We start from the raw sequence: 55,247 nt of genomic DNA on the forward strand, positions 1-55,247 counted from the left end.
GACGTGACCGCGATCGCCGACGACCTGACCCGCCGCACCGGCCGCGAGACCGCGCGCGTGACCGGCGTCGAGCGCCCGGTGCCGCTGCACTTCTCGTATGCGAAGACGCCCGTGCAGGAGACCGTCGAGGAGCTCCTCGAGACGAAGCAGGCCCCCGTCTACATCGTGCACTTCTCGCAGGCCGCCGCCATGGAGCGCGCCCAGGCCCTCTCGTCGATCCGCGTCGTCACGCGCGAGCAGCGCGACGAGATCGCCGAGGCGATCGGCGGGTTCCGCTTCACGACCGGGTTCGGCAAGATCCTCTCGCGGCTCGTGCGGGCCGGCATCGGCGTGCACCACGCCGGCATGCTGCCGCGGTACCGCCGGCTCGTCGAGACGCTCGCGCAGCGCGGCCTGCTGCGGGTCATCTGCGGCACCGACACGCTCGGCGTCGGGATCAACGTGCCGATCCGGTCGGTCCTCATCACCGCGCTCTCCAAGTACGACGGTCAGCGGATGCGGCAGCTCTCCGCGCGGGAGTTCCACCAGATCGCCGGGCGGGCGGGCCGTGCCGGCTACGACACCGCGGGCACCGTCGTCGTCCTCGCACCCGACCACGAGATCGAGAACGAGACCGCCATCCGCAAGGCCGGCGACGACCCGAAGAAGCTGAAGAAGATCGTCCGCAAGAAGCCGCAGGCCGGGTTCGTCACGTGGGGCGAGGGCTCGTTCGAGCGCCTCGTCGACGCCGAGCCCGAGCCCCTCGTGCCGCAATTGGCGCTCACGGCCGCGATGCTGATCAACGTGGTCGGGCGCGGCGGCGACGTCGTCGGCGGCATCCGTTCGCTCGTGTTCGACAACCACGAGCCGCGCGCCCGCCGCTACGAGTTGGCCCGGCGAGCACTCGGGATCCTTCGCACGCTGCGCGACGCCGACGTCGTCGAGATCCTGCCCGCGCCGGCGGCCGCGCTCGGCGTGGAGCTGCGGCTCATGGTCGACCTGCAGCCGAACTTCGCGCTGAACCAGCCGCTGTCGCCGTTCGCGCTCGCCGCGATCGAGCTGCTCGACCCGAAGACGAGCGAACAGGGGACGGGCCACTACTCCCTCGACGTCGTGTCGATCATCGAGTCGACGCTCGACGACCCGCGCCCGATCCTGTCGCAGCAGCAGTACAAGGCGCGTGGCGAGGCGGTCGCGGCCATGAAGGCCGACGGCATCGAGTACGACGAGCGGATGGCGCTGCTCGAGGAGGTCACGTGGCCGAAGCCGCTCGACGAGCTGCTCGCGCACGCCTTCGAGACCTTCGCGTCGAGCCAGCCGTGGGTGCGCGACTTCGAGCTCAGCCCCAAGGCGGTCGTGCGCGACATGTTCGAGCGCTCGATGTCGTTCGGCGAGTACGTCTCGTACTACCAGCTGCAGCGCAGCGAGGGACTCGTGCTCCGCTACCTCTCCGACGCGTTCCGCGCCATCCGCCAGACGGTGCCCGACGAGCACAAGGACGAGGAGCTGCTCGACCTCATCGAGTGGCTCGGCGAGCTCGTCCGCCAGGTCGACTCGAGCCTCGTCGACGAGTGGGCCGAGCTCGTCGACCCGAGCGCGCACCTGCCCGAGGACGAGGCCCCGGTCGTGCCGCCCGCGCCGCCGTCGGTCGTCACCAACCGCCGTGCGTTCACGGTGCTGGTGCGCAACGAGCTGTTCCGTCGAGTGCAGCTCGCCGCGCTCGAGCGCGACGAGGAACTCGCCGAGCTCGACCCCGACGTCGGCTGGCCGGACGTGCTCGACCGCTACTACGACGAGCACGACGACCTCCTCACGGGCGGGCCCGCGCGCTCGCCGCGGCTCGTCACGATCGACGAGTCGGATGCCGCGGCCGGCACCTGGCGCGTCGAGCAGGTGCTCGACGACCCCGCCGGCCACCACGACTGGCGGATGCGCGGCGAGGTCGACCTGGAGGCCTCGGCCGAGGAGGGCACGGCGGTGGTGCGGATCGTGGAGGTCGTCCGCCTCTGACGCCCGGCGCGCCCCCCTCGCCGAAACCTAGGCGAGGGCGAGCATGCCCGCCGCGACCAGTGCGAGCAGGAGGCCCGCCCACTGCACGGGTGCGATGCGCTCGCGCAGCACGACGGCCGCGAGCAGGATGGTACCCGCCGGGTACATCGCCCCGAGCACGGCCGCCACGGCCAGGTCGCCCGCTCGGATGCCGAGGAGGAGCAGCACGTTCGCCGTCGCGTCGACCACGCCGCAGGCGACCGCGAGCGCGAGGGCGGGCCGCCGCCCCCCGCGCGCCGGGCCGGCCGGTCCGCCGGCGGCGCGCCGCACGGCGATCGCGGTCGCCGCGCCGAACGCGGCGAACAGCACGGTCGCGGAGACGACGCGGTTCGCGACGAGCGGCACGACGCCCGAGGCATCCGCCGTGTGCGAGATCGCGATGTAGTACGCGCCGATCGCGAGGCCCGAACCGGCCGCGAGCAGGAGGCCGCGGGTGCTCGGACGGACGGCTCCGCGCTCGGGCACGAAGCCGACGAGCACGACGGCGACGAGCGCGATGCCGATGCCCCAGACGCCCAGCGGACCGAAGCGCTCGGCGCCGACGAGGGTGCCCCAGAGCATGGGGGTGATCGCCGACATCAGCGCGGTCAGGGGCGAGAGGATGCTCATGGGGCCGATCGCGAGGCAGGCGTACAGCAGCGCGATCGCGACCGCGCCGATCACCCCCGAGAGCGCGCCCCACCCGACGTCCGCGGTCGTCCAGGCCCCGCCGAGCAGCGGCAGTGCCGCGAGCATCGCGAGCAGACCCGCGGCACTGGCGATCGCCGTCGCGAGCAGCGCGCCGAGGCGACGCGCGGCGAGGCCGCCGAGGAAGTCCGCGGCGCCGTAGACGAGCGCGCCGCTCAGGGAGAGGACGGCCGTGAGCACCGGGCCAGCCTACGGCCGGACCGCGACGACGTGCGCATGTGAGCAAAGCCGTCTGCTCATGTGAGCAAAATGGGCCGTTTCGTTAAACGTTGGATGACGACCCGGTCAAGACTCTTCCCCGCATTCGATGCGGACTCTAGGCTGCCCAGCAGTGTCCGCCTTCAATCCGCAGGACGGACGCCTGCGACGCCGGGGAGCCCACGCTTCTCGGCATCCGTCTTGCAGAGGAGATCACGCAATGCAGCATCGTTCCCCCGGCGCGGAAGCCCCCCGCGTCACCACGCGATCGCGCGGACGCCGGCGCGCCACCGGCGCCGTCGCCGCGATCACCGCCCTCGGCCTCGCCCTCGGCGGTGCCGCGAGCGCCCAGGCGGCGCCCGACGGCAAGCGCCCGCCGCTGCCCCCCAAGATCGCCGAGAAGACCGTGGTCGACCTCAACCTGGTCACGGTCAACGACTTCCACGGCCGCATCGAGCAGAACGGCACCGCGGCCGGCATCGCCCGCCTGTCGACGGCCGTGAAGCAGATCCGCAACCAGAACCCCAACACCGTCTTCGCCGCCGCCGGCGACATGATCGGCGCCTCGACCTTCACGTCGTTCATCCAGCAGGACGTGCCCACGATCGAGGCGCTGAACGCCGCCGGGCTCGACGTCAGCGCAGTGGGCAACCACGAGTTCGACGCCGGCTTCGCCGACCTCACCGATCGGGTGATGCCGCTCGCGCTGTGGGAGTACCTCGGCGCGAACGTCTACGACAAGGCGACCGGCGAGCCCGCGCTGCCCGAGTACTGGGTCGAGGAGTTCGACAAGGTCCGCATCGGCTTCGTCGGCGCCGTGACCGACGAGCTCCCCTCGCTCGTGAGCCCCGCCGGCATCGAGGACATCACCGTCGGCGACCCGGTCGAGGCGGCGAACCGCGTGGCCGACCAGCTCAGCGACGGCGACGACGCCAACGGCGAGGCCGACATCGTGGTCTTCCTCGTGCACGAGGGCGCGGCCACCACGGCGCTCGCCTCGGCGACCGACCCGAACAGCCCCTTCGGCCAGATCGTCCTCGGCGCGAACGACAACATCGACGCCATCGTCTCCGGCCACACCCACCTGCCGTACAACCACGTCATCGATGGGCGCCCGGTCATCTCGAGCGGCCAGTACGGCGAGCGCTTCAGCAACATGGAGATCACCTTCGACCGCAAGGGCAAGAAGATCACCAAGATGCAGAACACGATCTACCAGATGGCCACGGAGTTCGACTCCCGCGGCAACGTGATCGGCTACTACTCCGAGCCCGACCCCGAGGTCGTGCCGATCGTCACCGAGGCGACCGCGGTCGCCGCCGAGCTCGGCAGCGTGGTGCTCGGCCAGGCGGACGCGCTGTTCGGTCGTGCGGTGCGTGCGAACCCGGTCGGCGCCTCCTCGTTCCCGGAGAACCGCGGCGGCGAGTCGACCCTGGGCAACTTCGTCGCCGACGTGCAGCTCTGGTCGCTCAACGCCGACGGAACCCGTGATGTCGACATCACGTTCATGAACCCGGGCGGCCTCCGCGCCGACCTGGCGTCGGGCGAGGTGACCTACGCCGAGGCCGCAGCGGTGCAGCCGTTCGCGAACACCTTGGTGTCGATGACGCTCACGGGCGCGCAGATCAAGCAGGTGCTGGAGGAGCAGTGGCAGCCCTCGAACGCGAGCCGGCCGTTCCTCAAGCTCGGCGTCAACGCCGGGTTCACGTACACCTACGACCCGGCCGCCGCGAAGGGCTCGCACATCACCGAGATGTGGCTCGACGGCGTCGCGATCGACCCGGGCGCGACGTACTCCGTCGGCGCGAACTCGTTCCTCGCCTCGGGCGGCGACAACTTCGTCACCTTCCGCGACGGGCTGAACAAGGCCGACAGCGGGAAGATCGACCTCGAGTCGATGGTCGACTGGTTCGACCTGTTCGGCACCGCGACGCCCGACCTGAAGCAGCGCGCGGTCGGCGTGAACCTCCCGGGCGGCACCTCGGTCGCCGCGGGTGCGAACGTCACCGTCAACCTCTCGTCGCTCGACTTCACCCGCGACGAGGTCGACGCCGACGTGGCGGTCGTGTACGTGGACGGCGTGCAGGTCGGCTCCGCGCCGATCGACACGGCCTACACGCCCGAGACCGACGAGGTCGGCAAGGCGAGCGTCTCCGTGGCGGTCCCGGCCGGCGCGAGCGGCCCGACCAAGTTCGACGTGGTGGTGCCCTCCACCGGCACGACCAGCTCGTTCACGCTGAACGTCGGCTGACCTCCGATCGACGGAGGGCCCCGGGCGCACCGCCCGGGGCCCTTCCGCGTCGTGGGCGATTACGCTGGTGGGGTGATGACCCGAGGTGCGCGCGCCGCACGCGGCGCGGCCGTGGCCGCGTTCGCGGTGCTCGCGGCATCCCTCGCGCACACCGTCGGCGGCGGAGCGCCCCCGGCCCCCGTCGCACTCGCGCTCGCCTTCGCGTTCTCCGTGCCGGTCGCGATGCTCGTCGTCGGCGGTCGGATGCCGCTCCTGCGGGTCTCGATCGCCGCCCTCGTCGCGCAGGCGGCGCTCCACCTGTCCTACTCGCTCGGCGGGGCCCGAGGCGGCGTCCTCGCGGCATCCGACGTCGGGCACGGGGGCCACGCCGCGGGCCTCGTCATCCCGTTCGACCTCTCCGTCGCGGTCGACCACGGCCATGCGGCGATGCCGGTGGCGCACGTAGTCGCCGCAGCGCTGACGGTCGCGTTCCTCGTCGCGCTCGGCCGCTCGGCCGTGGTGGTCGCCGCCGTGGGCGCCTCGGTCGCTCGCGGCATCCGCCTGCTCGTCGCCGTCCTGGCGGGAGCGCCGGCGCCGCGCCGACGCGACGCCCGGCCGCCCGTCTCGCGGCGCGACGGACCGTCCCGCCTCAGCACCCTCCTCCTCTCCTCCCTGCGGCATCGCGGTCCGCCGCGGCCCGCCCCGGCCGCCTGAGCGGTCACGCCGCGAGATCCGTTCGCGCCGACGCGCCGAACCACTGCCGACCATCACGGCAGCGCGTCGTCGCACCTCTTCTGGAGAGAAAGACACCCATGCGACCCATCACCCGTACCGCCGCCGCCGCCACCGCTCTCGGGGCCGGCACCCTGCTCGCCCTCGCCGCGCCCGTCGCGGCCCAGGCCCACGTCGTCGTCGACCCGAGCTCGACCGCCGCTGGTTCCTACGCCGTGCTCGAGTTCGCGTCCGGGCACGGCTGCGAGGGCTCACCGACCTCGAGCTACACGATCGACATCCCCGAGTCGATCCTGTCCGTCACCCCGACGCTCAAGCCCGGCTGGGACGTCGAGAAGGTCATGGTCGAGCTCGACGAGCCGGTCGAGGGCGCGCACGGCGACGTGGTCGCCGAGCGCGTCGGCCAGGTCGTCTACACCGCGGAGACCCCTCAGCCCGACGGCTACCGCGAGACCTTCCAGGTGCAGGTCCTGCTGCCCGAGGACGGGGCAGGCGAGCGTCTGGAGTTCCCGGTCCTGCAGGCCTGCGTCGAGGGCGAGAACGACTGGAGCGAGCCCGTCGGCGACGACGGCGAGGAGCCCGAGCGCCCGGCTCCGGCGATCGAGGTCACCGAGGCGACCGGCGACGCGCACGGCCACGGCGATGACGCGGAGTCCTCGGACGCGCACGCCGACGGGCACGAGGTCGAGGAGACCGCGGCTGCCCAGGGCTCGGTCGACGTCGTCGGCCGCGTGCTCGGCATCGCCGGCCTCGCGGTCGGCGCTGCCGGCCTGACCGTCGCGTTCCTCGCGCGCCGCGGCAGGAAGGCATGACGACCGTGCCGCCTCGGAACCACCGGCTCGCCGCGATCGGGGCGGCCCTCGCCGCCCTGGTCGCGGTCGGCGGCCCGGCCCTGCCGGCGTTCGCGCACAACACCGTGGTCGCCGTCTCGCCGGACGGCGAGGAGGTCGTGACCGAGCAGCCGGGCATCGTCTGGCTCGAGACGAACGATGCCCTGCTCGAGGCCGACGGGGCCGCGGCGATGGACGTCGTCGGGCCCGACGGCCGGCACTTCGCGACGGCGTGCGCGTCGGTCGACGGGCCGGTCGCGAGCGTCCCGACCGAACTCGGAGAACCCGGTGAGTACACCGTCGTGTGGCGGGTCGTCTCGGCCGACGGCCACCCGATCTCCGGTGAGTTCGAGTTCGACTGGGCTCCGGCCGACGGCGTGGCCGTGGCCGCGGGTGCCGCGGAGTCACCGTGCGCCGCGTCGACCGACGCCGGGGGAGACGAGGGCGAGGACACGGCGTCGAGCGGCGCCGCGCAGGATCTCGTCTGGATCGGTGCGGGCGTGCTGGCGGTCGGCGTCGCCGTCGCGGTCGCCGTGCTCTTCGTCCGCCGCTCGCGCATCGAGGCGGCCCCTTCGGGCCCCGGGGCGGAGTCCGGTCCGGACGACACCCCGGAGGAGTCCGGTCCGCGCGAGTGACGATCGCGCTGCCGTCCGGCGCGGCGTCGGGGCCGATTCAGGCCCCGGCGAAGGCGCCGGGCGGCAGTGCCGTCTCCCCGTCGCGGATCGCTCGCACCAGCCGGTCGGCGACGGCGTCCGGAGCGTGGCCCTGCGGGAACTTCGGCGCCGTGCCGAAGAGCGGCCGGTCGGCCAGGCCCGTCTCGGTGTGGCCGGGTCGTGCGTCGAGCAGGCGGATGCCGCTGCGACGCAGTTCCCGGCCTGCCGCGGTGAAGTACGCCGCGAGCGCGGCCTTCGACGCCGAGTAGCTGGCCAGGCCCGCCGTCGGCAGTTCGGCGACGATGCCGGTCAGTGCGAGGACCACCGGCTCGCGACCGGCCTCGGCCGACTCGCGCAGCGCCGGCAGCGCGGCGGACACGATGCGCATCGGAGCGAGCGCGTTCACGGTGAACAGCGTCTCGAGATCCTGGTCGGCGGTCGCCGCCACGGAGTCGAAGCCGACGACGCCCGCGGCGAGCACGATGACGTCGAGCCCGCCGAGCGTCTCGACCGCGCGTCGGACGACGCTCTCGGGCGCCTCCTCGTCGGTGAGGTCGACGGCGATGCCGGCGCCGTCGGCCGCGCGCTCGGCCAGCCGCGCGCCGTCTCGTCCGCTGAGCGCGAGCCTCGCTCCGCCGGCCGCCAGCCGTTCGGCGACGAGCGTTCCGAGCACGCCGGTCGCCCCGACGACGAGTGCGCGTGAGCCGTCGATGTGCGTCATGCAGCGAGCGTAGATCGGGCGGATGGCGCGGCGCGGGCGTTCACAGCACTCTCGCACCGCCCGCTCACCGTTCCTCCACATCCGGCGCGGTCGGACGCGGCGGTGCGCGCTCTCGGAGCCGGCTGCCGTGTCGTCGACGGCGGGTAGGGTCGACGGGTGACCTGGAACGACGAGCGGGAGCCGGCCCCCGCCCCGGAGTGGGACGACGTCCCGTGGGACCCGGACGAGCTGGTGCCCCCCGACGACGAGTGGGGTCCGCCGCCGCCCGCCGAGGGATCGTCGTGGTCCTCCGCCCCGCCGTCCGGCGCCTCGTCGATGAGCCCCGCCCGTGCGACCGCGGCGACGGGTCCCGCCGCCGCCCCGCCGCGCTTCGACTCGCCGCTCGAGGCGCTCGGCACCGTCTACGGCTTCGACGCATTCCGCGGCGAGCAGGCCGAGATCATCGAGCACGTGGCCGCCGGCGGCGACGCGGTGGTGCTCATGCCGACCGGCGGCGGCAAGAGCCTCTGCTACCAGATCCCGGCGCTGCTCCGCGAGGGCACGGGCGTCGTCGTCTCGCCGCTCATCGCGCTGATGCACGACCAGGTCGACGCACTCGTGCGCAACGGCGTGCGGGCCGGCTACCTCAACTCCTCCCAGTCGCCGGCCGAGCGCGCGGAGGTGGAGCGCGCGTACCTCGGCGGCGAGCTCGACCTGCTCTACGTCGCACCCGAGCGCCTCGGCTCCGAGCAGACCAAGCGGTTCCTCGAGCGCGGCACCGTCGCCCTGTTCGCGATCGACGAGGCCCACTGCGTCGCGCAGTGGGGCCACGACTTCCGCCCCGACTACCTCGCGCTGGCCGAGCTCGCGGAGCGCTGGCCCGACGTGCCGCGCATCGCCCTCACGGCGACCGCCACCGAGGCGACGCACCGCGAGATCACCGACCGGCTGTCGCTGGGCGACGCCCGGCACTTCGTGTCGAGCTTCGATCGCCCCAACATCCAGTACCGCATCGCCCCGAAGCTCGACGTGCGCCGCCAGTTGCTCGACTTCGTGCGCACCGAGGGGCGCGATGCCGAGGGCGTCCCCGTCTCGGGCATCGTGTACGCGCTGTCCCGCGCGAGCACCGAGAAGTTCGCGTCCTTCCTCGCCGCGAACGGCGTCGACGCGATGCCGTACCACGCGGGCCTCGACGCCGCGCTGCGGCGCCGCACGCAGGAGCGGTTCCTCCGCGAGGACGGCGTCGTGGTCGTCGCGACGATCGCGTTCGGCATGGGGATCGACAAGCCCGACGTGCGGTTCGTCGCGCACGTCGACCTGCCCAAGTCGGTCGAGGGCTACTACCAGGAGACCGGTCGCGCGGGGCGCGACGGGCTCCCCGCGACGGCCTGGCTCGCCTACGGCCTGCAGGACGTGGTGCAGCAGCGCCGCATGATCGACGAGAGCCCGGGCGACCTCGCGCACCGTCGCCGCCTGTCGGCTCACCTCGACGCGATGCTGGCGCTCTGCGAGACCGTGCAGTGCCGGCGGCAGAACCTGCTCGCCTACTTCGGCGAGCAGAGCACCCCGTGCGGCAACTGCGACACCTGCCTCGAGCCGCCCGAGTCGTGGGACGGCACCGTGGCGTCGCAGAAGCTGATGTCGACGATCGTGCGGCTGCAGCGCGAGCGCAACCAGCGGTTCGGCGCCGGCCACCTCGTCGACATCCTGCGCGGCAAGCGGACGGCGCGCGTCGAGCAGTACGGCCACGACCGGCTGGCGACCTGGGGCATCGGCGCCGACCTCTCCGAGCAGCGGTGGCGCGGCGTCGTCCGGCAACTGCTCGCCCAGGGCCTCCTGCAGTCCGTCGGCGAGTACGGCGTGCTGACCCTCACCGACGCGTCGGCGGCCGTGCTCTCCGGCGACCGAGCGGTCGCCTTCCGCACCGAGCCCGAACGCCCCGTCCGCGCCGCCCGCTCGACCCGCGCCGCCGCTCCGGCGGCCGCCGACCTCGAGCCGCGCGCCGCCGAGCTGTTCGAGGCGCTCCGCGCGTGGCGCGCCGGCGAGGCGCGCGAGCAGGGCGTCCCGGCGTACATCGTGTTCGGCGACGCGACCCTGCGGGCGGTGGCGGTCGCGAGACCCTCGGCGATCGGCGAGCTCGACGGGATCGCCGGCATCGGCGCGAAGAAGCGCGAGGCGTACGGCGAGGCACTCGTACGCGTCGTGGGCGAGCACGGGGGCTGAGGCGGCGACGCTCCGCGCGGTCTCCGGCGAGTGCGGCCGGGCCTTGGCTAGCATCGGCGCCAGAGGGCGTCGTCGGGTCGCCCGGCGAGGAGGCGTCATGTCCACCGTTAAGGGCGACCGTCCGGTCACCGTCACCATCATCGGCGTCCTCGCCTACATCGCGGGGATGATCGACCTCGTCTCCGGCGTCATCCTCCTCTTCCTCCTGCCCGTGCAGGACGTGGTCGATTCGTTCGGGGGGACCGGGCCGCTCGTCGCCGCGGCCATCGGCTCCATCGTCGTCGGCCTCGTGACGGTCGTGGTCGCGGGAGGGCTCCTGCGGGGCAGCCAGGTGGCCCGGATGATCGTGACCGTGCTGCAGGTCCTGTCGATCATCGGCTCGCTGTTCCTCGCGGTGGCCTACCTCGGCATCCCGGTCGGGGAGTGGATCGGCCTCGCGGTCTCCGCCCTCGTCGTGATCCTGCTGTGGACCCCGAAGGCGAGCGCCTTCTTCCGCAGCTGACTTCCGCAGCTGACCGACGTTGTCGATCCTCCAAGGGGTCCAGCCGCACTCTTTGTATGACTCCACAGGTGCGCGCGGATGCCGCGCCGAGAGGTTTGTAGGGCGCTGACGCACTTTTTCGGCGCCCGCGATCGCCGCCATACCGTGGGATGAAGCCCAGATTCCGCGTATGAAGGACGAACCGACGATGGTCGACACGGCATCACGATCCGACACCACTCCCGCGCCGAAGGTCGAGCGCCCGGCATCCCCGGAGAGCGCCTCCGCTGCGACGCCCGAGAACACCCCGATCGACTCGCAGGCCGCGCCCGTGGTCGACGTCGCCGCGCTCGGACGGCAGCTGCTCGGCACGTGGGCCGACATCCGCCTCGAGGCGCGCGCGCGGGCCGCGCAGCCGGAGTTCCAGCGGATCGACGGCCAGTCGATGGCCGAGCACCGCGAGCGCGTGCTCGGGCAGTTGAAGCTGCTCGTCGCGTCCGGCGCGATCAAGAAGGCGTTCCCCAAGGAGCTCGGCGGCGACGACGACCACGGCGGGAACATCGCGGCGTTCGAGGAGCTGGTGCTCGCCGACCCGAGCCTGCAGATCAAGTCGGGCGTGCAGTGGGGCCTCTTCGGCGCCGCGGTGCTGCACCTCGGCACCCAGAAGCACCACGAGGCCTACCTCCCCGGCATCATGTCGCTCGAGGTGCCCGGCGCGTTCGCGATGACCGAGACCGGTCACGGTTCCGACGTGGCCTCCATCGGCACCACCGCGACCTACGACCCCGAGACCGAGGAGTTCGTCCTCCACACGCCGTTCCGCGGCGCCTGGAAGGACTACCTCGGCAACGCCGCGCTGCACGGCATCGCCGCCGTGGTGTTCGCGCAGCTCGTCACCAAGGGCGTCAACCACGGCGTGCACGCGTTCTACGTGCCGCTCCGCGACGAGCACGGCGCGTTCCTGCCCGGCATCGGCGGGGAGGACGACGGGCTCAAGGGCGGCCTCAACGGCATCGACAACGGCCGCCTGCACTTCACGAACGTGCGCGTGCCGCGCGAGAACCTGCTGAACCGGTACGGCGACGTCGCGGCCGACGGCACCTACTCCAGCCCGATCGCGAGCCCGGGCCGCCGCTTCTTCACGATGCTCGGCACGCTCGTGCAGGGGCGCGTGTCGCTCGACGGCGCCGCGGTGGCGGCATCCGCCATGGCCCTCGACATCGCCATCACCTACGGCACGCAGCGCCGCCAGTTCAACGCCGGCAGTGACACCGACGAGGAGGTGCTGCTCGACTACCAGCGCCACCAGCGCCGGCTGCTCCCGAAGCTCGCCACCACGTACGCGCAGTTCTTCGCGCACGACGAGTTCCTCGTGAAGTTCGACGCCGTCTTCTCCGGCGCGGAGGACACCGACGACGACCGCCAGGACCTCGAGACCATGGCGGCCGCATTGAAGCCGCTGTCGACCTGGCACGCGCTGGAGACGCTGCAGGAGGCGCGCGAGGCGTGCGGCGGCGCCGGCTTCCTCGCCGAGAACCGCCTCGTCGGCCTCCGGCAGGACCTCGACATCTACGTCACGTTCGAGGGCGACAACAACGTGCTGCTCCAGCTCGTGGCCAAGCGCCTGCTCACCGACTACTCGTCGCAGTTCCGCAAGGCCGGCGCCGGGGTCATGGCCCGCTACGTCGCCGCGCAGGCGGCCGACCGGGCGATGCACGGCGTCGGGCTCCGCCGCCTCGCCCAGACCGTCGCCGACTTCGGCTCCACCGCACGCTCGGTCGTCGACCTGCGCGACGAGGAGACCCAGCGCGAGCTGCTCACCGACCGCGTCGAGGCGATGATCGCCGAGATCGCCGGACGCCTGCGCGACGCGCGCAAGCTCTCCAAGCCCGAGGCGGCCGCGATCTTCAACCGCAACCAGAACGAGCTGATCGAGGCGGCCCGCGCGCACGGCGAACTGCTCCAGTGGGAGGCGTTCACCCGGGCGCTGCACCGCACCGAGGACGAGGGCACGCGCCAGGTCCTGACGTGGCTGCGCGACCTGTTCGGGCTCGGCCTGGTCGAGAAGCACCTGGCCTGGTACCTCATCCACGGCCGTCTCTCGTCGCAGCGCGCCCAGGCCGTGACGGCGTACATCGACCGGCTCATCGAGCGCCTCCGTCCGTACGCGCTCGACCTGGTCGACGCGTTCGGGTACGAGCAGGCGCACCTCCGCGCGGCGATCGCGTCGGGCGCCGAGCAGGAGCGGCAGGACGAGGCGCGGGCGTACTACGCCGCGCAGCGCGAGGCCGGCACCCTGCCGGTGCCCGAGAAGGCCACCAAGCGCTAGGGCGGATGCCGCGAGCGGGCCGGGCGCGCGAGCGTCCGGCCCGCTCGCGTCCGGTCAGGGTCGCGTGGGCCGCTCGTCGTCGCCGGGCGGCTTCATGATCGCGCCCGCGGCGAGTCCGACCACCGCACCGGTCGCGAGCCAGAGCCAGAATCCCGTCCAGACGCTGACGATCAGGCCGACGATCACGCCGACGGCGAGGCCCACGACGAGCTGGCGCCGGCGGGCGGGGGAGAGGGGTTCGCGTTCGGCCATGCGACCAGCGTAGGCGTCGGCCGGAAGCCGGTGGGGCGCCCCTCAGATCAGGCCGAGCGTGCGCACGGCCTCGCGCTCCTCGACGAGCTCGGCCACCGACGCGTCGATGCGCTCCCGGGCGAAGTCGTCGACCTCGAGCCCGTCGACCACCCGCCAGGCGCCGCCGTCGGAGGTCACGGGGAACGACGAGATCAGCCCGTCCGGGACGCCGTAGCGACCGTCCGACCAGATCGCGGCGCTCGTCCAGCCGCGGTCGCCGGTGCCGAGGATCCAGTCGCGCATGTGGTCGATCGCGGCGGATGCCGCCGAGGCGACCGACGAGGAGCCGCGCACTTCGATGATCTCCGCGCCGCGCCGCGCGACGCGCGGGATGAACTCCTCGACCAGCCACGCGCGGGCGGCGTCGACGCCCCCCAGGCGTGCCGCGAGCAGCGCGGGCACCGGATCGCCCCCGGCGGTCGCGTGCGCGACGTCGGGGAACTGGGTCGCCGAGTGGTTGCCCCATACGATGACGTCGCGGAGGTCGGCGGCGGGCGCGTCGAGCGCCGCCGAGAGCTGGCCGAGCGCTCGGTTGTGGTCGAGCCGGGTCAGCGCGGTGAAGCGCTCCCTCGGCACGTCCGGGGCGTTCGACGCGGCGATGAGGGCGTTGGTGTTCGCGGGATTGCCGACGACCACGACGCGCACGTCGTCGGCCGCGTGCGCGTTGATGGCCCGGCCCTGCGGCCCGAAGATGCCGCCGTTCGCCTCGAGGAGGTCGCCGCGCTCCATGCCGGCCGTGCGCGGGCGGGCGCCGACGAGCAGTGCGACGTTCGCGCCGTCGAAGGCGGACTCGGCGCGATCGGTGACGTCGACTCCGTCGAGCAGCGGGAACGCCGAGTCCTGCAGTTCGAGCGCCGCCCCCTCGGCGGCCCGGAGCCCCTGGGGGATCTCGAGCAGGCGTAGGCGCACCGGCGTGTCCGGGCCGAGCATCGCACCCGAGGCGATGCGGAACAGCAGCGCGTACCCGATCTGCCCGCCGGCGCCGGTGATCGTGATCGTGACGGGTGTGCGGCTCATACGGCGAGCCTACGCCGCGGTGGTCGCCGCGTGACGGGCCCGCCTCACCAGCCCCAGCTGCCCGGGGCACCCTTGAACGGGCCCGCGAGGTTCGACGTGACCCAGCCGCCGTAGAACGACCCGGGCTGCGGCTCGACCCGTTCGCCGTCGACGGCGCACGCGTCCATCGGCTCCGCGTAGACGGCGACGCGGCCGCGCAGCGCCTCGTAGCCGGGCGACGGCGACGGATAGGTCCAGGCGGCGCGCTCGGCCGTGCGCCCGCCGCCGTGCACGCTCAGGTACCGCGCCGCGCCCTTGTACTCGCAGAAGGAGGATCCGGGCGCGGGGGTCAGGGCGCCGTCGGCGAACGCGGCCACGGGCAGGTAGTACACCGGCGGATGGCTCGTCTCGAGTACGCGCACCACGTCGCGGGTGTCGACGATGCGCACGCCGCCGAGGTCGATGGTCACCCGGGCATCGACGGCCTCGACCCTCGGCGGTCGCGGGTAGTCCCACACCGACTCCTGTCCGGGTCGCACGGGGTCGGGAACCGGTCTCATGCGGGCGAGGGTATGCGGCGATACTGGGAAGGCGCCAAGACGGACGCCGCGGGGCGCCGTGCGGCGCGTCACTCGATCGCGGCATCCGCTGGTCGATAGCGTGACCGCAGGGGGAGACGCATGAGGGACATGTATCCGGAGATCGAGCCGCTCGAGACGGGGATGCTCGACGTGGGCGACGGCAACCACATCTACTGGGAGGTGTCGGGCAACCGCGAGGGCAAGCCCGTCGTCTTCCTGCACGGCGGCCCGGGCGGTGGGACGACGCCGACGCACCGCCGCCTGTTCGACCCGGAGAAGTACCGCATCGTGCTGTTCGACCAGCGCGGGTGCGGCTTCTCTATCCCGCACGCCTCGGATGCCGCCGCCGACCTGTCGGCCAACACCACCTGGCATCTCGTGGCCGACATGGAACGCCTCCGGACCCACCTCGGCATCGACCGGTGGCAGGTGTTCGGAGGGTCCTGGGGCAGCGCGCTCGCACTCGCGTACGCCGAGACGCATCCCGAGCGGGTGACCGAGCTGGTGCTCCGCGGCATCTTCACGCTCCGCCGGCAGGAGCTCGACTGGTTCTACGAGGGCGGCGCCTCGGCGGTCTTCCCCGACCTGTGGGAGGCGTTCCTCGCTCCCGTGCCCCTCGCCGAGCGCGCCCACCTCATCGAGGCCTACGGGCGGTTGCTCGCCGACCCCGATCCCGCGGTGCACCAGCCCGCCGCGATCGCGTGGTCGCGCTGGGAGTCCTCGACGATCACGCTGCTGCCCCAGGCCGAGACCATCGCCCGGTTCACGTCGCCCGAGTACGCCACCGCGTTCGCGCGGATCGAGAACCACTACTTCCGTCACGGCGGATGGTGGGAGGAGGGCCAGCTCATCCGCGACGTCGAGCGGCTCCGCGGCATCCCCGCGGTCATCGTCCAGGGCCGGTACGACATGTGCACGCCGATGATGACGGCGTGGGACCTGCATCGCGCCTGGCCGGAGGCGGACCTGCGCATCATCGACGACGCGGGCCACGCCTTCGACGAGCCCGGCATCCTGGACGCGCTGATCGCCGCGACGGACCGGTTCGCGGAGGGTCGCGGGGTCGACCTCGACGATGAGCGCGACGACGAGGAGACCTCGCCGGCGGTCGGGAACGAGGACGAGGACGAGGCCAGGGCCGACGGCGACGAGGACGGCGCCGACGACGGCGGCGCGGTGCGCGACGACGAGCGGATGTCGCCGGGCGCCTCCGATGAGGACGAGGGTGACGACGCCGAGGACGACGACCTCGAGGACGAGGAGCTCGACGACCTCGAGGACGACGACGATGACGTCGCGGACCGCGACGACGACGACCTCGACGACGACGACGAGGACGAGGACGAGGACGAGGACGACGAAGACGACGACGACCTCGACGACGTGGACGTTGGCGAGGACGTCGAGCCGGTCCGCGTCCCGGACGAGCGCGACGACATAGCCGATTCCGCTGCCGCACGAAAGGCGGATGCCGAGTCCGACGGCGCCCGCTAACGTCTCCTCATGACGTTCAATCCCAACTCCGACATCAGCGGAGGCAAGGCCTCCCGGCGTGGACGGACGACCGGCATCGCCGTCGGCGGCGGTCTCGGCGCGATCGCGCTCTTCTTCATCTCTCAGTTGCTCGGGGTCGACCTGTCCGGGCTCGCCGGGGGAGGGTCGGAGGGGCCGGCGCCGAGCGATGCGGCACTCGAGCAGTGCCAGACCGGGGCCGACGCCAACGAGCGCATCGACTGCCGGATGAAGGGCGCCTCCGCGTCGCTCGAGGACTACTGGCAGGAGGCCGCGCCGACGATCGGCGTCGACTACACCTCCCCGCAGGACTTCGCGCTCTTCCAGGACGCGGTCTCGACCGGGTGCGGCCAGGCCTCGTCGGCCACCGGCCCGTTCTACTGCCCGCCCGACCAGACGATCTACATCGACACGAGCTTCTACGACCAGCTCGAGCAGCGGTTCGGCGCCGAGGGCGGCCCCCTCGCCGAGATGTACGTCGTCGCCCACGAGTGGGGGCACCACATCCAGAACATCGCGGGAGTCCTCGACTCGACCCGTGACGGGGAGACCGGACCGGCCTCGAACGCCGTGCGCGTCGAACTGCAGGCGGACTGCTTCGCCGGCGCGTGGGCGGCGGCGGCGTCGAGCACCGAGGACCCGGAGGGCCAGCCGTTCCTGCAGCCCATCTCGCCTGACGAGTACCAGCAGGCGATCGGCGCCGCGGCGGCGGTCGGCGACGACCGGATCCAGGAGGCCACGCAGGGCCAGGTGACGCCGCACACGTTCTCGCACGGCACGAGCGAGCAGCGGGTGCGCTGGTTCGCGGCCGGCTTCGACCAGGGCGTCGGTGCCTGCAACACCTTCGAGGTGAGCGGGGACCAGCTCTGATGCGACGCGCCGGAGCCGTGCTGCTCGCGGTGGCGGGCGTGCTCGCGCTCGTCGTCGTCGGCTTCCTGGTGTACGCGAGCCTCGTGTTCGAGGGAGACCGTGAGGCCTCGCTCGACGCGTGGCGGTCGAACGGCGTCCAGATCACCGGAACCGATCGGTCCATCGTGATCGAGCCGACGACGGGGGCCACCGACGCCGGGCTGGTCTTCATCCCCGGTGCCAAGGTGCAGCCGTCCGCGTACCTGTACAAGATGGCGGGGATCGTCGAGGCGACGGGCATGACCGTGGTCATCACCGAGCCGACGCTCAACCTGGCGTTCTTCGACCGTCGCCCGCTGGCGGAGTTCACTGCCGACGCCCCCGCCGTCGAGCGGTGGTACGTGGGCGGGCACTCGCTGGGCGGCGTCCGCGCCTGCCAGCTCGCCGTCGACGCCGTGGCCGGCGCCGAGCCGCCGGTGACCGGGCTGATCCTCTTCGGCAGCTACTGCGTCGACGACCTCTCGGACTCCGACCTCGAGGTGCTGTCGATCGTGGCGGAGAACGACGGGCTGAGCACGCCCGCCTCCGTGGCGGAGCGCTCCGGGAACCTGCCGGACGACGCGGCGACGGTCGTGATCGAGGGAGCGAACCACGCGTCGTTCGGCGACTACGGCGCGCAGCCGGGCGACGGCACGGCGACGATCGACCGAGCCGAGGCACGGGCGGAGATCGCCGACGCCGTGGCCGGGTTCCTCGGCGACGACGCGACGCGCTGAGTCGCGGGGCGCCTCGGCCGATGCGAGGTCAGCGGTGGGCGACGCCGGTGCGTCGCGGCCGAGGGCGGCGGACCGGGCCGTCGCCCTCGGCCGCGCCCCGTCGCGGCCTCCGTCGGCTGCTGGCGATCGCGAGCAGCACGATGCCGGAGGCCAGGATCGCCAGGCCGAGGGCGGCGGTGGCCGGCAACTGCTCCTGCAGCAGGAGCACGCCGAGCAGGGCGGCGGTGAGCGGCTCGGCGAGCGTGAGCGTCGCGACCGTCGCGGGCGCGAGCCGCTTCAGGCCGGCGCCGAAGAGCAGGTACGCGGCGGTGGTGGTGACGAGCCCCAGCCACAGGGCCATGGCGAGGCCGCCGGGGGTCGCGATCCACGCGGCATCCGTGGCGAGGAGCACCGGGAGGCTCACCGCCGCCGCGACGCCGAACATCGCCCCCATGCCGGTGGACGGCGTCCATCCGCGATCGAGCAGCGACTTGCCGGCGAGCGTGTAGACCGCGTACGAGGCGCCCGCGCCGACCGATGCCGCGATGCCGAGGGGGTCGATCGCGGCCGGCCCGGTGCCCGTGGCGGAGGCGAGGACGGCCACGCCGGCGGTCGCCAGCGCGGTCGAGACGATCCAGATGCGGCCGGGGAACCTCCGCCGGAGCGCCCAGTCGAGCGCGCCGGTCAGCACCGGGGCGGAGCCGAGCGCGACCACGGTGCCGACGGCCACGCCGTTCGCGGCGGTGCCGGCGAAGAAGGCGGGCTGGTACGCCAGCACGCCGGCCGCCCCGACCAGCACGGTGACGACGGCGCCGAACGGGACGGCGGTGACCCGGGAACGCGCCCGGAGCGCGCCGCCGGACGTCGGGGCGACGGATGTCCCGGTCGCGTCGTCCCGGCGCCCGGCGAGGTGCACGACGAGGGCGATCGCGGCGAGCGCGCCTCCGCCGATGAAGATGCGCGCCGCCCCGAGCGAGAGCGGGTCGGCGTCGGGGCCGAGCGCCTGCGCGGTGCCGGTCGTGCCGAAGCAGACGGCAGCGGCGAGCACCAGCAGGACGGAGCGCATGGGGCATTGTTGCACAATCGCCGAGGGGGGCGGCGCGCCGCCGTGGGCGATGCGAGCCCGATAGGATTCCGGAGGTCCGCCTCACCGCGGCATCCGTCACGTCATCGCCGAGGGGGCGCGCGACCCGGCGACACGGTGTGCCATCCGGCGGCGGCCGCCCCACACCCGGAGGAGGACCTGTGCGCGCCGTCATGTACCGCGGCTTCGGCGACGAGCCCGAACTCGTCGAGGTCGACCCGCCGGCCTGCCCCCCGCGCGGCGCCGTCGTACGCGTCCGCGCGACCGGGCTGTGCCGCAGCGACTGGCACGGCTGGATGGGCCACGACGACGTGATCGCGCTCCCGCACGTGCCGGGCCACGAGTTCGCGGGCGAGATCGCCGAACTCGGCTCCGAAATCGCAGAGGCGAGCGGATGGCGCGTGGGCGACCGGGTCACCGCGCCCTTCATCTGCGCGTGCGGCCGCTGCGACGAGTGCCGGAGCGGCAACGAGCAGGTGTGCGACGACCAGCGCCAGCCCGGGTTCACGCACTGGGGCTCGTTCGCCGAGTACGTGGTGGTCCACGAGGCCGAGCTGAACCTCATCCGGCTGCCCGACTCGCTCGGGTTCGTCGAGGCGGCATCGCTCGGCTGCCGGTTCGCGACCGCCTACCGGGCGATCATCGCGCGCGGCCGGCTGCACCCGGGCGAGCAGGTCGCCGTGCACGGATGCGGCGGCGTCGGCCTCTCGGCGATCATGATCGCGGTCGCCGCCGGGGTCCGCGTCTACGGCGTCGACGTGTCGGAGGGAGCGCTCGCCGCCGCCGCTGAGCTGGGTGCGATCCCCGTCCAGGGCGGCGAGGGCGCAGCGGAGCGCATCCGCGAGGCGAGCGGCGGCGGCGTGGACCTCTCGGTCGACGCCTTCGGCAGCCCGGAGACGTCCTTCGCGTCGGTGCGCAGCCTGCGCAAGCGCGGCCGGCACGTGCAGATCGGGCTCATGCTGGCCGACGACGCCACCGCCGCGATGCCCATGGACGCCGTGATCGCCGGAGAGCTCGAGATCCTCGGCAGCCACGGGATGGCGGCGCACGAGTACCCGGACATGCTCGGCGCGGTCGCGTCCGGCGCGTTCCGCCCGATCGAGCTGGTCGGGCGCACCATCTCGCTCGACGAGGTGCCCGGCGCGCTCGCCGCGATGGGCCGCGCCGGAGGCGCGGGTTCGGGCATGACGGTGGTCGAGCTCGCCTAGCCGGGTCAGGCCGATTCCCGGGGCACCAGCTCGACCTCCTGCCGGGGGCGCACCGGCTGCGGGAGCCCGTCGAGCGATGCGGTGACGCATGCGGCGAGGTAGTCCGCCTGCCGGTCGAGCGACTGCCACACGGTCGTGAGCGGCGGCGCGGCGAGCGCGGCGACGGGGATGTCGTCGACGCCGACGACGGCGATGCCCTCCGGCACGTCGACCCCCGCGGCGCGGGCGCCGGCGAGCACCGCCAGGGCGACCTCGTCGTTGTACGCCGCGACGCCCTCGACGCCGGCGTCGGCCCACGCCCGCACCGCGGCCGCTCCGGAGTCCGAGCCGAGCCCGACCTCCACGACGAGGGGTGGCTCCAGGCCGAGCCGATCGCACGCCTCGCGCACCCCGGCGAGCCGTCCGTCGGCGAACGCGGTCACGCGCGGGTCGGGGGTCGTCGCGTACCCGATCCGGCGGCAGCCGCGCGCCGCCAGCCGGTCGGCCTGCAGCACGCCGATGCGCCGTTGCGGGTCCTCGGCCGCGGCGATCGCCACCTGCTCCGGGTCGGTCGGGATCTCGTCGAACGTGCTCACCACGCCGATGCCGGCCCGTCGCATCGCGCGCTCGTCGGCCGGGTCGAACGGCGCGAGGCCCACCACGGTGTGGGGCGTGACCGTGCGCAGCAGCTCGGTCAGCGGTCGCTCGCCGCGCACGTGGTGCACGAGGACCGACATCCCCCGTCGCGCGAGCTCGTCGGCGAGCCGGTCGATCATGGCCTCGACGGCGGGACCGACCGGCCAGTCCGGGAGCACGCAGAGCACGAGGTCGCTGCGTCCGCGACGCAGGGTCCGGGCGGCCGCCGAGGGCGCGTAGCCCAGGCTCGCAGCGGCGTCGAGGACCCGTCGCCGGGTGGCGTCCGAGACGGACGCCCCCGGCGTCGAGTTCAGCACGTAGCTGACGGTCGTGCGCGAGACGCCGCTCTCGCGCGCCACATCGGCACTCGTCACCCTCGCCACTCGACCCTCCAGACCCTCGTCTGCACCCTATTCCGCTCGACGGGGTCCGTGGGCACGGTGCGGGTCGGCGTCGGTGTTCCCCCATCCGACGCTGACCCGGCCGCAGGGCGAATCTAGCCCGGGCCCCCGCGGATGCCGCGATCGGCGCCGGAATCGTGCCGATGGCGGATACACAGGCCGGGCACGTACCATACCGGGAACCGGCGCGCCGCGTCGGTGAGAGGGGGTGTATGCCCGCACTGGATCGGTCCGCACTCGCGACCGCCGACCCCGAGGTCGCCCGCGCGGCGTTCGCTCCGCTCGTGCCGCGACTGCAGTTCGGGCGGATCGACCCCGAGGCGTTCCGCGTCCGGCTCCAGACCCTCGCCGCGCCGGGGCTCGCCGTCTTCGACTACGCGTTCGCCGCGCAGACCGAGCTCGAAGCCGGCGCCGACCAGGTCAGCGTGGTGTCGGCGCGCGGACGCGGGGTCGACATCGCCTACGGCGGTCGTCAGATCGACGTGTCCCGCCCGTACGCCAACGCCGTCGACGGGATGCTGGCCCGCTGGGAGACGTTCTCGGCGCGCGCGGTGATCCTCGATCGCTCGCGCATCGCGGAGGTCGCCCGGATGACCTACGGCGGAACGGCGACGGCGGTGATCCCCGCGCAGCTCGAGGCGAAGAGCGGCGCGTTGGGCCGGTACTGGGACGCGATCGTCTCCAGGGTGGTGGGCGCGATGTCGGCGGCCCCCGAGGCGTTCGACGCGCCGATCGTCGCGGAGGCGGCGTTCAGCCGGCTCGCGGTCGCCTACCTCAGCGCCTTCCACGTCGTCCGGGACGACGGTCGCGGCCGGCTGGTGCCGGTCGGCGCCCGATCGGCGGTCGTTCGAACGGCCGTGGAGTACCTGCATGCGCACGCGGGGGAGCCGATCACGGTGGCGCACGTCGCGGCGGCGGTGCACATCTCGTCGCGCGGGTTGCACGCGGCGTTCGTCGCGGAAACCGGTCGTTCGCCGTCGGAGCATCTGCGCGGCATCCGGCTGGAGGGCGTGCGCGACGAGCTGCGGTTCGCCCCGCCGTCGGACACCATCGCGGTCGTGGCCCGGCGCTGGGGGTTCGTGCACCTGCCGCGCTTCGCGCAGGCCTACCAGCAGGCGTTCGGCGAACTGCCCTCGGCGACGCGCGGCGTCCGACGCGCCGCGGCGTAGCGGCACGCCGCAGAGGCCCCGAGACCGGCCCATCCCATGCGCGATGGGGTCGTGTCAAGACTGCACCGCTGCGATTTCCCACATCCCTACGGCGAGCCTACGATCCTGAGGTCGGGCGCGCCGCGTGCCCGACGATCGGGGGTGGAGGGCGCCGTATGGATGTCTCCTCCTTCGCGACCTCGGATCCGGACGCCGCCCGTGCCGCCTTCGCACCGATCGCGCCCCGCCTCGAGTTCGGTCGCGTGGATCCCGAGGTCTTCCGCGCCGAGCTCCGTGCGCGCGCGACGCCGGGCGTGTCCGTGTTCGATTTCTCGTTCGCCGCGCCGTCGCACGCGACCTTCGGGTCCGAGGACGTGGTCGTCGTGACCGCCCGCGGCCGGGGCGCCGACATCCGGCACCGAGGCCGGGAGATCGACCTGTCGCGACCGCACCTGAACGCGTCCGACGGCATGACCGGCCGATGGGAGGCGCTCGCCGCGCGCGCCGTCGTCCTGGACCGCGCCCGCGTCGAGGCGTTGGCGAGGGCCGCGTCCGGCGACCCCGGGCTCCGCCTCGAGCCGGTGCGGCTCGAGGCGCGCGGCAACGACGCCGCTCGCCTGTGGAACGAGTCCGCCGGGCGCGTCGCCGCCGCGATGGCGGCCGCCCCCGAGGCGTTCGACCATCCGATCGTGATCGAGTCGGCGTTCAGCCGCCTCGCGGTCGCCTACCTGCACGCGTTCGACCTGACGTGGGACGGAGGGCGAGGGGCGTCGGTGCCGGTGGGTGCGCGTTCGAAGGTGGTGCGCGCCGCCCTGGACTACTTCCATGCGCACGCGGGGGAGCCGATCACGGTGGCGCACGTCGCGGAGGCGGTGCACATCTCGTCGCGCGGGTTGCACGCCGCGTTCGTCGCGGAGACGGGCCGGTCGCCGTCGGAGCACCTGCGCGGCATCCGGCTCGAGGGGGTGCGCGACGAGCTGCGGTTCGCGCCGCCGTCGGACACGATCGCGGTCGTGGCCAGGCGATGGGGGTTCGTGCACCTGCCGCGCTTCGCGCACGCGTATCAGCAGGCGTTCGGCGAGCTGCCCTCGGCGACGCGAGCGGGACGGCAGGGGTCGATGGTCTGAGCCGGGAGGCGCCCTTGCGCTGAGCGAGTACGTGCAGCCCCGCGCCCTAGTCTGAGCCTCGACCCGGCGTCCGTTCACGCACCACGAGGACCCACATGGCAACATTCTCACGTTCCGTCTTCAGCACCGTCGATCCCGAGACGGCGCGCGAAGTCTGGGCTCCGCTCGTGCCGCGCTTCGAGTTCGGGCGGGTGGATCCCCAGGCGTTCCGCATGCGGATGCGGACGGCCTCCGCGCCGTCCTTCGCGATCATGGACTACACCTTCTCGTCGCCATCGACCGTCGAGGCCGGAGCCGACCAGCTCATGGTGGTCACCGGTCGCGGACGCGGCCTGGAAGTGCGGCGCGGACGCTCGACGATCGACACGTCGCGGCCGTACGTGAACGTCGCCGACGGCCTCTCCGCGACCTGGCAGGACTTCGCGTCACGCACGGTGATGCTCGACCGCACGCGCTTGCACGAGTTCGCGAGGATGCACACCGCGAACGAGGGAGCGCGGCTCGAGCTCGTCGACATCACGGCTCGGAGTGCGTCGCTCGGACGGCACTGGGACGCCACCGTCGCCCGGATCGGCCAGGCGATCGCCGCGGCGCCCGAGGCGTTCGAGGAACCCCTCGTCGCCGAGGCCGCGTTCAGCCGGCTCGCCGAGGCGTACCTCGACGTCTTCAACCTGGCGTGGGCCCGCCCGGACGGCGGACTGGTGCCGGTCGGTGCACGGTCCGCCGCAGTCCGCGCCGCCCTCGACTTCCTGCATGCGAACGCGGCGAAGCCGATCTCGATCCAGCACGTCGCCGAGGCGGTGCACATCTCGACCCGCGGACTGCACGCCGCGTTCGTCGCGGAGACGGGTCGTCCGCCGTCGGAGCACCTCCGCGACATCAGGCTCCGGGGCGTGCGCGACGAGCTGCGGTTCGCGCCGCCGTCGGACACGATCGCGGTCGTGGCCAGGCGCTGGGGCTTCGTGCACCTGCCTCGCTTCGCGCAGGCCTACCAGCAGGCGTACGGCGAACTGCCCTCGGCGACCCGCGGCCGGAAGCGCCCGGCCGGCTGAGCCGCAGTCACAGCCGAGCCAGGATGTGGTCCACCCGATCCTCCGGCGGCAGCACGGGGACCCGTTCGACCGGGATCGGCAGCGAGCCGTACACCTCGAGGATCAGTTCATGGATGCGGTGCTGCGCGGGGGCGTCCTCCGTTCGCGCGTAGTCGGGGGCGAGCGGCAGCAGGTCCATCACGAACACCTTGCGGTAGGGCGCCCGCGCGATGGCGTCGTGCAGGGCGGGGTCCGGCTCGATGCCGAGGAAGCGATAGTAGGCGAGCGAGTCCGGGACCGCGCGGTCGAGGAAGACCAGCTCCTCCGGGTCGAGCGCGGCCTCCTGCGCCAGCTGGAGCTCGAGGACGGCGCGCTGGAACTCCGCGCGGCGTCCGAGCACCTCGGCGACCGAGTGGCCGCCGAGGCGCTGCAGGTCGATGTAGAGACGGGCGTCCTCGAGCGTGGTCCGGTAGCCCCGGGCGCGCAGGAGGTCGACCGTCGTCGTCTTGCCCGAGCTCGGCCCGCCTGTGATGACGTACCAGTTCGCCACGCGCTCCCCCTCGATCGTGCCCGGATCGTATCAGCGGGGCGCGAGATGGACGGCGGCCGACGCGACGACCGCGTCGACCCGGCTTCCGACGGCGAGCGGAACGCGGCCGGCCTCGTGGCGGGTCAGCACGCAGGCGAGCGGGAACCCCGCATCGAGGCCGACGCGGAGGACGTCGCCCGACTCGTCCACCGTCGCGACGCGCGCCGGAACCACGTTGGTGGCGGCGTCCGGTCGGCGGGAGCCCGCCGGCGCGATCCCGACGTCGCCCGCACGCAGGCACACGGCGACCTCGGGCGTGAGTCCCGGCGGGGCCGCGTCGGTGAAGAGGCGGATGCCGCCGGCATCGAGCGCCGCCTCCCGTGCGCCGACGAGGCGTCCCGGCGCGATGGTGTCCATGCCCACCGCCGCCGCCACGCGCACGTCGGCGGGGCGGTCGAACACGTCGCCCGGATCGCCGGCCTGGTGGATGCGCCCGTCGACGAGCACGATCAGACGATCGCCGAGTGCCACCGCCTCGTCGCGGTCGTGGGTGACCACCACGGCGGGGACGGCGGCGTCGCGGACCAGCCCGCGCACCTCCGTCCGCAGCCGGACCCGGGTCGGGGCGTCGAGCGCGGTGAACGGCTCGTCGAGCAGGAGCAGCCGCGGGTCCGGGGCCAGGGCGCGGGCCAGTGCCACGCGCTGCGCCTCCCCGCCGGACAGCGCCCCGACGGACCGCCGCTCGAACCCGCCGACCGCGCAGCGCTCGAGCGCCTCGGTCACCCGGTGCGCGCGCTCGGCGCGCGGCATCCGGTGCAGGCCGTACGCCACGTTCGCCGCGACGTCGAGGTGCGGGAAGAGCGCCTGATCCTGGAACAGCACGCCGACCCGCCGCCGCCGAGGGGGGACGAAGCGTCGGCCGGCGTCGTCCCACACGTCGGCGCCGGCGCGGAGGCTGCCGGCCTCGAGGCGGTCGAGCCCGGCGAGGGCGCGAACGACGGTGGTCTTTCCGGCGCCCGACGGCCCGAACAGCACGGTGACGCCGGGCTCGTCGAGGGGGAGCTCGAACGCCGCCTCGACCCGCCTCAGGCGGACGTCGGCCACGAGCAGCGCGTCCGCCCGCGGCATCCGCTCGCCCGCCGTCATCGCCGCACCAGCAGGCCGGCGCCGTGACGCTGGATCGCGTAGGTGATCGTGAGCACGACGAGCGAGAACCCGAGCAGCACCAGGCTCGTGAGCCCCGCGGTCGCGTAGTCGAAGGCCTGCACCGCGTCGTACACCGCGACGGAGACCGTGCGGGTCTCACCGGGGATGTTGCCGCCCACCATGAGCACCACGCCGAACTCGCCCACGGTGTGGGCGAACGTGAGGACCGCGGCGGTCGCGACGCCCGCGCGCCCGAGCGGCAGCACCACGCGGACGAGGGTGCCGACCCCGTGCCGGCCGAGGACCGCCGACGCCTCCAGCAGCCGCCGGTCGACGCCCGCGAACGCGGCGAGCATCGGCTGCACCGCGAACGGCAGGCTGTAGAGCACGGATGCCACGAGGAGGCCCGTGAACGTGAATGCCAGCGTCGTCCCGGTCGCCTCCTGCCACCAGCGGCCGAACGGGGAACGCGTGCCGAGCGCGACGAGCACGTAGTAGCCCAGCACCGTCGGCGGGAGCACGAGCGGCAGCGCGACGATCGCCTCGACGGCGACGGCCCAGCGCCGGCGGGTGAAGGCGAGCCACGCCGCGAGCGGGACGGCGACCACGAGGAGGATCGCCGTGGTCGCGAACGCCAGGCGCGCGCTCACGCCGACGGCCTCCCAGTCCACGTCAGCCCCCGCCCGCCGCGTCGTCGGGCAGGGAGAACCCGTAGCGGGCCAGGACGGCCGTGCCGTCGGGGCCGAGCATCGCGTCACGCACGACGCGAGCCGCCTCGGGGTCCGTCGCGCCGGCGAGGACCACGCCGCCCTGGTCCACGCGCGGATACGCGTCGAGCGGGACCTCGACCCACGCGCCGACGTCGCGCAGCGCGTCGGACCTCACGAGCGACAGGGCGACGACTCCGGCGTCGGCGTTGCCCGACTGCACGAACTCCGCGGCCTGCGCGACGTTCTCGCCGAGGACCAGCTTCGGCCCGACCTCGTCGAGCACGCCCGTCGAGCGGAGGGCCTCGACCGCGGCGACGCCGTAGGGCGCGTGCTCGGGGTTCGCGATCGCGACGCGACGCACCTGCGGATCGGCGAGGGCGGCCACGCCGGCGTCCGGATCGAGCAGGTCGGCGTCGGCCGACCACACCACGAGGCGCCCCACCGCGTAGGGGAAGAGATCCTCCTCGGCGGCGAGCCCCTGCTCGACCAGCTCCTGCGGGTAGGCGAGGTCGGCCGAGAGGTAGAGGTCGAACGGGGCGCCGTTCAGGAGCTGCGAGAGGAAGGTGCCGGAGGAGCCGTACGTCGTCGTCACCTCGATCTCCGGGTGGGCGGCCTCCACCAGCTCGACGACCTCGTCGAGCGCGAACTTGAGGTCGGATGCCGCGGCGATGCGCACCTGGGACGTCGGCGTCGCGCCGTCGGAATCGCCGCCCTCCGTGCCGTCCGGAGACGCGCACCCGACGAGCGCGCCCGCGAGGCAGCACGCGGTCAGCGCGAGGATGCGGCGCGGGCGCATCATCCGCCCGCGCCCCCGGCCGAGCGCTCCACCACGACGTTCGTCGCCTTCACGACGGCGGCCGCGAGCACCCCGGGCTCGAGCCCCAGTTCGTCGGCGGCTTCGCGCGTCATCATCGACACGACCCGGAACGGCCCGGCCTGCACCTCGACGATCGCCACGAGGCCGTCGCGCTGCACGTCGGTCACGATGCCCTCGAGGCGGTTGCGTGCCGAGGAGCGCCGGCGGTCGGCGTCGTCGGGGTCGCGTCGCCGCGCCGTGACGAAGCCCGCCACGTCGGCGCCGTCGACGAGCACGCGCCCCCCGTCGCGTCGCGCCGGAAGGCGGCCCTGGTCGATCCAGCGTCGGACGGTGTCGTCGCTGACCCCGAGCACGGCCGCGACCTCGGGAATCCGCAGATGCGTCATGGATGTCGAATCTACACCTCGGATGCGGCGTCAGACAGGGTCATTCCGCGCATCCGCGGCCATGCGAGCGGGCGTGGACGCGTCGGGCGGCGCTCAGGCCTGGCCCGCGGGGCCGCCGGGCGGCGCACCCGCCGTGCCGCCGGGGTACGCCGGCGGCATCCGGCCGGCGGGCGTCCCGCCCACGATGGCTTGCGCGCCGGAGGGTGCCGCGGCGGTCGCCCGCTGCGCGAGGAGCAGGCGCTCCATCTCCGCGCGGTGCGACCGCTCCGCCCGCTCGATCCGGCGCCCGACCGCGGCGATTGCCGCCCCGACGCCGCCGGCGATCAGGGCGTAGACGACGATCGCGAACAGCGCCGAGACGTCCAGGTATCCGCCGTCGCCGAGGTCCCGGGTCGGGAAGATGTCGCGGAAGGGGTGCAGGTAGGCGTCCGAGACGCGGTACACGAACGCGGCGAAGTCCGCCTCCGGATTCGCGGCGAACAGGAGGAGGAAGACGCGAAGCAGGAGCGAGATCACGCCGATGAACACCCAGACGTAGAGCACCCAGGCGGCGATGCGGAGGAGTCGGAGGTACCAGGGCGGCTTCCATCCACCCGTGGCGGCATCGACCTGGCTCATCATGAGACCCCCTTCGCACCCGTGCGGCGCGACGCCGCGACTCCAGACAAGCCGTTCCAGGCGCCGGCGGTCCGAGGCGCGCCGTGCACGGCCCGACTGCGCGTCACCCGGCCCCGAGCCCGGTGGGTGTCGCGACGAGGCGTCGCGGACTACCGTCTGAGGCATGCAGGGGAACAGGACGAGGGTGACGTCATCCATCGATCGTGCGGTCGAGCGCGCGGCGACGAGCGCGCACCGGAGCGAACCGTGAGACCGCCGATCGCGGAGCTGCACCTCCACCTCGAGGGAACCCTCGAGCCCGCCTTCATCATGGCGACCGCCGAGAAGCACGGCATCGACCTCCCGTGGCGTTCGCTCGAGCACCTCGAGGCGCAGTACGAGTTCACCGACCTCCAGTCCTTCCTCGACCTCCTCTACGCGAACCTCGAGGTCCTGCGCGACGAGGGGGACTTCGAGGAGGTCACCCGGCGCTACCTCGCCCGCGCCGCGGCCGCGGGCGTGCGGCACGCCGAGATCTTCTTCGACATCCAGGCCCACACGCGACGCGGCATCCCCGCCGGGACGGTGATCGGCGGCATCCGGCGCGCCCTCGACCGCAGTGTCGCCGACCACGGCATGACGACGAAGCTCATCATGTCGTTCTGGCGCGACCTTGCGCCCGAGGACGCCTTGCACGCCCTCACCGCGGTCCTCGACGCCGCGCTGCCGATCGACGGGATCGGGCTGGACTCCGCGGAGGTCGGGTACCCGCCGTCGCTGTTCGTCGACGTCTACCGGACGGCGCGCGACGCGGGCCTGCACGTCGTGGCGCACGCCGGCGAGGAGGGCCCGCCCGAGTACGTCCGGGAGGCCCTCGACCTGCTGCACGTCGAGCGCGTCGACCACGGCATCCGCAGTCTCGAGGACCCTGAGCTCGTCGAGCGCCTCGTCCGCGACCGGGTTCCGCTGACCGTCTGCCCGCTGTCGAACGTGCGGCTCCGCACGGTCGACACGATGGCGGACCATCCGCTGCCCCGGATGCTCGAGCATGGCCTGCTCGTCAGCGTGAACTCGGATGACCCGGCCTACTTCGGCGGATACGTCGACGACAACTTCGACGCCGTCGTCGCGGAGTTCGGCCTCGATGCAGCGGCGATCGAGCAGCTCGCGCGGAACTCCGTCGATTCCGCGTTCATCGAACCGGGCGAACGGGCCCGGATCCATGCGGAGATCGACGCGTGGAAGCGCCGGGTCGCTCGACCCGGCGCCTCCACCTAGGCGGCCCCGGCCGCCGCCCTCGAGGCGATCAGCCTCCGGGATCGGCGCGACGTCGTCGCCTGCGCCGGTCCGGCCGTCGCCTCGTCCCGGACCCAGAGCCATCGGGCCGCGACGGTGCCGGACACGGCGAGGACCGCGAGCGCGGACCAGGTCACCGTGAGCCCCATCGCACTGCCGAGCCATCCGGCGATCGGGTACGTCAGCAGCCAGGCCAGGTGCGACAGCGAGAACTGGGCGGCGAAGACCTGGGGCAGCCTCCCGGCTTCCACCGATCCGCGGAGGATGCGTCCGGTCGGAGTGACGATCATCGCCATGCCCGCTCCGATCAGGAGCCAGAGGACGGCGGTGCCGGCCCAGGTGATGATCCCCGCGCCGGTGAGCCCGGCAGCCGTGATGGTGGCGATCGACAGGACTGCGGCGCCGGTCAGCATGACCGTGCGTTCGGCGATCCGGTCCAGCACGCGGGGGAGCGCCAGGGCGGCAAGCAGTGAGCCCGTGCCGGACGCGGCGAGCATCCAGGCCACGGCCGGTTGCGAGCCGCCGAGTTCGTCGCGCACGTAGGTGACGGTGTTGACGATCACGATCGAGCCGGCGGCTGCGACGACCAGGTTGAGGGCGATCACGGCGCGCAGCTTCGGCGTGCGCAGGAACGTCATGATCCCGGAGGTGGCGCGGTCCCAGGCCCCGGAGCGGGAGCCTCCGCGCGCGTTCGGGATCCTGGTCGCGAGGACGAGGAGCGTCGAGAGGACGAAGCCGAGCGACGTGCCGAGGAACAGCCAGCTGAAGCTCATGAAGCTGAGGGCGATGGCGGCCAGCACCGGGCTGAGCAGGCTCTCCATCGTGTAGGCGACCTGCGAGGCGGAGAGGGCTCGCGTGTAGTCGTCCTTGTCGGTCACGATGTCGGGGATCACCGCCTGGAACGTCGGCGTGAACGCCGCGGAGGACGCCTGGAGGAGGCCGATCAGGACGTACACGTGCCAGACCTCGGTGATGAACGGGAGCGCGAGGACCACCGTCGCGCGAAGGGCGTCGAGGGTGACGAGGAACGCCCGTCGGGGAAGCCGGTCGATGTAGGCCGCCGCGATCGGGGCGATGACCACGTACAGCACCATCTTGATCGTGAGCGCGGTGCCGAGCACCTGGCCGGCCTGCGGTCCGGCGAGGTCGTAGGCCAGCAGCCCGAGGGCGACCGTGGTCAGGCCGGTGCCGAACAGTGCGATCACCTGCGCGCTGAAGAGGCGGCGGTAGTCGCGGATCTTGAACAGTCGCATGGTCTTCCTCCTGTGCGAACCGGTCGGGATACCGAGTCCAACCAGATACCCCATGGGGGTATTCCCGAATCGCTCCATTCCGATTCGCCCCTTGGGTGCGCCGCGACTGGGCCCGTGATCGATGGGGAGTTGCGGGGAATACCCAATAGGGGTATACGTTGATACCCCACAGGGGTATTGGCCCCGGAAGGAGAAAAGATCATGTCCCAACCAACCGCGGCCGCGTCACGGCGCCGCTGGCTCGGGCTCGCACTCATCGCGGCAGCCCAGTTCGTCGTCATCATGGACACGTCGATCATCGGCGTGGCCCTCCCCGAGATGCAGGCGGAGCTCGGCTTCACGCCCGAGTCGCTCTCGTGGGTGTTCAACGCCTACGTGGTCGCCTTCGGCGGCCTCCTGCTGCTCGGCGGACGCCTGTCCGACCTCTTCGGCGCGCGGCGCGTCTTCCTGGCCGGATGGGGCGTGCTCGCCCTCGGCTCGGTCATGGCGGGCGCCGCATCCGACGTGGGGATGGAGATCGCGGGCCGTGCGGTCCAGGGCGCCGGAGCGGCGCTGATCGCACCCGCCGCGCTCAGCCTGCTGATGGCACTGTTCGGCGGCACCCCCCAGCTCCCGAGGGCGTTCGCGGTCTACGGTGCCGCGGCCCCGATCGGCGGCACCGCCGGAGTCTTCCTCGGCGGCGTGCTCACCGAGTACGCGAGCTGGCCGTGGGTGTTCTACGTCACTGTCCCGATCGCGCTCGCGGTCATCCTCCTCGCCCCGGGCGCCCTGCCTCGCGTTCCCGGCCAGCGCGGTTCCGTCGACCTGCTCGGCGCCGTGACCGGCACCGCCGGCCTCGCCGCGCTGGTCTACGGCATCGTCCGTGCACCGGAGGCGGGCTGGAGCTCGGTCGAGGTGCTGGCCGCCCTGGCCGCGGGGATCGTCCTGCTCGGGCTCTTCTTCGTCGTGCAGCGCCGCGCCCGCCAGCCGCTGCTGCGTCTCGGGATCTTCCGCACCCCGCAGCTCGGCGCCGCGAACACGGCGCAGCTGCTGCTCGGGGCGGCCTGGGTGCCGATGTGGTTCTTCCTGAACCTCTACCTCCAGCAGGTCCTCGGCGCCGGATCGTTCGCCGCGGGCGCCGCGCTGCTGCCGATGACCGTGCTCATCGTGCTCGGCATGACCATGGTCGCGCCGCGCCTGCTCGCTCGCTTCGGCGTGAAGCCGCTGATCATCGCCGGGTTCGCGTTGCTCGCGGCGGGCCTGGTCTGGCTCGGCTTCGTCCGCCCCGACGGGAACTACGTCGTGGACGTGCTGCCCGCCTCGCTGGTGGCCGCGTTCGGCATGGCGCTCGCGTTCATCCCGTCACTGGGCACGGCCATCGGCGTGGCCCGACCCGAGGAGACCGGCGTGGCATCCGGGCTCGTGAACACGAGCTACCAGATCGGCTCCGCCGTCGGACTGGCCGCCGTCACGGCGCTCAGCTCGGCCGTGGTCGGCACCGGCACCGGCGTGGTCGCGCTGACCGGCGGGTACTCGGCCGCCTTCATCGGCGCTGCGGTCATCGCCGTGGTGGGCGGGCTCATCGCTGCCGCGACGCTCCGCTCGTCCAAGCCCGCCGGCGATGCCGGCGCGACGAACGAGGAGCAGGTGCCCGTAGGCGCCTGATCCGTCGGGAAGAGGGAGGCGCGGGCCGATCGGCCCGCGCCTCCGGTCGTGTCCGGCCCTTGGCGGCTAGGAACGCACGAGGCGTGCGATGGCGTCGGACGCCTCCTTGATCTTCTCCTCGGCCTCGTCGCCCCCGCGGACCGCGGCGTCGACGACGCAGTGCTTGATGTGGTCGTCGAGCAGGCCCAGCGCGACGGACTCGAGCGCCGACGTCAATGCCGAGATCTGCGTGAGGATGTCGATGCAGTACTGCTCCTCGTCGACCATCCGGTGCACGCCGCGCACCTGGCCCTCGATCCGGCGCAGCCGGGTCAGGTACTTCTCCTTGTCGGTGATGTAGCCGTGCGATGCGCCGGCCGGGGTCTCGGGCATGGGGATGCTCTCCTTCGGGTCGTTCAGTGGTGAGCGTGCACCGGCTCGGGTGTCGGCTGGACCCGGCGATCTCCGAGGATCTCGCGCGTGCTCGTCTCCGGGCGGAGGTCGAGGCGGCGGAGGATCTGTGCGTTCCCCGCGACGATGATGGTCGACAGCGACATCAGGATCGCCCCCACCGACATCGGCAGCACGAACCCGACCGGTGCGAGCACGCCGGCGGCGAGCGGCACCGAGATGAGGTTGTAGCCGGCCGCCCACCACAGGTTCTGCTTCATCTTGCGGTAGCTCGCCCGGGAGAGCTCGATCACCGAGAGCACCGAACGCGGATCGTCGCTGGCGAGGATGACGCCGGCCGAGGCGATCGCGACATCCGTGCCCGCACCGATCGCGATGCCGACATCCGCCTGGGCGAGCGCGGGCGCGTCGTTCACGCCGTCGCCGACCATCGCCACCCTGCGCCCCTCGCGCTGCAGCTGGAGGACCTTCGCGGACTTGTCCTCGGGGCGCACGCCGGCGAAGTACCGGTCGATGCCGAGTTCGGATGCCACCGACCGGGCCACCGCGTCGGCGTCGCCGGTGATCATGACGACCTCGATGCCCAGCTCGTGCAGCGCGTCGACCGCCTCCCGGGATTCGTCCCTGATGGCGTCGGCGAGCTTGAGTGCGCCGATGACGGACCCGTTCTCGATCACGTGGAGGATGATCGCTCCGTCGGCACGCCACTCGTCGGCGATCGGGAGCTCGTCAGCGCCCTCCTCGGCGAGCAGGTGCGGGCCGCCGACGCGGATGGTGTCGTCGCCGACGCGGGCGGTGACGCCGACCGCCGGCGCGGAGTCGAAGTCCGTCGCGGGGGCGGGGTCGAGGCCGCGCTCGGCCGCGGAGCCGACGATGGCGCGCGCCAGCGGGTGCTCGGAGTCCGTCTCGGCGGAGGCGGCCAGGGAGAGCACCTGGTCGGGATCGCGTCCGTGCACCGGCTCGATCGCGATCACGGTCGGCTGCCCCTTGGTGAGGGTGCCGGTCTTGTCGAAGAGCACGCTCGTCACGGTCCGCATGCTCTCGAGCGCCAGCCGGTCCTTGATCAGCACGCCCCCGCGCGCGGCGCGCTCCGTGGCGATCGAGACGACCAGCGGGATGGCGAGTCCGAGGGCGTGCGGGCAGGCGATCACGAGGACGGTGATCGTGCGCACCACCGCTTCATCGGGCAGTCCGATCATGCTCCACACGGTCGCCGTGATGACGGCGGCGCCGAGCGCGAACCAGAACAGCCATGCGGCGGCGCGGTCGGCGATCCGCTGGGCGCGGGACGTCGAGTTCTGCGCATCCTCGACCAGGCGACGGATGCCGGCGAGCGCCGTGTCGTCGCCGACGGCGGAGATCTCGATGCGGATGCCCGAGTCCGTTGCGACCGTCCCTGCGACGACCTGGTCCCCATCGCTCCGGCGGACGGTCTTCGACTCGCCGGTGATCATGGACTCGTCCATGCTCGCCGACCCCGCGACCACCACGCCGTCGGCGGGCACGCGTCCGCCGGGGCGCACGACGACGACATCGCCGACGCGCAGGTCGGAGGGGGCGACCGTGACGGTCGTGTCGCCCTCGACCCGCTCGGCCTCATCGGGCAGCAGGGCGGCGAGTGAGTCGAGCGCCGACGTGGTCTGCGCGAGCGAGCGCATCTCGAGCCAGTGCCCGAGGAGCATGATGACGATGAGGAGGGCGAGCTCCCACCAGAAGTCCAGCTCGTGGGCGAGCAGGCCGAGGGTCGCTCCCCAACTCGCAATGAACGCCACGGTGATCGCGAGGCCGATCAGGAGCATCATGCCGGGCTTCAGCGCGCGGAGCTCGCTCGCCGCTCCGGTGAGGAACGGGCGACCGCCCCAGACGTACATGACGGTGCCGAGGACCGGCGAGATCCACGCCACCCATGCCTGGTCGGGCAGCTCGTAGCCGACGATCATGGCGAACATCGGGGAGAAGGCGATGACCGGGACTGCGAGGACGAGGTTGATCCAGAACAGCTTCCGGAACTGGCCGACGTGGTCGCCGTGGCCGGCGTGGCCCATGTGCCCGGCATGGGCGTCGTGCCCGGCATGGGCGTCGTGCCCGGCGTGGGCGTCGTGCCCGGCGTGGGCGTCGTGCCCGGCGTGCTCGACGTGACCGGCGTGGGCGTCGTGACCGGCGTGGCCCTCGTGCGCCGCCGCGCTCGTGGCATCCGCTCGCCCGTGGGACGCGTGGCCGCCGTGCTCGTGGTGCTGCGTGTCGTTCCGTGTGCGCTCGTCCATCGTCTCGCCCTTCGCATCGTCGGACGAACGGCGGAAGGCCGTTCGTCGGCGCCAGCATGAGCGATTATACCCCTGTGGGGTACAGCGACAACGGGTCGCGCAGGTCCCGGGTCGCCGATGTCGCGAGATCGCGCACGACGAGGGGGGCGTCGAGGCCTGCGACCGCAGTGACGCGTCCGAGCTGGCGCCCGACGCCCACAGCCGCCTCGCCGTCGTGTCGCGACCACTCCGTTCGACGGTCGGCGACGCCCCATGCGGTGAGCATCGACCCGTGGATCCGGCTGGAGTACCCCGACTCGAATCGATACTCACCGGGATCGGCCCCATCGAGGAGGTCGTGCAGGATCGATCGGGCGGCGTGGGCCCCCTGGGCTGCCGCATCATCCCAGTGGTCGACTCGGATGGCGGTGCCGTGCGCGAGGATCGATGCGACGCCGCCGGCTGCGTAGACGCCGCGGAGTCCGGTCCGCAGTCGCGCGTCGACGGTGATCGCGCCCCGGTGCGAACCGGATGCCGGGGAATGGGGGAGCGTGCTGTGCGCCACGATGGCGACATCGGCCTCGAGGGTCTCGCCGTCGGAGAGCTCGATGACGGCCTCGCCCGAGCGCGACGAGGCGCGGGCGACGCTGCGCCCGGTGCGGATCCGGATGCGATGGCGATGCCGCCTGAGCAGTTCCGATGCGACGGTCGGGCCGAGCTGGTCGCGCAGGGGGAGTGGCGACCTGGCGATGACCGTCACGTCCACCCCGGCGTCGGCGAGCAGGGACGCGGTCTCGGATCCGACGAGGCCGGCGCCGAGGATCACGACGCGGCCTCCGCCCTGCGGGAGGAGGCCGCGGACTCGTTCCGCATCGCCAGCCGAGTGCAGGGGCAGGATCCGCGAGCGCGCAGTGCCGGCATCCGCTTCGAACGACGCCGGACGCGGGACGCTGCCGGACGCGATCACGACGGCGGCGGGTGCGAGCCGGCCGCCGGAGCGCAGGCGGACCGTTCCGTCCTCGTCGATCGACTCCACCTCCTCCTGCAGCAGCTCGGTCCCCGCCGGGACCGGTCGGCTCAGCTGCTCCCCGGTCAGGAGGCCGGTGAGCACGCCCTTGTTCACCAGCGTGCGATTCGTCGCCCCCGCGGGGTCGACGATCGTCACCCGGCCCGGCCAGCCCGACCGGACCAGGGTGTCTGCTGCGGACCAGCCGGCGGCGCCGGCCCCGACGATCACTGCGTGTTCTGAAGACATGTCCACCTCCGTGTGCGGAATACCCCAGTGGGGTATCTGGTTGTCCACCATACCTCAATACCCCTACCCCGTATCGAAAGGATGAGGCGATGAGCGTGTACGAGTACCAGGTGAGCGGAATGACCTGCGGGCACTGCGAGCTGTCCGTGCGTGAAGAGGTCTCCGGGATCTCCGGTGTGCGGAGCGTCGACGTATCGGCCGTGACCGGCCGCCTGGTCGTGGCTTCCGATACCGAACTGGACCACCAGGCCGTGGTCGATGCCGTTCAGGAGGCCGGCTATGTCGCGCAGCCGCGGTGAGATGAGCCCCGCCATGCGCCTCGGACTGTTCGGAGCGGGTGTCGCCGCCGTCTTCGGCCTCGCGGTCGCGGCCGGCCCGCTGCTCGTGTCGCCCGACCGTGTCGCCGCATGGGCGGAGCAGGGCGGGAGCCACGGATCGCCGCACGGCGAGGCGCATGCGACCCCCGAAGCCGAGTCCATGCCGCACGAGGTCCCCGGTCTCTCCATCGAGGCCGACGGCTACCGGTTGGCCGACCTGCACGCACCGGTCGAGACGGGCGGCGCCGGGTCGCTGCACTTCCGCATCCTCGACTCCGACGGCGATGCGGTGACGGCCTTCGACGAGACCCACGAACGGCCCCTGCACCTGATCGCCGTGCGCTCCGACGGGGCGCAGTTCCGCCACGTGCACCCCGAGCTCGAGGACGACGGCCACTGGAGCATCCCCTGGGAATGGGAGGCCGCGGGAACGTACCGTCTCTTCGCGGACTTCCGTCCCACCGGGCACGACGAGACGCTCACGCTCACGACCACCGCGAACGTGAATGGCCTCGTGGCTCCGACCGACGCGCCCGTGCCGGGCTCCCGGGTCGTCGAGGCCGGACCGTTCACGGTCGAGCTCACCGGCGACCTCGCCGCCGGTGCGGAGGCCGAGCTCGAGTTCACGGTTCGTCGGGACGGACGACCGGTGACCACCATCGAGCCCTACCTTGGCGCGGCGGGGCACCTGGTCATGCTCCGGGCGGGCGACCTCGGGTACCTCCACGCCCACCCCCTCGACGAGGCGGAGAACGCCGGCGCCTCCGACCTCGGCCCCGACATCCGCTTCGCCGCCACGCCGCCCACCGCGGGCGACTACCTGCTCTACGTCGACTTCAAGGTCGACGGGCAGGTGCACACCGCCGCCTTCGCCGCCGACGCTGCGCTCGCCGCAGCCGGGGCCGGCGGGCACGCCGACGGCGCCGAGCACGCCGAGGGTCACTGAGACGACGTAACCGACGAAAGGAACCCCAGATGAACGACAGCACCCGGCAGGCGGCACCGCCGAAGGACGTGATCGAACTCGACGTCGGCGGAATGACCTGCGCATCCTGCGCGATGCGGATCGAACGCAAGCTGAACAAGCTCGACGGCGTCACCGCGACCGTCAACTACGCGACCGAGAAGGCTCGCGTCGAAGTCCCGCCCGGGGTGACGACGGACGCCGTGATCGCGGAGATCCGGAAGACCGGCTACACGGCCGAGGCGCCGACGCCGCCGACGGCAGCGCGCGCCGACGCCGACCCGGCCGACGAGGCCGAGGACGGCGAGCTCCGTACCCTCCGGCATCGGCTGATCGGATCGGTCGTGCTCTCCGTCCCCGTCATCCTGATGGCGATGATCCCCGTCCTCCAGTTCCCGTACTGGCAGTGGCTGTCGCTGGTCCTGGCTGCGCCGGTCATCGTCTGGGCGGCGTGGCCGTTCCACCGGGCGGCCGCGGTGAACCTGCGACACGGCGCCGCGACGATGGACACGCTGGTCTCGGTCGGCACGTCCGCCGCGCTGCTGTGGTCGGTGTACGCCCTGTTCTTCGGCACCGCGGGCACCCCGGGCATGACGCATCCGTTCGAGCTGACCGTGGCGCCGAGCGACGGCGCCGCGAACATCTACCTCGAGGTCGCCGCCGGCGTGACCATGTTCGTGCTCGCCGGCCGCTACTTCGAGAAGCGGTCGAAGCGCACTGCCGGCGCCGCCCTGCGCGCCCTGCTCCAGCTCGGGGCGAAGGACGTCGCCGTGTTGAAGGACGGCCGCGAGGAGCGGGTCCCGATCGAGCGGCTCAGCGTCGGCGACGAGTTCGTCGTTCGCCCGGGCGAGAAGATCGCGACCGACGGCGTGATCGTCGAGGGCCGCAGCGCGATCGACCAGTCGATGCTCACCGGCGAGTCCGTGCCGATCGAGGTGACCGTCGGCGATCCGGTGGTCGGTGCGACCGTCAACGCCGGCGGCCGGCTCGTCGTGCGCGCCACGCGCGTGGGCGCCGACACCCAGCTCGCGCAGATGGCGAAGCTCGTCGAGGACGCCCAGTCCGGGAAGGCGCAGGTCCAGCGGCTCGCCGACCGGATCTCGGGGGTCTTCGTCCCGATCGTGCTCGCCCTGACCGCCGCGACGCTCGGCGTCTGGCTCGGCGCCGGATTCCCGGCGGCCGCCGCGTTCACCGCCGCGGTGGCCGTGCTGATCATCGCGTGCCCCTGCGCGCTCGGCCTCGCCACGCCGACGGCGCTGCTCGTCGGCACGGGACGCGGCGCGCAGCTCGGCATCCTGATCAAGGGACCCGAGGTGCTCGAGTCGACCCGGAAGGTCGACACCGTGGTGCTCGACAAGACCGGAACCGTGACGACCGGTCGGATGACCCTGCTCGCCGTGCACGCGGGGGCGGGGGAGACCGAGGCCGACGTGCTCCGCATCGCCGGAGCCCTCGAGGATGCGTCGGAGCACCCCATCGCCCAGGCGATCGCCGCCGGCGCCACGGCCCGGGTCGGCGAGCTCGCCACGGTCGAGTCGTTCGAGAACCACGAGGGCCGCGGCGTCCACGGGATCGTCGACGGGCACCTGACGGTCGTCGGCCGCGAGTCGCTGCTCGGCGATTGGGCCGTCGAGGTGCCTGCGGACCTGCGTGCGGCGAAGGCCGACGCCGAGTCCGCCGGTCAGACGGCGGTCCTGGTCGCCTGGGACGGCGTCGCGCGCGGCGTGCTCGTGGTCGCCGACCGCGTCAAGGACACCAGCCGCGACGCGATCGCGGAGCTGCGCCGCCTCGGCCTCACGCCCGTGCTGCTGACCGGCGACAACGCCACGGTCGCACGCCACGTCGCCGACGAGGTCGGGATCGACGAGGTCATCGCCGACGTCCTGCCGGCCGACAAGGTCGCCGTGGTGCGCGACCTGCAGGCATCGGGCAAGGTCGTCGCGATGGTCGGCGACGGCGTCAACGACGCCGCGGCCCTCGCGCAGGCCGACCTCGGCCTGGCGATGGGGACCGGCACCGACGCGGCCATCGAGGCGGCCGACATCACGCTCGTCCGCGGCGACCTCCGTGCCGTCGGCGACGCCATCCGGTTGTCGCGTCGCACCCTCGGGACGATCAAGGCCAACCTGTTCTGGGCGTTCGCCTACAACGTGGCTGCGATCCCCCTGGCCGCCCTCGGCCTGCTCAACCCGATGCTCGCCGGCGCGGCGATGGCGTTCTCCAGCGTCTTCGTCGTCAGCAACAGCCTCCGCCTGCGGACCTTCCGCTCGCGGACCACCGGCGCCTCGCGCGCCACCACCACCGCGACCGCACCGGCGCGGGAACTCGAACACGCGTGATCCACGCGACCTGAAAGGACACCATCCATGAGTGCACACTGTTGCAGCACCGGCGACGCCCGCGGGCACGCCGTGAAGCCCGCCGACGCGACCGACCTGCTCCGCGGCGGCGATGACCTGGCCGAGTGCCCGGTCATGCCCGGGAGCATGGTCGTGAAGGCCGACGCCGAGCAGGCCGGCCTGTTCCGCGACCACGAGGGCCAGCGCTACTGGTTCTGCTGCGCCGCCTGCGGCCCGCTCTTCGACGCCGAGCCGGCGAGGTACGCGGTCGCCTGATCCATCGGTCCGTCGGGGTCGGCCTCGCACGCCGGCCCCGACGGCCTCGCCCTCCGACCAGCCGGCGCGGGTGCCGCATCACTCCGCGTCGCACTCCCGGTCCGCTTCCGCGGGGAAGTCCGGTACGGGGCGCTCGGCGACCTCGGCAGCGGTGGTGGCCGCACCGTTCTGCTGGATGTCGCGGATGAGCCAGTCCATCTCGTCGATCTCCCGACGCTGGGCCTCGCTGATCGCGACGGCGAGTTCGCAGACGCGCAGGTCGGCGTTCCCGAACCGCTCGGAACGGGTGATCGCGAGCGAGTGATGCGGGATCATCCCTCGCATGAAGGCGACGTCGTCGACCGTCGCCTGGCTCCGATCGAGGGTGATCCCGCCGCCGATGAAGAGCAGGCTGACGACGATGACGACGATGTTCGCCTTGGTGTTGCGGTACATGCCGAGCATGTAGCCGAGCATGACGAGCCCCATCGTGCCGCCCATCGTGACGGCCATGAAGACCCGGCTCTCGCTGAATCGGACGTGGCCCCACTCCCATGACCCGGCGAACATCGTCCAGTAGCCGAGGAACATCGCGGTCAGGATCATGGCGGCGAACCGGAGGTACGGCTTCCACGCTCGGCGGGGATCGTCTCCACCCTGACGCGACCGGGAATCGCTCGCATCGGCGGCGCGGGAACGCCCATCCTCCGAGACGCGCATCGAGTCGTCGCTGGTCGCCATGGCGTGGTCTCCTCTCCGGTTCGGCGTGATCGTGATCGTTCCATGCGAACCGAGGGGAGCTGTCGCGGCAAGGGCGTTGCCGGGCCGGATGCGACTCTGGTACCCATCGCCCCCGCGGTCCGACGGGACGGGACGGGCCGGAGGCGCGGCGCGCGGCGGGGGCGACGGAGCATCGATCGGGTGACCGTTCGATGCTCAGTCCGCCCAGTAGGCCCGGGAGAGTCCCGTCGGCACCGCGCCCGTCGTGCGCCTGTCGCAGTGGGGCGGCGCCCGCTGCCTCAACGCTCGGTGGTGACGCAGCCCGGTTCGACCGCTTCACCCGCAAACCGTTCCGCGGTCCAGGCGAGGAGGTCGGGCACGAGCGGCGAGTCCGGCTCGACGAGCGGTACGTGGTCGCGGCCCGCGTAGATCCGGTAGTCGACCTGCTGGCCGTCGGCGCAGAGCCCCTCGACGTACTCGTCCTGTGCGGGACGAACGACGAGCTGGTCGTCCGCGCCCTGGCCGAGCAGCAGTGGCGCGCTGATCGTCGCTGGCGGCGTGTTCTCCTCGAGCCGTTCGCCGAACGCGCCGGTCGTCGGGTCGGCGGCATCGATCCGGGGGTCCCTCGAGAGTCCCAGCAGTTCGAGGAGCGTGACGGCCGAGCTGGGCTCGGCGAGGCATCGGTCCGCCATCTCCCGCACAGTCGCCTCGGCGCCCGGGCGGACGTACTCCCGGTAGGAGACGTCAGGGTAGACGGCGGTGTACGCGGCGATCACGAACGACTGGAAGATCGACCCGCCCGTCACGTTCGGAAGATTCTCCATGAGTCCGGTCAGGTTCGACGCGGGAGCGAGTGCGGCGACGCCTTGGAGGCCGAGTTCGGGCGCGTATTCATCGGCGACCGCTCCGGTCCAAAGGGCGGCGCCGCCGCCCTGGGAGTGACCCCAGACGACGGTCTGGTCGCCGAGCTTCGCCTCCGTCAGCTCGGAGGCTGCACGGCGGGCATCGAGCGCGGCGTACGCGCTCGACCGGCCGATGAGGTACGGGTGCGGTCCGGGCGTCCCGAGCCCGAGGTAGTCGGTGGCCACGAGCGCCCATCCATTCTCGATGACCTCGGGCAGGAGGAACAACGCGCCGGACTCGAAGGGCTGGTCGGCGAGGGACGGTGCGCAGGGCTGCGCGAAACCCGTCGTTCCGTGCGTCCAGTCGATGACCGGGAAGTCCGCGCCATCGGTCGGGACCACGACGAGCCCGCTCGCGACGGCCGGATCGCCGCTCTCGCCGGTCGTGGTGTAGAGGATGCGCCAGGCGGTGGCGTCCGCCGGCACGCCTCGCGTGAACGGCTCGGCCCGGATCAGGCGCCCCGGTTCGCTCGGCACGTCACGCGGCGCGGCGTAGAACTCATCGACGACGGGCGAGCCCTCACGCAGCGTCGCGCTGACGGATCCGGCGATCACCGCGAGCAGCACGGCGACGACCGCGGCGATCGTCCGTGCCCACCGACGTGGACCGGACGGCGGTCCGTCGTCCGGTGCCTCTCGCCGACTGCCTCGGACGGCGTGCCACGCCAGAAGGAGCCCGACGATCATCAGGCGTGCGCCGAACACCACGGCCACGACGAGCAGGGTGATGTCCGGCCACAGCATGGCGAGCAGGCCGAACACGATCTGGGCCGCGCCGAGGAGGACGGAGGCGACGCGGGCATCCCAGGAGGCGCCGGTGCGGAACGCCGCGGCGAGCGACAAGCCGCCGTTGACGATGATTGCGACGGCGACGGCCACGGCCACGAGGCGCACGGTCAGTCCCGGGAGGAGCAGGACGAGCACTCCGGCGACGATCCAGAGCGCGGCAGTGACGAGGCGCCACCGAGGTCCGCGTCGCTCGTCGTCGGGGTCCCCGCCTCCGACGAGTTCCAGGATGCCGCTGAGGACCATGCCAGCGCCGATCAGGATCGCGAGCACGCCGAGCGAGGTCGTCGGTCGGGTGAGGATCACCGCGCCGAGGACGACCGCGACGACGCCGACGACGCCGCGGACCCATCTCGGCAGGCGGGCGAACCAGGCATCGATGCGGTCGGTCATGTCTGATCCTCCGAGGTCGTCGCGGCCGTGTTCGACTCCGCCGCTCGACGGCGCTGGAGCCGCGTGTAGAGCGTGACGGCGATGTTCGAGACCAGCGCGTAGATGATCGCCGTCCCGGCGAAGCTCTCCGCGGGGAAGATCGACGCGGCCAGACCGATGGCGAGTCCGGGATTCCGATTCGCGCAGGCGATGGCGAGCACGACCGCGTCGGACCGGTCGGGACCGCCGAGCGCGTGCCCGACGGCGAGGCCGATCGCGGTGAAGGCGAACATCACGACGAGCGTGACGAGCGACAACGCGCTGACCACCGCCGGAAACACCAGGACGAGCAGCGCGAGCAGGGCCACGAGCATCAGCGAGTTCGCGATCGCGACCAGCCTGCCGCCGAACCGGTCCGACGCCGTCGGCCAGATCCTCCCGACGATGAATCCCAGCGCCAGCGGCAGCAGCACCTGAGTGGCCATCGCGGTCGCGATCGTCAGCGGCGAGAGCCCGAACGGTCGGTCCATGAGGCGCCCGATGAGGTCGGAGAGCGCAGGGATCAGAACCGGCGAGACGAGGGCGACGGCGAAGGCGAGCCCGAAGGCGTACGTGGCCCGGCCGCCGGAGCCGATCTCGGTGCGCGGGAGGAGCGCGGGGATCGGAGTGAGCGCGATCACGACGAGCGCGACCTCCGCGGCGTGCGGGAAGTCGAAGTAGACATGCGCGGCGAGCGCGACCACCGGCATCACGACGAACATCGCGACGAGCGAGAGGAACAGCACGCGCGGTCGGCGCAGTACGGACAGGAGGTCCTCGGTGCGGGCGGACAAGCCGTATCCGAACACGGTGAAGGCGACAGTCGCCTGGATGACCCCCGAGACGATCGACAGGATGTCCATGTCCACTCCTCGCTTCGCTACTCAGCCCAGCGCGCCGGATCCGGCCGGGGATGCTGCGGGCAGGACCGCGGGCAACCAGCGGTCCAGCGACTCCCACACCGCCGCCCGAGCGGGCGGCGAGGACAGCGTCACATCGTGCAGCGCCCCGTCGATCCGCCGGATGCAGACGTCCATGCCGAGGTCCGCGGCGCGTCGAGCGACACCGGCGACGTCGATCGCGGTGTCCGCGTACCGCATCTGCTCCGACCAGGCCGGCTGCAGCATGCTCCGTGCTGAGAGCAGCACCAGCACCGGGATGCGCAGGCCGAGTCCCTTCGCGACGACGGCGTGGCCACGCAGCACCGCATTCAGCCATCCGCGGTTCGTCCGGAAGCCGCGCTCAGGCCGCCACGTCGTGTCGTAGGTCCATTCGCCGTCGAGTTCGGCCGAGACGGTGCGGCTGTAGAACCCGAGGTCGACCTCCGGGAACGGGGCGTGCGGATGGACGACCGCACCGACCTGCACGACCGGTTCCAGGATCGCCCGTCCGAATGCCCGCGTCTGGAACTCCAGCCAAGGGGCGTTCAGCACGAGCCCGTCGGCGACGGACGGATGCCGCGCTGCCCACAGGCTCAGCGTGAGTCCGCCTGTGGAATGGCCCATCAGGATCAACGGGTCGACCGCCCGCTCCCGGATCACGTCGATCGCCGCGCCGATCTCCTCGTCGTAGACGGCGAGGTCGTCCACGTAGCCGGGTGTCTGGTGCGGCCGAAGACTCCGCCCGTACTTGCGCAGGTCGAGCGCGTGGAATCTCGCGCCGCGGCGCACCCAGTATTCGGCGAGTTCCTTCTGGAAGAAGTAGTCCGACCACCCGTGCACGTACAGCACGTCGAACCGACCGCGACCGTCGATGACCTCGTCTCGCGTGCGGCGGACGAGGGTGGCCACGACCTCGCCCTCGGGGTCGGGCGCCAGCTCGAGGTCGAGCCGCTCGTACGGCGGCCCGAGCACGTCGGGTGACCAATGCGGCATGGTCGGGCTCAGCCGTCGCCAGTGCGCAGGGCCTCGTCGAGCGCCCGTTCGAGCGCCTTCTCGTCCGCCCGGATTCGCGTCTTCAGCTGCTTGCGCCCCCGAGCCATCACCGCTTCCACGCGTGCCTCCGTGTCCTGCGCGACGATCGCGACGAGCGCTGCGGACCCGTCGTCCAGGAGCTCGCCGAGCTCCTTGAGATCGTCGCGGCTCATCCCACCGACGACATGGCCGGCCGCGGCGCCGAGACCTGCTCCGGCCGCTGCGCCCAGCAGCACGCCGGCGCCGAGCCCGATCGCCGGGAAGATCGCGGCGAGAGCGCCGAGCGCGATGCCGACGCCGCCGCCGATGACGCTGCCCCGGAGCACCGGTTCCTCGTGCCGGTGCACGACCCGCACCTTCCCGTCGGCGTCTCGGGCGACGACGGCCGCGTCGTAGGTGTCGCCCACGGTGGACTCGGCCCACGCCGTCCGCACGGCGTCGTAGTCGAGCTCGGCATCCTCGAGACGGTCGTAGGTCGCCGCGATCAGCAGCACGGTGTCCATCGCCATGAGTCCTCCTGGTGTCCTCGCCGTCAACGGTAGGGATTTCAGCGGTATCGCCGAATCACGGGAATGCGTAGTCTTCAGGGGGAGACCCCCGCCCCGTCGGCCTGACCAGGCGAGCGCTCCTGCGAGGGGTGAGGCCATGCTCGGTCGGAGGCGTGAGCAGTCCACCATCGCGGCGCTGGTCGATCGGGCGCGGGAAGGCCGTGGCGGAGCCCTCGTCGTCGTGGGCGATGCCGGCATCGGGAAGACCTCCCTGGTCGAGCACGCGATCGCCGGAGCCGGCGACTTCCGCATCCCATCGGCGATCGGGGTCGAGTCCGAGCGTGAACTGGCGTTCGCGGGACTCCAGCAGATCCTGAGTGCGATCCCGGACGCGGTCGATCGCCTTCCCGGCCCGCAGCGGCAGGCGATCCGCGTGGCCCTCGGGCAGGCGGTCGATCCGGTGCCGCGACCCTTCGTCCTCGGGCTGGCGGTGCTCGGGCTGCTCGTCGAGGTCTCCCGCGACCGCCCACTGCTGTGCGTCGTCGACGACGTCCACTGGCTGGACGCATCGAGCGTGCAGGTCCTCGGCTTCGTCGCCCGCCGCCTCGAGCGATCCCCCATTGCGATGATCTTCGTCAGGCGTGTCGGACTCGAGGTCGACGACGTCGACGGCATCCCGGTGCTGCCGGTCGAGGGACTCGAGGAGACCGACGCACGGGCATTCCTGCGCACGGTGGTGGGTGGTCCGATGGACGAGCAGGTGCTCGTGCGCATCCTCCAGGAGGCGGGAGGCAACCCTCTGATGCTGCGAGAGGCGGCGACGGCGGGCTTCCTGCGACCCGAGGGCGCTCCCGAGACCGGCGCATCCTCGCTGCCCATGGCCGGCCGCCTGCAGCGCGCGTTCGCAGCCCGGATCGCGCGCCTCAGCGAGGCGTCGGCCGACGTGCTCCTGCTCGCCGCGGCCGACCCGACGGGCGACCCGAGGCTGGTGGCCCGTGCCGCGACCGGGCTCGGTCGTTCGATCGACGACCTCGTCGCCGCCGAAGCCGCGGGCCTGGTGCACGTGGGACAGCGGATCGCGTTCGACCACCCGCTCGTGCGATCAGCCGCGTACGGCGCCGCGAGCACCTCGAAACTGCGCCGTGTGCACGCGGCCCTCGCCGACGCGACCGACCGCCAGCGCGATCCGGATCGACGTGCCTGGCACCAGGCGCTCGGCACCTTCGGCCCGTCGGAGTCCGTCGCCGCCGCCCTCGAGCAGTCGGCCGGACGGGCGGGCGCCCGAGGCGGGTTCCTCGCCGCCGCCGCGTTCTACGAGCGCGCCATGGGGCTCGCCGAATCCCCTGCCACCCGCGTGCGGTGCGCGATCGCCGGTGCGACGGCGCTCGAACTCGCCGGTGCCCAGCCACGCGCCATGCGGCTGCTCGACGAGGCCCGGTCTGACGCCGAAGAACCGCTCGACCGAGCACGACTGGACGTCGTGCGCGGGCGCCTCCTGTTCACGCTCGAGCGGAGTGCTCGTCCGGTCGAGCTCTTCCTGGCAGCCGCCGACGCTCTCGTCGACCACGACCCGATGGCCGCGCGGGAGGCCTACCTCGACGCGATGTCCGCCGCGGTCCTTGCGGCCCCCGGCGAGGATGGGGTGGAGATCCGGAAGGTCGCCGAACGCGCGCGTCGAGCGCCCCGTCCCGCACCGGACGAGCTTCGCAGCACGGACCGCCTGCTCGAGGTGATGCGCGAGATGGCCATCGCTGATCCTGTCGACTCGCTCCCGCTGCTGCGTCGGCACTTGGAGGAGTTCTCCGATGTGCACGACGACCCCGGCGTCCGAGCCCGCTGGCTCTGGATCGCGAGCCGCCTCGCCGTCATCGGCTGGGATGAGCGACGCTGGAGCGCCTACGTCGACGAGGGCACCGCGACGGCCCGCGCCGTCGGAGCGCTCACCGCCGTCGCGGCGACGACCACGACCGGAGTCGCCCTCCACCTGCTGCGCGGTGACGCAACGCACGCCCGCCAACTCGCCGCGGAGGCCGTCGAGATCTGGGACTCGATCGCCGTCCCCCGAGCGGCGTACGGCGTCGGCGCGATCGTCGCGTGGGAGGGCGGGGCGGATGGCGAAGCGGCCCTGGCCGCGGCCCTCGAGGAGTCCTCGGCACGCGGAGAGGGGATGGCTCGTCCCTTCGTGCACTGGGGGCGCGCCCTCCACGCGGTCGGCGGCATGCGGTACGACGACGCCCTTCCGCACGCGCTCGCCGCCGCCCGGTACCCCATCGCCATCGTCTACTCGACGTGGGGTCTCGTCGAGGCCGTCGAGGCGGCCGCGCGCAGCGGCGATCGGTCGGTCGCCATCGAGTCGCTCCGGCGACTCGCGGTGTCGACCCTCGCCGCCGGCACGGACTGGGCGCGGGGCGTGCACGACCGCTCCGCAGCGCTCGTCGCAGGAGCCGAGGACGAGGCAGAGCGCCTGCACGTGAGCGCGATCGATCACCTCTCCCGCACCGGTCTCCTCGCCGAATCGGCACGTGCGCACCTCGTGTACGGCGAGTGGCTTCGGCGGCATCGGCGTCGCGGTGAGGCCCGTGCTCACCTGGAGCGGGCAGAGCACATCTTCACGTCGATGGGCGCTCGGGGGTTCTCGCACCGTGCGGCTTCCGAGGTCGCCGCGCTGCGCGGGGGAAGTCCGTCCGGCACCGACTCCGGTGAGCTGTCCACGCAGGAGATGGCCGTCGCTCGCCTGGCGAGCGAGGGGCTGACCAACGCCGCGATCGCGACGCGCCTCCACCTGAGCGCGAGTACCGTCGACTACCACCTCCGGAAGGCCTTCCGGAAGCTCGGCATCGCGTCGCGCGCTCGCCTGCACCTCGCGCTCGCCGAGCGCGACCACGACGAGGGCGGCCTCGCGGCATCCGATCGCTGAGGACTACGCGATCGCGTGATGCGCCGGCGACGCGGGCGGACGTACAGTCGCGACCGTCAACGACCACCGGGACCCGGAACGCGAGGGCTGCACATGTTCGACCTGGCCGCCGCGACGCTGCCCCAGCTCGTGGCCGCCGTCGTCGTCGCGCTCGCGATCGCGGCTGCGCTCGGCGTCCTCGTCGTCGTGGTCCTGCGACGACTCGAACGACGATGGAACCTAAGAATCCTGGCGGGGCGCCTGTGGCAGTCTCCCGTGGTCGCCGTGGTGATGCTCGCCGCGGTCGGCCCGGTCGTCCAGGAGATCGACCGTCGCTGGGCCGTCGGGCTCGCCCAGGTGCTCCTCATCGCCCAGATCTGCGCCGTGGCATGGCTCGCCGTGGTGCTGGTCCGCACCGCGGCCAAGGGCGCACTCGCCCGGTACCCGGACACCGGGTTGCGGGACGAGCGCTCCCGTCATGTCCGGACGAAGATCGCGCTGATCGAGCGTGTCGCGATCGCGGCCGTCGGCACGCTCGCCGTGGGCGCGATCCTCTGGACGTTCCCCTCGGTCCGCGCGGTCGGCGTGACGCTGTTGGCGTCGGCGGGCGTGCTCTCGATCATCGCCGGTCTCGCAGCGCAGACCATCCTCGCCAACGTGTTCGCGGGCATCCAGATCGCCTTCACCGACGGCATCCGCGTCGGCGATGTGGTCGTGATCGAGGGTCGGCAGGGTCGGATCGAGGAGATCACCCTGACCTACGTCGCCGTCGAGGTGTGGAACGAGACGACCCTGATCCTGCCGTGCACGTACTTCATCACGACGCCGTTCGAGAACTGGTCCCACTCGGGCGACACCGCGATCGGCGAGGTGCAACTCGTCGGCGCGTGGGAGGTCCCGGTCATCGCCACGCGCCAGGAGCTGCGCCGAGTCGTCGGCGCCAGTCCGTTCTGGGACGGACGGGTCGCGGAGTTGCGCGTCGGCGACACGACCGCCGACGGCGTCGTCCTGCTCGCCCAGTTCAGTGCGGCGAGCGACACGGTCGAACTCCTGAGGTTCGAGGTCCGCGAGGCGCTCACCGATTTCCTCGCGTCGCGTCACCCGGATGCCCTGCCCCGAGTGCGGCAGGAGCACATCGACATCGAGGCCACCGCGGAGAAGGGATCGACATGACGCAGCTGACGGGCGTGAACCTCGGCAATTGGCTCGTCCTCGAGAAGTGGATGGCACCCGAGCTGTTCGCCGGCACCGATGCCGAGGACGAGTGGCACCTCACGCACGCGCTCGACGACACAGCGCGGCGAGAGCGATTCACCGTGCACCGGGACACATGGATCACCGGACGCGACTTCGCCTACCTCGCCGCGCGTGGCGTCGGCCTCGTCCGGCTGCCCGTGCCCTACTTCGTCTTCGGCGACGTGCCGCCGTTCGTCGGCTGCATCGAATACGTCGATCGCGCCCTGCAGTGGGCCGAGCGGTACGGCATCCAGGTGCTCGTGGACCTGCACACCGTGCCCGAGAGCCAGAACGGGTTCGACAACGGCGGGATCTGCGGGGTGTGCCGGTTCCATCAGTTCCCCGAACACGTCGAATTCGCGCTCACGGTGCTCGAGCGGCTCGCGGCCCGATACGGAGACCGGCCGGGGCTCTGGGGGATCGAGGTGCTGAACGAGCCGATCTCGCCTCAGCTCTGGGCTGCGCTGGACGTGCCGACGCGGTACCCGGCCGTCGATCCCGAACGGGCGGCGGGCTCGGAGGCGGTGCCGACGGCGTTCCTGCAATCGTTCTACCGCGACGCATACCGGCGCATCCGCACCGCCGCCCCGCGCGTGCGCGTCGTCTTCCATGACGGGTTCCGCATGCCGGAGTGGTTCGATTGGTTCGACGCCGAGGGGTTCGAGGACTTCGCGGTGGACACCCACATGTACGTGATGATGGCCGGGCAGCGCGACCTCGAGGGATACCTCGACTACATCCCCGCCGTATTCGGCGACACGCTGGAGGCGGCGACCCGACGCTTCCCGGTCATCGTGGGTGAGTGGAACCTCGACACGAAGCAGGCGGCGCTCGCCGAGATGGACGACGACGCCCGGCGCCCGTACGATCGCGCGATCGCCGAGGCCCATCTCGAGGCGTTCCGCCCCGCGGTCGCATGGACCTACTGGAGCTGGCGGATGCACGTGGACACGCCGGAACTGGACGTCTGGGACTTCCTGCGCGCCACGGAGGCGGGGTACTTCCCGGTGCAGCCCGATAGCGGCGACCGGCGTCAGGTCGGCGGGACACCGGATGGCTCGTGACGATGTGAGGCGGCTGGGAATCAGCGCGACGCGAGAGAGAGGTAACCCTCGGGAGCCTCGCGCGGAGGAACGGGAACTGACTCAGTGCGGCTCGAGCCGTACGCCCGCGGTGTGAGCCGAGGAACGCGAAAACCCCCGGCGAACCGGGGGTTTTCTGATGTGGCTCCGACCGGCATCGATCCGGTGACCTTTCGATTTTCAGTCGAACGCTCTACCAACTGAGCTACAGAGCCTCGGGATGCCGAAGCATCTCGATGATAAGGAGAAAGCCCCTTCTCTCGAAAGGGAAAGGGCTTGTCGCCTGAGCGACCCTGACGGGACTTGAACCCGCGACCTCCGCCGTGACAGGGCGGCACGCTAACCAACTGCGCCACAGGGCCTCGTAAAGAAGCTGTTCAATTGTAAACCCATCGCTGGGTGACCCCAACGGGATTCGAACCCGTGCTGCCGCCGTGAAAGGGCGGTGTCCTAGGCCGCTAAACGATGGGGCCGGATGGTCTTGCCTGGGGCATGACCGCCGAGAAGAAAGCATACGCATTGGGCGGCCAGATTCCAAAACGAGCCATCGCAGGTCCGCCACGCGGAGCCGAAATCCCCGGTTCCGGGCCGATCCGTGCCTACGGTGACATGGCCACTGCCCGCACGTACGCACGCGCGCGGCGCCTCGTGCGCCGCGCAGATGGGGGAACATGTCGCGAGTCGCCGAGCGCCGAGTACCCGGCCGCGCCGGGTCGCGGCTGCGCGCGCTCGCGGCGGTCGTCGCGCTCGTCATCGCCGCGACGGGCGGGGTCGTCGCGAACCCCTCGGCGGCCACCGCGGCGGACTACCCGACGTGGGAGGAGCTGCAGCAGGCGAAGGCCGACACCCGCGCCGCCGCCGCAGCGGTCGACCAGATCGTGTCGCTGATCGGCCAGCTCGAGGCGAACGTCGAGGTGGCTCGCGCCGAGGCCCAGCGGCGCACCGAGGAACTGCTCGTCGCGCAGCAGGAGTACGACGACGCCGTCCGGCGCGCCGACGAGATCCAGGCGCAGGCCGACGCGGCGGCGCAGGAGGCTGCCGACGCCGAACGCAGCGCCGGCCAGGTCGCCGCGCAGCTCTACCGGACGGGCAGCACCGACCTCGGCGTGAACCTGCTCATCGACGCCGGCGACGCGGAGCGCACCGACGAACTGCTCGCCCGCCTGGGGTCGATGGAGAAGCTCGTCGAGCGCACGGGCGACATCTACGCGCAGGCGAGGGAGGCGGGCAACACCGCGCAGTCGCTCGCCGACCAGGCCGAGGTCGCCCGCGGGGAGCGCGAGAAGCTCCGGATCGCCGCCGAGCAGGCCCTCGCCGCGGCGCAGGCCGCGCAGGCCGCGGCCGAGGCCGCGCTCGCCGAGTCCGAGGCGAAGAAGATCGAGCTCGACCAGCAGCTGAAGTTCCTGCGCGACACCGAGGCCAAGACGACGGCGGCCTACGAGGAGGGCGAGCGCAAGCGCAAGGAGGAAGAGGAGCGCCGACGCAAGGCGGAGGAGGAGCGACGCAAGCGCGAGGCGGCGGCCGCCGCCGCGGCTGCGGCCGCGGCCGCCCGTGCCGGAGGAGGCGGCGGCGGAGGCGGCGGGTCGTCGTCCGGCTGGTCGAAGCCCGCGTACGGCTACATCTCCGGCGTCTACGGCCCCCGGCAGGTCATCTGCAGCGGCGGCTACTGCTCGAACCCGTTCCACTACGCCACCGACATCGCCACCGGGTGCTCGGCGCCGATCTACGCGGCGGCGAGCGGTCGGGTCATCTTCTCGGGCTACTCCGGCAGCTACGGCAACTTCATCAAGATCGACCACGGCGGCGGCGTGTACACCGGGTACGCGCACATCCGCTACGGCGGGCTCTTCGTCGGATACGGCCAGTGGGTGTCGTCGGGCCAGGTGATCGCATCGAGCGGCACCACGGGCGCCTCGACGGGCTGCCACCTCCACTTCGAGGTCTACAACGGCTGGAGTCGCATCGACCCGCAGCCGTTCATGGCCGCGCGCGGCGTCTACCTGGGCTGACCTCCGGCGCTGGAGCATGCGCGAGGGGGCGAGCCGAACGGCTCGCCCCCTCGTCGTGCAGCGGATGCCGCGGCATCCGCTCGGGTTCAGTGGCCCGGGTACGCCTCGATCGCCTTCGCGATCAGCGACTCGGCCTCGGCCGCGTTCGCCCAGCCCTCGGTCTTGACCCACTTGCCGGGCTCGAGGTCCTTGTAGTGCTCGAAGAAGTGCTCGATCTCCTTGCGGGTGTACTCGGGCACGTCCTCGACGTCCTGGATGTGGTTCCAGCGCGGGTCGCCGGCCGGCACCGCGATGACCTTGGCGTCGCCGCCGCCGTCGTCGGTCATGTGGAAGACGCCCACCGGGCGCACCTTCACGCCCACGCCCGGGAAGAGCGGGTACTGGGTGAGCACCAGCACGTCCAGCGGGTCGCCGTCGTCGCCGAGCGTGTTCTCGAAGAAGCCGTAGTCGGTCGGGTAGACGAAGTTCGTGTAGAGCACGCGGTCGAGGAAGACCCGGCCGGTCTCGTGGTCGACCTCGTACTTGTTGCGGCTCCCCTTGGGGATCTCGATGACGGCGGCGTACTCGCCCATGCTGTTCTCCTCGTGCAACGGATGGCGCGCTCGCGCCCGGATGGCCGGAATAAGGTTACGTGATGCCCTCCGAGCGCCGTCCACGACTGACGCCGCCGATCGCCGACGTGCGACGCGCGGTGCGAGGGGTGCTGGAGCCGCGGGATGACGGGCCGCTCGCGCTCGTCGCCTTGTCCGGCGGCGCCGACTCGCTCGCGCTCGCCGCGGCCGTCGCCTTCGAGGCCCCGCGGGCCGGGTGGCGTGCGGGCGCCGTCGTGGTCGACCACGGGCTCCAGCAGGGCTCGGCCGAGCAGGCGGATGCCGCGGCATCCGTCGCGCGCGACCTCGGACTCGACCCGGTGCTCGTCCGGCAGGTCGACGCCGACGCGCTCCCGGGGGGCGAGGGTCCGGAGGGCGCCGCTCGCGCGGCGCGGTACGCCGCACTCGACGCGGCGGCCGACGAGACGGGCGCCGCCGCCGTACTGCTCGGCCACACCCTCGACGACCAGGCCGAGACCGTGCTGCTCGGGCTCGCCCGCGGCTCGGGGTCGGCGAGCCTGGCCGGCATGGCGCCGCGCGCGGGGCGGTACGTCCGCCCGCTGCTCGGCATCCGGCGGTCGACCACGCGGCAGGCCTGCGCCGATGCGGGCCTCGTCGCCTGGAGCGACCCGCACAACGCCGACCACGCCTACGCGCGCGTGCGCGTGCGGGAACGGGCGCTGCCCGTGCTCGAGGCAGAGCTCGGGCCGGGCGTCGCCGAGGCGCTCGCCCGCACTGCCGAGCAGCTCCGCGAGGACGAGCAGGCCTTCGCCGAGCAGATCGACGAGTTCATCGAGGAGGTCTGCGAGCCGGCCGAGGCGGGCATCGCCGTGAGCGCCGGCGTGCTCGCCGCGAACCCCGCCGCGCTGCGCCAGCGCATCATCCGCCACGTCGTCGCGAGCGAGTTCGGCGTCGCGCTGAGCCGTCGCCAGACGCTGGAGGTCGCCCGGCTCGTCACCGACTGGCACGGGCAGGGCCCGATCGACCTGCCCGGATGCCGCGCCGCCCGGGTCGGCGGGCGGATCGAGTTCACGGCGCGCTGACGACTAGGCTCGTGGCATCCGTTTCGACCGCACGCAACAGGAGGAGCACGGGATGGATTCGCGCGAGATCGAGGCCGACCTGACCGAGGTGCTGGTCACCGAGCAGCAGATCCGCGACAAGCTCGCCGAGCTCGCCCGCCGGATCGAGGCCGACTACGAGGGCCAGGACCTCCTGCTCGTCGGGGTCCTGAAGGGCGCGGTCATGGTCATGGCCGACCTGGCGCGCGAGCTGCGCAGCCACATCACCATGGACTGGATGGCCGTGTCGTCGTACGGTGCGGGCACGCAGTCCTCGGGCGTCGTGAAGATCCTGAAGGACCTCGACACCGACCTCTCGGGGC

At 72.6% G+C, this 55,247-nt stretch carries 49 protein-coding genes, 3 tRNA genes and 1 pseudogene (2 of these 53 running past the window's edge); 27 read left to right on the forward strand and 26 right to left on the reverse strand.

Annotated features, from left to right (window positions below; translation table 11 throughout):
• On the forward strand, positions 1 to 1,989 hold the 3' portion of the coding sequence (locus ACUY4T_RS08380) for a DEAD/DEAH box helicase (protein ID WP_446018482.1). Its footprint begins 570 nt before the window's first position; 1,989 of the gene's 2,559 nt are visible here — the last part of the coding sequence; its start codon lies beyond the left edge, outside the window; its stop codon occupies positions 1,987 to 1,989.
• A gap of 27 nt (positions 1,990 to 2,016) precedes the next feature.
• On the opposite strand, the gene ACUY4T_RS08385 is transcribed toward ACUY4T_RS08380, so the two are convergent.
• Positions 2,017 to 2,895 carry an EamA family transporter gene (locus tag ACUY4T_RS08385; RefSeq protein ID WP_446018483.1) on the reverse strand — a complete coding sequence of 293 codons (879 nt, stop codon included), beginning with the start codon at positions 2,893 to 2,895 and terminating at the stop codon, positions 2,017 to 2,019.
• A gap of 238 nt (positions 2,896 to 3,133) precedes the next feature.
• On the opposite strand from ACUY4T_RS08385, the gene ACUY4T_RS08390 reads away from it, so the two are divergent.
• The 4 genes from ACUY4T_RS08390 (at position 3,134) to ACUY4T_RS08405 (ending at position 7,340) form a co-directional block, all read left to right on the forward strand.
• The gene (locus tag ACUY4T_RS08390; protein ID WP_446018484.1) at positions 3,134 to 5,164 is read left to right on the forward strand and encodes a bifunctional metallophosphatase/5'-nucleotidase; all 2,031 of its coding nucleotides are present in this window, start codon (positions 3,134 to 3,136) and stop codon (positions 5,162 to 5,164) included.
• Between the two features lie 72 nt (positions 5,165 to 5,236).
• Positions 5,237 to 5,857, forward strand: a complete 621-nt coding sequence (locus tag ACUY4T_RS08395) for a hypothetical protein (protein WP_446018485.1) — start codon at positions 5,237 to 5,239, stop codon at positions 5,855 to 5,857.
• A 98-nt stretch (positions 5,858 to 5,955) separates the two neighbouring features.
• Positions 5,956 to 6,687 carry a YcnI family copper-binding membrane protein gene (locus ACUY4T_RS08400; RefSeq protein WP_446018486.1) on the forward strand — a complete coding sequence of 244 codons (732 nt, stop codon included), beginning with the start codon at positions 5,956 to 5,958 and terminating at the stop codon, positions 6,685 to 6,687.
• Positions 6,684 to 7,340 carry a copper resistance CopC family protein gene (locus ACUY4T_RS08405; protein ID WP_446018487.1) on the forward strand — a complete coding sequence of 219 codons (657 nt, stop codon included), beginning with the start codon at positions 6,684 to 6,686 and terminating at the stop codon, positions 7,338 to 7,340. Before ACUY4T_RS08400 ends, ACUY4T_RS08405 begins: the two co-directional genes overlap by 4 nt.
• 37 nt (positions 7,341 to 7,377) lie before the next feature.
• Here ACUY4T_RS08405 and ACUY4T_RS08410 read toward each other — a convergent pair whose 3' ends face one another.
• Positions 7,378 to 8,079 (reverse strand): SDR family NAD(P)-dependent oxidoreductase, encoded by a 702-nt coding sequence (locus ACUY4T_RS08410; protein ID WP_446018488.1) that lies wholly within the window; start codon positions 8,077 to 8,079, stop codon positions 7,378 to 7,380.
• 156 nt (positions 8,080 to 8,235) lie between these two features.
• On the opposite strand from ACUY4T_RS08410, the gene recQ reads away from it, so the two are divergent.
• The 3 genes from recQ to ACUY4T_RS08425 all read left to right on the forward strand — a co-directional run bounded on the left by recQ (position 8,236) and on the right by ACUY4T_RS08425 (position 13,091).
• Complete coding sequence (recQ, locus tag ACUY4T_RS08415; RefSeq protein ID WP_446018489.1) at positions 8,236 to 10,281, forward strand: DNA helicase RecQ; 2,046 nt, start codon at positions 8,236 to 8,238, stop codon at positions 10,279 to 10,281.
• A 97-nt stretch (positions 10,282 to 10,378) separates the two neighbouring features.
• Positions 10,379 to 10,783, forward strand: a complete 405-nt coding sequence (locus ACUY4T_RS08420; protein WP_446018490.1) for a DUF7144 family membrane protein — start codon at positions 10,379 to 10,381, stop codon at positions 10,781 to 10,783.
• 187 nt (positions 10,784 to 10,970) lie between these two features.
• Entirely contained in the window at positions 10,971 to 13,091 is a 2,121-nt protein-coding gene (locus tag ACUY4T_RS08425) for an acyl-CoA dehydrogenase family protein (RefSeq protein WP_446018687.1), read from the forward strand.
• Between the two features lie 54 nt (positions 13,092 to 13,145).
• Here ACUY4T_RS08425 and ACUY4T_RS08430 read toward each other — a convergent pair whose 3' ends face one another.
• The 3 genes from ACUY4T_RS08430 to ACUY4T_RS08440 are packed head-to-tail and all read right to left on the reverse strand — an operon-like array spanning position 13,146 to position 14,938.
• A complete protein-coding gene (locus ACUY4T_RS08430) occupies positions 13,146 to 13,343 on the reverse strand; it encodes an HPP family protein (protein ID WP_446018491.1) in 198 nt (65 codons plus the stop codon).
• A 42-nt stretch (positions 13,344 to 13,385) separates the two neighbouring features.
• Entirely contained in the window at positions 13,386 to 14,399 is a 1,014-nt protein-coding gene (locus ACUY4T_RS08435; protein WP_446018492.1) for a malate dehydrogenase, read from the reverse strand.
• A 44-nt stretch (positions 14,400 to 14,443) separates the two neighbouring features.
• Positions 14,444 to 14,938 (reverse strand): DUF427 domain-containing protein, encoded by a 495-nt coding sequence (locus tag ACUY4T_RS08440; RefSeq protein WP_446018493.1) that lies wholly within the window; start codon positions 14,936 to 14,938, stop codon positions 14,444 to 14,446.
• Between the two features lie 120 nt (positions 14,939 to 15,058).
• Here ACUY4T_RS08440 and pip point away from each other — a divergent pair.
• The 3 genes and pseudogenes from pip to ACUY4T_RS08455 form a co-directional block, all read left to right on the forward strand.
• Positions 15,059 to 16,012: pseudogene (gene pip / locus ACUY4T_RS08445) on the forward strand (prolyl aminopeptidase); the annotation flags it as partial.
• 450 nt (positions 16,013 to 16,462) lie between these two features.
• On the forward strand, positions 16,463 to 17,341 hold the full coding sequence (ypfJ, locus tag ACUY4T_RS08450) for a KPN_02809 family neutral zinc metallopeptidase (protein ID WP_446018494.1): 879 nt from the start codon (positions 16,463 to 16,465) through the stop codon (positions 17,339 to 17,341).
• Positions 17,341 to 18,096: an alpha/beta hydrolase gene (locus ACUY4T_RS08455; protein ID WP_446018495.1), complete on the forward strand. Its 756-nt coding sequence runs from the start codon at positions 17,341 to 17,343 to the stop codon at positions 18,094 to 18,096. The genes ypfJ and ACUY4T_RS08455 overlap by 1 nt, the downstream gene beginning before the upstream one ends.
• Before the next feature lie 28 nt (positions 18,097 to 18,124).
• On the opposite strand, the gene ACUY4T_RS08460 is transcribed toward ACUY4T_RS08455, so the two are convergent.
• The gene (locus ACUY4T_RS08460) at positions 18,125 to 19,141 is read right to left on the reverse strand and encodes a DMT family transporter (RefSeq protein ID WP_446018496.1); all 1,017 of its coding nucleotides are present in this window, start codon (positions 19,139 to 19,141) and stop codon (positions 18,125 to 18,127) included.
• 179 nt (positions 19,142 to 19,320) lie between these two features.
• On the opposite strand from ACUY4T_RS08460, the gene ACUY4T_RS08465 reads away from it, so the two are divergent.
• Positions 19,321 to 20,367 carry a zinc-dependent alcohol dehydrogenase family protein gene (locus ACUY4T_RS08465; RefSeq protein ID WP_446018497.1) on the forward strand — a complete coding sequence of 349 codons (1,047 nt, stop codon included), beginning with the start codon at positions 19,321 to 19,323 and terminating at the stop codon, positions 20,365 to 20,367.
• Positions 20,368 to 20,372: 5 nt separating this feature from the next.
• On the opposite strand, the gene ACUY4T_RS08470 is transcribed toward ACUY4T_RS08465, so the two are convergent.
• Complete coding sequence (locus ACUY4T_RS08470) at positions 20,373 to 21,356, reverse strand: LacI family DNA-binding transcriptional regulator (protein ID WP_446018498.1); 984 nt, start codon at positions 21,354 to 21,356, stop codon at positions 20,373 to 20,375.
• Between the two features lie 239 nt (positions 21,357 to 21,595).
• On the opposite strand from ACUY4T_RS08470, the gene ACUY4T_RS08475 reads away from it, so the two are divergent.
• The 3 genes from ACUY4T_RS08475 to ACUY4T_RS08485 all read left to right on the forward strand — a co-directional run bounded on the left by ACUY4T_RS08475 (position 21,596) and on the right by ACUY4T_RS08485 (position 24,710).
• On the forward strand, positions 21,596 to 22,552 hold the full coding sequence (locus tag ACUY4T_RS08475; RefSeq protein WP_446018499.1) for an AraC family transcriptional regulator: 957 nt from the start codon (positions 21,596 to 21,598) through the stop codon (positions 22,550 to 22,552).
• 155 nt (positions 22,553 to 22,707) lie between these two features.
• Positions 22,708 to 23,658, forward strand: coding sequence for a helix-turn-helix transcriptional regulator (locus ACUY4T_RS08480; RefSeq protein WP_446018500.1), 951 nt, complete (start codon positions 22,708 to 22,710; stop codon positions 23,656 to 23,658).
• Positions 23,659 to 23,753: 95 nt separating this feature from the next.
• Entirely contained in the window at positions 23,754 to 24,710 is a 957-nt protein-coding gene (locus tag ACUY4T_RS08485) for a helix-turn-helix transcriptional regulator (protein ID WP_446018501.1), read from the forward strand.
• Positions 24,711 to 24,717: 7 nt separating this feature from the next.
• On the opposite strand, the gene ACUY4T_RS08490 is transcribed toward ACUY4T_RS08485, so the two are convergent.
• The 6 genes from ACUY4T_RS08490 to ACUY4T_RS08515 form a co-directional block, all read right to left on the reverse strand.
• The gene (locus ACUY4T_RS08490; protein ID WP_446018502.1) at positions 24,718 to 25,239 is read right to left on the reverse strand and encodes an AAA family ATPase; all 522 of its coding nucleotides are present in this window, start codon (positions 25,237 to 25,239) and stop codon (positions 24,718 to 24,720) included.
• A 30-nt stretch (positions 25,240 to 25,269) separates the two neighbouring features.
• The gene (locus tag ACUY4T_RS08495) at positions 25,270 to 26,364 is read right to left on the reverse strand and encodes an ABC transporter ATP-binding protein (protein WP_446018503.1); all 1,095 of its coding nucleotides are present in this window, start codon (positions 26,362 to 26,364) and stop codon (positions 25,270 to 25,272) included.
• Entirely contained in the window at positions 26,361 to 27,035 is a 675-nt protein-coding gene (gene modB, locus ACUY4T_RS08500; RefSeq protein WP_446018504.1) for a molybdate ABC transporter permease subunit, read from the reverse strand. Before modB ends, ACUY4T_RS08495 begins: the two co-directional genes overlap by 4 nt.
• A gap of 1 nt (position 27,036) precedes the next feature.
• Positions 27,037 to 27,873 carry a molybdate ABC transporter substrate-binding protein gene (gene modA, locus ACUY4T_RS08505; RefSeq protein WP_446018505.1) on the reverse strand — a complete coding sequence of 279 codons (837 nt, stop codon included), beginning with the start codon at positions 27,871 to 27,873 and terminating at the stop codon, positions 27,037 to 27,039.
• Positions 27,870 to 28,277 carry a TOBE domain-containing protein gene (locus ACUY4T_RS08510; RefSeq protein WP_446018506.1) on the reverse strand — a complete coding sequence of 136 codons (408 nt, stop codon included), beginning with the start codon at positions 28,275 to 28,277 and terminating at the stop codon, positions 27,870 to 27,872. The genes modA and ACUY4T_RS08510 overlap by 4 nt, the downstream gene beginning before the upstream one ends.
• A 93-nt stretch (positions 28,278 to 28,370) precedes the next feature.
• Positions 28,371 to 28,898, reverse strand: coding sequence for a YggT family protein (locus tag ACUY4T_RS08515; protein WP_446018507.1), 528 nt, complete (start codon positions 28,896 to 28,898; stop codon positions 28,371 to 28,373).
• A gap of 243 nt (positions 28,899 to 29,141) precedes the next feature.
• Here ACUY4T_RS08515 and ACUY4T_RS08520 point away from each other — a divergent pair, with 243 nt between their 5' ends.
• Positions 29,142 to 30,152, forward strand: coding sequence for an adenosine deaminase (locus ACUY4T_RS08520; RefSeq protein ID WP_446018508.1), 1,011 nt, complete (start codon positions 29,142 to 29,144; stop codon positions 30,150 to 30,152).
• Here the strand turns inward: ACUY4T_RS08520 and ACUY4T_RS08525 are convergent.
• Positions 30,149 to 31,423, reverse strand: a complete 1,275-nt coding sequence (locus tag ACUY4T_RS08525) for an MFS transporter (protein ID WP_446018509.1) — start codon at positions 31,421 to 31,423, stop codon at positions 30,149 to 30,151. The two genes, ACUY4T_RS08520 and ACUY4T_RS08525, sit on opposite strands and share 4 nt — an antisense overlap.
• A 201-nt stretch (positions 31,424 to 31,624) precedes the next feature.
• On the opposite strand from ACUY4T_RS08525, the gene ACUY4T_RS08530 reads away from it, so the two are divergent.
• Positions 31,625 to 33,067: an MFS transporter gene (locus ACUY4T_RS08530; RefSeq protein ID WP_446018510.1), complete on the forward strand. Its 1,443-nt coding sequence runs from the start codon at positions 31,625 to 31,627 to the stop codon at positions 33,065 to 33,067.
• Between the two features lie 66 nt (positions 33,068 to 33,133).
• On the opposite strand, the gene ACUY4T_RS08535 is transcribed toward ACUY4T_RS08530, so the two are convergent.
• From ACUY4T_RS08535 to ACUY4T_RS08545, 3 genes are all read right to left on the reverse strand, one after another.
• Positions 33,134 to 33,439, reverse strand: coding sequence for a metal-sensitive transcriptional regulator (locus tag ACUY4T_RS08535; protein ID WP_446018511.1), 306 nt, complete (start codon positions 33,437 to 33,439; stop codon positions 33,134 to 33,136).
• Positions 33,440 to 33,462: 23 nt separating this feature from the next.
• On the reverse strand, positions 33,463 to 35,721 hold the full coding sequence (locus ACUY4T_RS08540) for a heavy metal translocating P-type ATPase (RefSeq protein ID WP_446018512.1): 2,259 nt from the start codon (positions 35,719 to 35,721) through the stop codon (positions 33,463 to 33,465).
• 64 nt (positions 35,722 to 35,785) lie between these two features.
• Entirely contained in the window at positions 35,786 to 36,955 is a 1,170-nt protein-coding gene (locus ACUY4T_RS08545) for an FAD-dependent oxidoreductase (RefSeq protein WP_446018513.1), read from the reverse strand.
• Between the two features lie 89 nt (positions 36,956 to 37,044).
• On the opposite strand from ACUY4T_RS08545, the gene ACUY4T_RS08550 reads away from it, so the two are divergent.
• From ACUY4T_RS08550 to ACUY4T_RS08565, 4 genes are read left to right on the forward strand one after another with little or no spacing between them, the layout of a single operon-like run.
• Positions 37,045 to 37,254: a heavy-metal-associated domain-containing protein gene (locus ACUY4T_RS08550; RefSeq protein ID WP_446018514.1), complete on the forward strand. Its 210-nt coding sequence runs from the start codon at positions 37,045 to 37,047 to the stop codon at positions 37,252 to 37,254.
• The gene (locus ACUY4T_RS08555) at positions 37,235 to 38,218 is read left to right on the forward strand and encodes a DUF8832 domain-containing protein (protein WP_446018515.1); all 984 of its coding nucleotides are present in this window, start codon (positions 37,235 to 37,237) and stop codon (positions 38,216 to 38,218) included. Before ACUY4T_RS08550 ends, ACUY4T_RS08555 begins: the two co-directional genes overlap by 20 nt.
• A 29-nt stretch (positions 38,219 to 38,247) precedes the next feature.
• Positions 38,248 to 40,575, forward strand: coding sequence for a heavy metal translocating P-type ATPase (locus tag ACUY4T_RS08560; RefSeq protein ID WP_446018516.1), 2,328 nt, complete (start codon positions 38,248 to 38,250; stop codon positions 40,573 to 40,575).
• A 27-nt stretch (positions 40,576 to 40,602) separates the two neighbouring features.
• The gene (locus ACUY4T_RS08565; protein ID WP_446018517.1) at positions 40,603 to 40,851 is read left to right on the forward strand and encodes a hypothetical protein; all 249 of its coding nucleotides are present in this window, start codon (positions 40,603 to 40,605) and stop codon (positions 40,849 to 40,851) included.
• Between the two features lie 78 nt (positions 40,852 to 40,929).
• Here the strand turns inward: ACUY4T_RS08565 and ACUY4T_RS08570 are convergent, their stop codons facing one another.
• From ACUY4T_RS08570 to ACUY4T_RS08590, 5 genes are all read right to left on the reverse strand, one after another.
• Positions 40,930 to 41,571, reverse strand: coding sequence for a DUF305 domain-containing protein (locus ACUY4T_RS08570; protein ID WP_446018518.1), 642 nt, complete (start codon positions 41,569 to 41,571; stop codon positions 40,930 to 40,932).
• A 278-nt stretch (positions 41,572 to 41,849) separates the two neighbouring features.
• Complete coding sequence (locus ACUY4T_RS08575; RefSeq protein WP_446018519.1) at positions 41,850 to 43,631, reverse strand: lipase family protein; 1,782 nt, start codon at positions 43,629 to 43,631, stop codon at positions 41,850 to 41,852.
• Positions 43,628 to 44,512, reverse strand: coding sequence for a bile acid:sodium symporter family protein (locus ACUY4T_RS08580; RefSeq protein WP_446018520.1), 885 nt, complete (start codon positions 44,510 to 44,512; stop codon positions 43,628 to 43,630). The genes ACUY4T_RS08575 and ACUY4T_RS08580 overlap by 4 nt, the downstream gene beginning before the upstream one ends.
• A 21-nt stretch (positions 44,513 to 44,533) precedes the next feature.
• Positions 44,534 to 45,523, reverse strand: a complete 990-nt coding sequence (locus tag ACUY4T_RS08585) for an alpha/beta hydrolase (protein ID WP_446018521.1) — start codon at positions 45,521 to 45,523, stop codon at positions 44,534 to 44,536.
• 8 nt (positions 45,524 to 45,531) lie between these two features.
• The gene (locus ACUY4T_RS08590; RefSeq protein WP_446018522.1) at positions 45,532 to 46,071 is read right to left on the reverse strand and encodes a DUF1269 domain-containing protein; all 540 of its coding nucleotides are present in this window, start codon (positions 46,069 to 46,071) and stop codon (positions 45,532 to 45,534) included.
• Positions 46,072 to 46,207: 136 nt separating this feature from the next.
• Between ACUY4T_RS08590 and ACUY4T_RS08595 the strand changes: the two genes are divergently transcribed.
• The 3 genes from ACUY4T_RS08595 (at position 46,208) to ACUY4T_RS08605 (ending at position 51,246) form a co-directional block, all read left to right on the forward strand.
• Entirely contained in the window at positions 46,208 to 48,967 is a 2,760-nt protein-coding gene (locus ACUY4T_RS08595; protein ID WP_446018523.1) for an ATP-binding protein, read from the forward strand.
• A 93-nt stretch (positions 48,968 to 49,060) separates the two neighbouring features.
• Positions 49,061 to 50,119: a mechanosensitive ion channel family protein gene (locus tag ACUY4T_RS08600; RefSeq protein ID WP_446018524.1), complete on the forward strand. Its 1,059-nt coding sequence runs from the start codon at positions 49,061 to 49,063 to the stop codon at positions 50,117 to 50,119.
• Positions 50,116 to 51,246, forward strand: coding sequence for a glycoside hydrolase family 5 protein (locus ACUY4T_RS08605; RefSeq protein ID WP_446018525.1), 1,131 nt, complete (start codon positions 50,116 to 50,118; stop codon positions 51,244 to 51,246). The genes ACUY4T_RS08600 and ACUY4T_RS08605 overlap by 4 nt, the downstream gene beginning before the upstream one ends.
• A 160-nt stretch (positions 51,247 to 51,406) precedes the next feature.
• Here the strand turns inward: ACUY4T_RS08605 and ACUY4T_RS08610 are convergent.
• From ACUY4T_RS08610 to ACUY4T_RS08620, 3 genes are all read right to left on the reverse strand, one after another.
• Positions 51,407 to 51,479 (reverse strand) — tRNA-Phe (locus ACUY4T_RS08610).
• Between the two features lie 73 nt (positions 51,480 to 51,552).
• A tRNA-Asp gene (locus ACUY4T_RS08615) sits at positions 51,553 to 51,626 on the reverse strand.
• Positions 51,627 to 51,664: 38 nt separating this feature from the next.
• Positions 51,665 to 51,737 (reverse strand) — tRNA-Glu (locus ACUY4T_RS08620).
• A 198-nt stretch (positions 51,738 to 51,935) separates the two neighbouring features.
• Between ACUY4T_RS08620 and ACUY4T_RS08625 the strand changes: the two genes are divergently transcribed.
• The gene (locus ACUY4T_RS08625; RefSeq protein ID WP_446018526.1) at positions 51,936 to 53,273 is read left to right on the forward strand and encodes a M23 family metallopeptidase; all 1,338 of its coding nucleotides are present in this window, start codon (positions 51,936 to 51,938) and stop codon (positions 53,271 to 53,273) included.
• A gap of 86 nt (positions 53,274 to 53,359) precedes the next feature.
• On the opposite strand, the gene ppa is transcribed toward ACUY4T_RS08625, so the two are convergent.
• Positions 53,360 to 53,845: an inorganic diphosphatase gene (gene ppa / locus ACUY4T_RS08630; RefSeq protein WP_446018527.1), complete on the reverse strand. Its 486-nt coding sequence runs from the start codon at positions 53,843 to 53,845 to the stop codon at positions 53,360 to 53,362.
• A gap of 62 nt (positions 53,846 to 53,907) precedes the next feature.
• Between ppa and tilS the strand changes: the two genes are divergently transcribed.
• Both tilS and hpt read left to right on the forward strand, forming a co-directional pair.
• On the forward strand, positions 53,908 to 54,906 hold the full coding sequence (gene tilS, locus ACUY4T_RS08635) for a tRNA lysidine(34) synthetase TilS (RefSeq protein ID WP_446018528.1): 999 nt from the start codon (positions 53,908 to 53,910) through the stop codon (positions 54,904 to 54,906).
• 52 nt (positions 54,907 to 54,958) lie between these two features.
• Positions 54,959 to 55,247, forward strand: the 5' portion of a protein-coding gene (gene hpt / locus ACUY4T_RS08640; protein WP_446018529.1) for a hypoxanthine phosphoribosyltransferase. Its footprint extends 263 nt past the window's final position; 289 of the gene's 552 nt are visible here — the first part of the coding sequence; its start codon is at positions 54,959 to 54,961; its stop codon lies off the right edge, out of view.

The sequence above is a fragment of the Agromyces arachidis genome (genome assembly GCF_052805135.1).

What these genes read in the sequence shown, in the direction of transcription:
- tilS (WP_446018528.1), top strand. Translation starts at nt 53,908, where the DNA reads ATGCCCTCCGAGCGCCGTCCACGACTGACGCCGCCGATCGCCGACGTG.
- ACUY4T_RS08535 (WP_446018511.1), bottom strand. Translation starts at nt 33,439, where the DNA reads ATGCCCGAGACCCCGGCCGGCGCATCGCACGGCTACATCACCGACAAG.
- ACUY4T_RS08410 (WP_446018488.1), bottom strand. Translation starts at nt 8,079, where the DNA reads ATGACGCACATCGACGGCTCACGCGCACTCGTCGTCGGGGCGACCGGC.
- ACUY4T_RS08550 (WP_446018514.1), top strand. Translation starts at nt 37,045, where the DNA reads ATGAGCGTGTACGAGTACCAGGTGAGCGGAATGACCTGCGGGCACTGC.
- ACUY4T_RS08625 (WP_446018526.1), top strand. Translation starts at nt 51,936, where the DNA reads ATGTCGCGAGTCGCCGAGCGCCGAGTACCCGGCCGCGCCGGGTCGCGG.
- ACUY4T_RS08595 (WP_446018523.1), top strand. Translation starts at nt 46,208, where the DNA reads ATGCTCGGTCGGAGGCGTGAGCAGTCCACCATCGCGGCGCTGGTCGAT.
- ACUY4T_RS08605 (WP_446018525.1), top strand. Translation starts at nt 50,116, where the DNA reads ATGACGCAGCTGACGGGCGTGAACCTCGGCAATTGGCTCGTCCTCGAG.
- ACUY4T_RS08575 (WP_446018519.1), bottom strand. Translation starts at nt 43,631, where the DNA reads ATGACCGACCGCATCGATGCCTGGTTCGCCCGCCTGCCGAGATGGGTC.
- ACUY4T_RS08430 (WP_446018491.1), bottom strand. Translation starts at nt 13,343, where the DNA reads ATGGCCGAACGCGAACCCCTCTCCCCCGCCCGCCGGCGCCAGCTCGTC.
- ACUY4T_RS08405 (WP_446018487.1), top strand. Translation starts at nt 6,684, where the DNA reads ATGACGACCGTGCCGCCTCGGAACCACCGGCTCGCCGCGATCGGGGCG.
- ACUY4T_RS08440 (WP_446018493.1), bottom strand. Translation starts at nt 14,938, where the DNA reads ATGAGACCGGTTCCCGACCCCGTGCGACCCGGACAGGAGTCGGTGTGG.
- ACUY4T_RS08425 (WP_446018687.1), top strand. Translation starts at nt 10,971, where the DNA reads ATGGTCGACACGGCATCACGATCCGACACCACTCCCGCGCCGAAGGTC.
- ACUY4T_RS08565 (WP_446018517.1), top strand. Translation starts at nt 40,603, where the DNA reads ATGAGTGCACACTGTTGCAGCACCGGCGACGCCCGCGGGCACGCCGTG.
- ACUY4T_RS08540 (WP_446018512.1), bottom strand. Translation starts at nt 35,721, where the DNA reads ATGGACGAGCGCACACGGAACGACACGCAGCACCACGAGCACGGCGGC.
- ACUY4T_RS08420 (WP_446018490.1), top strand. Translation starts at nt 10,379, where the DNA reads ATGTCCACCGTTAAGGGCGACCGTCCGGTCACCGTCACCATCATCGGC.
- ACUY4T_RS08510 (WP_446018506.1), bottom strand. Translation starts at nt 28,277, where the DNA reads ATGACGCATCTGCGGATTCCCGAGGTCGCGGCCGTGCTCGGGGTCAGC.
- ACUY4T_RS08400 (WP_446018486.1), top strand. Translation starts at nt 5,956, where the DNA reads ATGCGACCCATCACCCGTACCGCCGCCGCCGCCACCGCTCTCGGGGCC.
- modA (WP_446018505.1), bottom strand. Translation starts at nt 27,873, where the DNA reads ATGATGCGCCCGCGCCGCATCCTCGCGCTGACCGCGTGCTGCCTCGCG.
- ACUY4T_RS08480 (WP_446018500.1), top strand. Translation starts at nt 22,708, where the DNA reads ATGGATGTCTCCTCCTTCGCGACCTCGGATCCGGACGCCGCCCGTGCC.
- ACUY4T_RS08560 (WP_446018516.1), top strand. Translation starts at nt 38,248, where the DNA reads ATGAACGACAGCACCCGGCAGGCGGCACCGCCGAAGGACGTGATCGAA.
- ACUY4T_RS08580 (WP_446018520.1), bottom strand. Translation starts at nt 44,512, where the DNA reads ATGGACATCCTGTCGATCGTCTCGGGGGTCATCCAGGCGACTGTCGCC.
- ACUY4T_RS08515 (WP_446018507.1), bottom strand. Translation starts at nt 28,898, where the DNA reads ATGATGAGCCAGGTCGATGCCGCCACGGGTGGATGGAAGCCGCCCTGG.
- ACUY4T_RS08585 (WP_446018521.1), bottom strand. Translation starts at nt 45,523, where the DNA reads ATGCCGCATTGGTCACCCGACGTGCTCGGGCCGCCGTACGAGCGGCTC.
- ACUY4T_RS08590 (WP_446018522.1), bottom strand. Translation starts at nt 46,071, where the DNA reads ATGGCGATGGACACCGTGCTGCTGATCGCGGCGACCTACGACCGTCTC.
- ACUY4T_RS08525 (WP_446018509.1), bottom strand. Translation starts at nt 31,423, where the DNA reads ATGCGACTGTTCAAGATCCGCGACTACCGCCGCCTCTTCAGCGCGCAG.
- ACUY4T_RS08600 (WP_446018524.1), top strand. Translation starts at nt 49,061, where the DNA reads ATGTTCGACCTGGCCGCCGCGACGCTGCCCCAGCTCGTGGCCGCCGTC.
- ACUY4T_RS08435 (WP_446018492.1), bottom strand. Translation starts at nt 14,399, where the DNA reads ATGAGCCGCACACCCGTCACGATCACGATCACCGGCGCCGGCGGGCAG.
- ACUY4T_RS08390 (WP_446018484.1), top strand. Translation starts at nt 3,134, where the DNA reads ATGCAGCATCGTTCCCCCGGCGCGGAAGCCCCCCGCGTCACCACGCGA.
- ACUY4T_RS08475 (WP_446018499.1), top strand. Translation starts at nt 21,596, where the DNA reads ATGCCCGCACTGGATCGGTCCGCACTCGCGACCGCCGACCCCGAGGTC.
- ACUY4T_RS08555 (WP_446018515.1), top strand. Translation starts at nt 37,235, where the DNA reads ATGTCGCGCAGCCGCGGTGAGATGAGCCCCGCCATGCGCCTCGGACTG.
- ACUY4T_RS08545 (WP_446018513.1), bottom strand. Translation starts at nt 36,955, where the DNA reads ATGTCTTCAGAACACGCAGTGATCGTCGGGGCCGGCGCCGCCGGCTGG.
- ACUY4T_RS08570 (WP_446018518.1), bottom strand. Translation starts at nt 41,571, where the DNA reads ATGGCGACCAGCGACGACTCGATGCGCGTCTCGGAGGATGGGCGTTCC.
- ypfJ (WP_446018494.1), top strand. Translation starts at nt 16,463, where the DNA reads ATGACGTTCAATCCCAACTCCGACATCAGCGGAGGCAAGGCCTCCCGG.
- ppa (WP_446018527.1), bottom strand. Translation starts at nt 53,845, where the DNA reads ATGGGCGAGTACGCCGCCGTCATCGAGATCCCCAAGGGGAGCCGCAAC.
- ACUY4T_RS08485 (WP_446018501.1), top strand. Translation starts at nt 23,754, where the DNA reads ATGGCAACATTCTCACGTTCCGTCTTCAGCACCGTCGATCCCGAGACG.
- ACUY4T_RS08460 (WP_446018496.1), bottom strand. Translation starts at nt 19,141, where the DNA reads ATGCGCTCCGTCCTGCTGGTGCTCGCCGCTGCCGTCTGCTTCGGCACG.
- ACUY4T_RS08495 (WP_446018503.1), bottom strand. Translation starts at nt 26,364, where the DNA reads ATGACGGCGGGCGAGCGGATGCCGCGGGCGGACGCGCTGCTCGTGGCC.
- ACUY4T_RS08530 (WP_446018510.1), top strand. Translation starts at nt 31,625, where the DNA reads ATGTCCCAACCAACCGCGGCCGCGTCACGGCGCCGCTGGCTCGGGCTC.
- ACUY4T_RS08455 (WP_446018495.1), top strand. Translation starts at nt 17,341, where the DNA reads ATGCGACGCGCCGGAGCCGTGCTGCTCGCGGTGGCGGGCGTGCTCGCG.